General features: G+C 45.9%; 44 protein-coding genes and 3 pseudogenes (1 of these 47 only partly in view). 23 read left to right on the plus strand and 24 right to left on the minus strand.

The features are described 5' to 3' along the window. Positions 1-49: 49 nt before the first annotated feature. Positions 50-523, plus strand: coding sequence for a double zinc ribbon domain-containing protein (locus ON05_RS35070; protein ID WP_010474292.1), 474 nt, complete (start codon positions 50-52; stop codon positions 521-523). Between the two features lie 5 nt (positions 524-528). After that, positions 529-2,523 carry a DUF4158 domain-containing protein gene (locus ON05_RS35075; RefSeq protein WP_010474291.1) on the plus strand — a complete coding sequence of 665 codons (1,995 nt, stop codon included), beginning with the start codon at positions 529-531 and terminating at the stop codon, positions 2,521-2,523. Between the two features lie 12 nt (positions 2,524-2,535). On the opposite strand, the gene ON05_RS35080 is transcribed toward ON05_RS35075, so the two are convergent. The 3 genes from ON05_RS35080 to ON05_RS35090 form a co-directional block, all read right to left on the minus strand. Beyond that, on the minus strand, positions 2,536-3,018 hold the full coding sequence (locus tag ON05_RS35080; RefSeq protein WP_010474289.1) for a DUF6262 family protein: 483 nt from the start codon (positions 3,016-3,018) through the stop codon (positions 2,536-2,538). Beyond that, positions 3,005-5,083 carry a tyrosine-type recombinase/integrase gene (locus tag ON05_RS35085; RefSeq protein WP_236618976.1) on the minus strand — a complete coding sequence of 693 codons (2,079 nt, stop codon included), beginning with the start codon at positions 5,081-5,083 and terminating at the stop codon, positions 3,005-3,007. The genes ON05_RS35080 and ON05_RS35085 overlap by 14 nt, the downstream gene beginning before the upstream one ends. A 269-nt stretch (positions 5,084-5,352) precedes the next feature. Beyond that, complete coding sequence (locus ON05_RS35090) at positions 5,353-6,399, minus strand: tyrosine-type recombinase/integrase (RefSeq protein ID WP_010474284.1); 1,047 nt, start codon at positions 6,397-6,399, stop codon at positions 5,353-5,355. Here ON05_RS35090 and ON05_RS35095 point away from each other — a divergent pair. The 4 genes from ON05_RS35095 to ON05_RS35110 all read left to right on the plus strand — a co-directional run bounded on the left by ON05_RS35095 (position 6,389) and on the right by ON05_RS35110 (position 10,870). Beyond that, a complete protein-coding gene (locus tag ON05_RS35095; RefSeq protein WP_262562711.1) occupies positions 6,389-7,576 on the plus strand; it encodes a transposase in 1,188 nt (395 codons plus the stop codon). The two genes, ON05_RS35090 and ON05_RS35095, sit on opposite strands and share 11 nt — an antisense overlap. A 347-nt stretch (positions 7,577-7,923) precedes the next feature. Then, positions 7,924-8,334: a class I SAM-dependent methyltransferase gene (locus tag ON05_RS35100; RefSeq protein ID WP_010474280.1), complete on the plus strand. Its 411-nt coding sequence runs from the start codon at positions 7,924-7,926 to the stop codon at positions 8,332-8,334. A 554-nt stretch (positions 8,335-8,888) separates the two neighbouring features. After that, positions 8,889-9,899: an AraC family transcriptional regulator gene (locus ON05_RS35105; RefSeq protein ID WP_029315236.1), complete on the plus strand. Its 1,011-nt coding sequence runs from the start codon at positions 8,889-8,891 to the stop codon at positions 9,897-9,899. Positions 9,900-10,030: 131 nt separating this feature from the next. Beyond that, complete coding sequence (locus ON05_RS35110; protein ID WP_010474276.1) at positions 10,031-10,870, plus strand: sterol desaturase family protein; 840 nt, start codon at positions 10,031-10,033, stop codon at positions 10,868-10,870. 333 nt (positions 10,871-11,203) lie between these two features. Here ON05_RS35110 and ON05_RS35115 read toward each other — a convergent pair whose 3' ends face one another. After that, complete coding sequence (locus tag ON05_RS35115) at positions 11,204-11,881, minus strand: bifunctional 2-polyprenyl-6-hydroxyphenol methylase/3-demethylubiquinol 3-O-methyltransferase UbiG (RefSeq protein WP_010474274.1); 678 nt, start codon at positions 11,879-11,881, stop codon at positions 11,204-11,206. 206 nt (positions 11,882-12,087) lie between these two features. Further along, positions 12,088-12,657, minus strand: coding sequence for an OsmC family protein (locus tag ON05_RS35120; RefSeq protein WP_010474272.1), 570 nt, complete (start codon positions 12,655-12,657; stop codon positions 12,088-12,090). Positions 12,658-12,818: 161 nt separating this feature from the next. Here ON05_RS35120 and ON05_RS35125 point away from each other — a divergent pair, with 161 nt between their 5' ends. Continuing rightward, on the plus strand, positions 12,819-13,868 hold the full coding sequence (locus tag ON05_RS35125) for a GlxA family transcriptional regulator (RefSeq protein WP_010474270.1): 1,050 nt from the start codon (positions 12,819-12,821) through the stop codon (positions 13,866-13,868). Positions 13,869-13,989: 121 nt separating this feature from the next. On the opposite strand, the gene ON05_RS35130 is transcribed toward ON05_RS35125, so the two are convergent. Next, on the minus strand, positions 13,990-14,148 hold the full coding sequence (locus ON05_RS35130) for a hypothetical protein (RefSeq protein ID WP_175307223.1): 159 nt from the start codon (positions 14,146-14,148) through the stop codon (positions 13,990-13,992). A gap of 870 nt (positions 14,149-15,018) precedes the next feature. On the opposite strand from ON05_RS35130, the pseudogene ON05_RS35135 reads away from it, so the two are divergent. From ON05_RS35135 to ON05_RS35160, 6 genes and pseudogenes are all read left to right on the plus strand, one after another. After that, positions 15,019-15,804, plus strand: a pseudogene (locus tag ON05_RS35135) (carbonic anhydrase); the annotation flags it as partial. Between the two features lie 216 nt (positions 15,805-16,020). Further along, positions 16,021-16,278, plus strand: a pseudogene (locus ON05_RS35140) (ISKra4 family transposase); the annotation flags it as partial. A 232-nt stretch (positions 16,279-16,510) separates the two neighbouring features. Further along, the gene (locus ON05_RS35145; protein WP_175307222.1) at positions 16,511-19,162 is read left to right on the plus strand and encodes an ATP-binding protein; all 2,652 of its coding nucleotides are present in this window, start codon (positions 16,511-16,513) and stop codon (positions 19,160-19,162) included. A 184-nt stretch (positions 19,163-19,346) separates the two neighbouring features. Then, on the plus strand, positions 19,347-19,718 hold the full coding sequence (locus tag ON05_RS35150) for a cyclic nucleotide-binding domain-containing protein (protein WP_010474263.1): 372 nt from the start codon (positions 19,347-19,349) through the stop codon (positions 19,716-19,718). A gap of 718 nt (positions 19,719-20,436) precedes the next feature. Continuing rightward, the gene (locus ON05_RS35155) at positions 20,437-23,277 is read left to right on the plus strand and encodes a cation-transporting P-type ATPase (RefSeq protein WP_010474262.1); all 2,841 of its coding nucleotides are present in this window, start codon (positions 20,437-20,439) and stop codon (positions 23,275-23,277) included. A gap of 219 nt (positions 23,278-23,496) precedes the next feature. After that, positions 23,497-24,057, plus strand: a pseudogene (locus tag ON05_RS35160) (hypothetical protein); the annotation flags it as partial. 497 nt (positions 24,058-24,554) lie between these two features. Here the strand turns inward: ON05_RS35160 and ON05_RS35165 are convergent. From ON05_RS35165 to ON05_RS35175, 3 genes are all read right to left on the minus strand, one after another. Next, the gene (locus ON05_RS35165) at positions 24,555-25,124 is read right to left on the minus strand and encodes a hypothetical protein (protein ID WP_010474260.1); all 570 of its coding nucleotides are present in this window, start codon (positions 25,122-25,124) and stop codon (positions 24,555-24,557) included. A 225-nt stretch (positions 25,125-25,349) separates the two neighbouring features. Next, complete coding sequence (locus ON05_RS35170; protein ID WP_010474259.1) at positions 25,350-25,724, minus strand: tyrosine-type recombinase/integrase; 375 nt, start codon at positions 25,722-25,724, stop codon at positions 25,350-25,352. Between the two features lie 9 nt (positions 25,725-25,733). Then, positions 25,734-27,359, minus strand: coding sequence for an IS1096 element passenger TnpR family protein (locus ON05_RS35175; protein WP_010474258.1), 1,626 nt, complete (start codon positions 27,357-27,359; stop codon positions 25,734-25,736). 60 nt (positions 27,360-27,419) lie between these two features. On the opposite strand from ON05_RS35175, the gene ON05_RS35180 reads away from it, so the two are divergent. After that, positions 27,420-27,779 (plus strand): type II toxin-antitoxin system RelE/ParE family toxin, encoded by a 360-nt coding sequence (locus ON05_RS35180; protein WP_010474256.1) that lies wholly within the window; start codon positions 27,420-27,422, stop codon positions 27,777-27,779. Continuing rightward, positions 27,748-28,050 carry an addiction module antidote protein gene (locus tag ON05_RS35185; protein ID WP_010474254.1) on the plus strand — a complete coding sequence of 101 codons (303 nt, stop codon included), beginning with the start codon at positions 27,748-27,750 and terminating at the stop codon, positions 28,048-28,050. The genes ON05_RS35180 and ON05_RS35185 overlap by 32 nt, the downstream gene beginning before the upstream one ends. A gap of 468 nt (positions 28,051-28,518) precedes the next feature. On the opposite strand, the gene ON05_RS35190 is transcribed toward ON05_RS35185, so the two are convergent. After that, complete coding sequence (locus tag ON05_RS35190; RefSeq protein WP_010474252.1) at positions 28,519-28,869, minus strand: hypothetical protein; 351 nt, start codon at positions 28,867-28,869, stop codon at positions 28,519-28,521. 179 nt (positions 28,870-29,048) lie between these two features. Between ON05_RS35190 and ON05_RS35195 the strand changes: the two genes are divergently transcribed. Next, positions 29,049-29,771 (plus strand): hypothetical protein, encoded by a 723-nt coding sequence (locus ON05_RS35195; protein WP_010474250.1) that lies wholly within the window; start codon positions 29,049-29,051, stop codon positions 29,769-29,771. On the opposite strand, the gene ON05_RS35200 is transcribed toward ON05_RS35195, so the two are convergent. The 6 genes from ON05_RS35200 to ON05_RS35225 all read right to left on the minus strand — a co-directional run bounded on the left by ON05_RS35200 (position 29,737) and on the right by ON05_RS35225 (position 42,194). Further along, complete coding sequence (locus ON05_RS35200) at positions 29,737-30,555, minus strand: TniQ family protein (protein ID WP_029315235.1); 819 nt, start codon at positions 30,553-30,555, stop codon at positions 29,737-29,739. The two genes, ON05_RS35195 and ON05_RS35200, sit on opposite strands and share 35 nt — an antisense overlap. Next, positions 30,545-31,645 carry a TniB family NTP-binding protein gene (locus ON05_RS35205; RefSeq protein WP_262562703.1) on the minus strand — a complete coding sequence of 367 codons (1,101 nt, stop codon included), beginning with the start codon at positions 31,643-31,645 and terminating at the stop codon, positions 30,545-30,547. The genes ON05_RS35200 and ON05_RS35205 overlap by 11 nt, the downstream gene beginning before the upstream one ends. Next, positions 31,642-34,365, minus strand: a complete 2,724-nt coding sequence (locus tag ON05_RS35210; RefSeq protein WP_010474246.1) for a TnsA endonuclease N-terminal domain-containing protein — start codon at positions 34,363-34,365, stop codon at positions 31,642-31,644. The genes ON05_RS35205 and ON05_RS35210 overlap by 4 nt, the downstream gene beginning before the upstream one ends. 297 nt (positions 34,366-34,662) lie before the next feature. Beyond that, a complete protein-coding gene (locus ON05_RS35215; RefSeq protein WP_396151038.1) occupies positions 34,663-36,930 on the minus strand; it encodes a tetratricopeptide repeat protein in 2,268 nt (755 codons plus the stop codon). A gap of 149 nt (positions 36,931-37,079) precedes the next feature. After that, positions 37,080-38,177: a TIR domain-containing protein gene (locus ON05_RS35220; protein ID WP_010472366.1), complete on the minus strand. Its 1,098-nt coding sequence runs from the start codon at positions 38,175-38,177 to the stop codon at positions 37,080-37,082. Between the two features lie 135 nt (positions 38,178-38,312). Beyond that, positions 38,313-42,194 carry an NB-ARC domain-containing protein gene (locus ON05_RS35225; RefSeq protein WP_262562705.1) on the minus strand — a complete coding sequence of 1,294 codons (3,882 nt, stop codon included), beginning with the start codon at positions 42,192-42,194 and terminating at the stop codon, positions 38,313-38,315. A 306-nt stretch (positions 42,195-42,500) separates the two neighbouring features. On the opposite strand from ON05_RS35225, the gene ON05_RS35230 reads away from it, so the two are divergent. The 4 genes from ON05_RS35230 (at position 42,501) to ON05_RS35245 (ending at position 44,902) form a co-directional block, all read left to right on the plus strand. Then, positions 42,501-43,028, plus strand: a complete 528-nt coding sequence (locus ON05_RS35230) for a hypothetical protein (RefSeq protein ID WP_029315041.1) — start codon at positions 42,501-42,503, stop codon at positions 43,026-43,028. Then, a complete protein-coding gene (locus ON05_RS35235) occupies positions 43,012-43,683 on the plus strand; it encodes a hypothetical protein (RefSeq protein WP_010470288.1) in 672 nt (223 codons plus the stop codon). The genes ON05_RS35230 and ON05_RS35235 overlap by 17 nt, the downstream gene beginning before the upstream one ends. A 263-nt stretch (positions 43,684-43,946) precedes the next feature. Continuing rightward, entirely contained in the window at positions 43,947-44,588 is a 642-nt protein-coding gene (locus tag ON05_RS35240; RefSeq protein ID WP_029315040.1) for an AAA family ATPase, read from the plus strand. After that, complete coding sequence (locus ON05_RS35245) at positions 44,585-44,902, plus strand: CopG family transcriptional regulator (protein ID WP_010470282.1); 318 nt, start codon at positions 44,585-44,587, stop codon at positions 44,900-44,902. The genes ON05_RS35240 and ON05_RS35245 overlap by 4 nt, the downstream gene beginning before the upstream one ends. A 499-nt stretch (positions 44,903-45,401) precedes the next feature. On the opposite strand, the gene ON05_RS35250 is transcribed toward ON05_RS35245, so the two are convergent. Continuing rightward, complete coding sequence (locus tag ON05_RS35250) at positions 45,402-46,832, minus strand: DUF4157 domain-containing protein (protein WP_010470280.1); 1,431 nt, start codon at positions 46,830-46,832, stop codon at positions 45,402-45,404. 601 nt (positions 46,833-47,433) lie between these two features. Here ON05_RS35250 and ON05_RS35255 point away from each other — a divergent pair. Beyond that, positions 47,434-47,712: a hypothetical protein gene (locus tag ON05_RS35255; RefSeq protein WP_010473667.1), complete on the plus strand. Its 279-nt coding sequence runs from the start codon at positions 47,434-47,436 to the stop codon at positions 47,710-47,712. 36 nt (positions 47,713-47,748) lie between these two features. Here ON05_RS35255 and ON05_RS35260 read toward each other — a convergent pair whose 3' ends face one another. Continuing rightward, positions 47,749-47,904: a hypothetical protein gene (locus ON05_RS35260; protein WP_175307315.1), complete on the minus strand. Its 156-nt coding sequence runs from the start codon at positions 47,902-47,904 to the stop codon at positions 47,749-47,751. A 198-nt stretch (positions 47,905-48,102) separates the two neighbouring features. On the opposite strand from ON05_RS35260, the gene ON05_RS35265 reads away from it, so the two are divergent. Then, positions 48,103-49,248: a calcium-binding protein gene (locus ON05_RS35265; RefSeq protein WP_010482084.1), complete on the plus strand. Its 1,146-nt coding sequence runs from the start codon at positions 48,103-48,105 to the stop codon at positions 49,246-49,248. Positions 49,249-49,573: 325 nt separating this feature from the next. Here ON05_RS35265 and ON05_RS35270 read toward each other — a convergent pair whose 3' ends face one another. The 4 genes from ON05_RS35270 to ON05_RS35285 form a co-directional block, all read right to left on the minus strand. Then, the gene (locus ON05_RS35270; RefSeq protein WP_010482083.1) at positions 49,574-51,115 is read right to left on the minus strand and encodes a toll/interleukin-1 receptor domain-containing protein; all 1,542 of its coding nucleotides are present in this window, start codon (positions 51,113-51,115) and stop codon (positions 49,574-49,576) included. A gap of 213 nt (positions 51,116-51,328) precedes the next feature. Further along, entirely contained in the window at positions 51,329-51,949 is a 621-nt protein-coding gene (locus ON05_RS35275) for a hypothetical protein (protein ID WP_010482082.1), read from the minus strand. Between the two features lie 25 nt (positions 51,950-51,974). Next, positions 51,975-54,254 (minus strand): pentapeptide repeat-containing protein, encoded by a 2,280-nt coding sequence (locus ON05_RS35280; RefSeq protein ID WP_262562707.1) that lies wholly within the window; start codon positions 54,252-54,254, stop codon positions 51,975-51,977. Positions 54,255-54,383: 129 nt separating this feature from the next. Further along, a complete protein-coding gene (locus ON05_RS35285) occupies positions 54,384-55,202 on the minus strand; it encodes a hypothetical protein (protein WP_262562708.1) in 819 nt (272 codons plus the stop codon). 248 nt (positions 55,203-55,450) lie between these two features. Between ON05_RS35285 and ON05_RS35290 the strand changes: the two genes are divergently transcribed. Then, positions 55,451-55,897, plus strand: a complete 447-nt coding sequence (locus ON05_RS35290; RefSeq protein ID WP_010470549.1) for an SRPBCC family protein — start codon at positions 55,451-55,453, stop codon at positions 55,895-55,897. Between the two features lie 172 nt (positions 55,898-56,069). On the opposite strand, the gene ON05_RS35295 is transcribed toward ON05_RS35290, so the two are convergent. Beyond that, positions 56,070-56,582, minus strand: coding sequence for a hypothetical protein (locus tag ON05_RS35295; protein ID WP_010470551.1), 513 nt, complete (start codon positions 56,580-56,582; stop codon positions 56,070-56,072). Positions 56,583-56,674: 92 nt separating this feature from the next. Continuing rightward, positions 56,675-57,671 carry the 3' portion of a DUF4157 domain-containing protein gene (locus ON05_RS35300; RefSeq protein WP_236618869.1) on the minus strand. The gene runs 896 nt beyond the window's last position, so 997 of the gene's 1,893 nt are visible here — the last part of the coding sequence; its start codon lies off the right edge, out of view; it ends in the stop codon at positions 56,675-56,677.

Genomic DNA, 57,671 nt, shown 5'->3' on the forward strand with positions numbered 1-57,671 from the left:
TCGCCTCATGCACTATACCTCTGGGGAAGGAATATTAAGTGATAAATCCATGCAACCTTTAGAATCCGATGCCCTCCCCCATCCTGATGAATCCTTGGCTGAGTATCTTCGCCGCCTGCGAGTCAGACTCGGTCTCACCCAGAAGGAAGTCGCCCTTAAGGCCAATATCCACGCCCAAAGTTTGGGTAAGCTGGAGCGCGGTAAAACCCACTCCCTCAATCACAAAACACGTCAGGGTTTAGCATGTGCCCTACAAATCCCGCCAGATTACTTGGATTCCATTAGCAGAGGTCGAGCCATCCAAGCTACACAAACCTTGAAATTTTGCCCCCAGTGTTGGCGCGCCGGCAGTGCGCCTGAACCCCTATGGATGGACCTTAGATCTAAACACTGCTTCGCTTGTGGCACTCGCCTACAAGATCGCTGTATCAGTTGCCAAGAACCCATCACCTCTCTCAAGCATCGTTTTTGCCCCTATTGCGGAACGCCCTATCGAACCCAACTACAGATGGAAGGAGAGTAGGGGCGGTGGCCAGTGTACATGAGACTGCTTATCCGCGCTTAAAGCGGAACCCCTCCAATGAAGATCTTTCAGCCATCTACACCCCAACCCAAGAGGAATTAGCCTTAGCAAAGCACCTCACCCGTAGTGCTCAGACTCAATTGGGGTTTTTGGTGTCCCTGAAAACTTATCAACGCTTAGGCTATGCCATCAAGACCAGTGATGCGCCTACTGCTGCGGTACGTCACATTGCCACCTTAGCTGACCTACGCGGTTTCCAACCGGATCTGGCAACTTATGATCGTTCTAAAGCCCATCAACGGCATTTGCGGGTGATTCGCAGCTATTTGCAAATCACCAAGTATGGTCCCCAAGCCAGTGCAGTTGTCTATGAATCGATGGAAAAGGCGGCATTGACCAAACATGAACTCGCAGACTTGATCAATGTGGCCATTGAAGAATTGGTCCGCCATCGATTTGAGCTTCCAGCTTTTTATACCCTAGACCAAGCTGCACGAGAGGTCCGCAAAGCGGTGGCTACAAAGCAGTATGAACAAGTCAGTCAGACCTTAAAGCGGACGGAGCGGGTGAAGCTGAATCGGTTGTTCGTGTCGGCTTCGCTAGTAGAGAAATCGTTGTGGAACCGCTTGAAAGAAGACCCCGGCAAACCCTTGCTCTCGCGGCTGCAAGAGTGGATTGAGCGATTGGAATGGTTGGCTGATCTGCAGATCCCAAATTCCGGTTTGCAGGATATTCCCGCCGTCAAGATCAAGGCTCTTGCTGCGGAGGCCCAGTCTTTAGATGCCGCTCGCATGAAAGAAATGAGCGATGCTAAACGCTATACCTTAGCCCTGGCCTTGCTATCGACTCAATATGCCAACACCCTGGATGATCTCGCGGAGATGTTTATCAAACGGGTCCGCCAGCTCCATCACAAGGGGGCAGAAGCCCTGAGTGATTATCGTCGCAAGACGCAAGCTCGCACGGATGAACTCATCGACATCTTCTTGCATGTCCTGTTGGCCTTTGACTCTGAAGGTCGGATCACCACTCGCTTTAAATCGATGAAAATTGTGATTGGGGATGATCCACAACCGCTTATTGACGATTGCCAAGAGCACTTAGCCTATGTGGGCAACAACTACTTCTCTTTTTTGACTCGTTTCTATCGTGCTCATCGAGCCGTGTTCTTTCGACTCCTAGAGCAACTTCCCTTGTGCTCCAGTACCCAGGACCAGTCTTTAATCAACGCGATTGAATTTATCAAAGCCCACCGGTCCAAACGCAGTAAGTGGGTGCCGATGACTCAGATCGTCAATCAGGGCACCCCTGATGAAGCGGTTGTCCCGATGCTGGATCTCAGTTGGGTGCCTAGCAAGTGGCGGTCATTGATCACTGACCCGCAACAGACTACGCCCACTAAAATTCATCGCCTTTACTTTGAGTTGTGCGTGTTCTCTCATATCAGTCTGGAACTGCAGTCGGGGGATTTGTATATTCCTGGCAGTAATGAATTTGGGGACTATTACAGCCAGTTGATTTCTTGGGAAGAATACCAGGACTCAGCTGAAGAGTATGGCAAGATGATCAATCTGCCAACGGAGGGTAAGGCCTTTGTTCAAGAGATGAAGCAGCGGTTGCGAACGGCGGCTAAGACGGCAGATCAGGCCTTTCCCACCAATGCTCACTTGAGTTTCAAAAAAGACCGCCTGGTGATCCACAAACGCCAACGTCAATTACCTGAAGGATTGGCGGAAGTGAAGGCACTCATTGAACGGAAGATCAAACCCGTCTCTATTCTGGATGTGCTGTGTGACACCGAGAAATGGCTCAACTGGACCCAGTGCTTCGGGCCCCTATCTGGCTTTGATACCAAGATCATAGATCCGGTCGAACGCTATATCACCACGACATTTTGCTATGGCTGCAATTATGTGGAATTAATACAATACTTAATTTTGCGGCCAAAAGCCTTTCTGGAAAAGGCTTTTACTTTGCTTACATGTCTGCAATGTACTTAAACTGAATCGTTGTTATCTTGTTTCCTTAAGACCTTCAATTTCTGTTCTAGCCTCAGTCAGAAGTCTCATTAGACGGGAATTCTGCTTAGTAAGCTGCTCTATTTCATTTTGCTGTAACTCAATGACATCCAATAAGTCAGAATCACCCAATTTCTCGATTTGATTTCGGAGGCGTAAATTTTCTGCCTCTAAAGTCAGCAGATCCTCTCTTGACGCCTTTGTATTGTCCTCATGCTTTGAAGTAGGGGTTTTCTGCTTCTTGGAACGATGGGATTTTTTAGTTTGTATCTCTCGATGCTGTTCTATTTGGGTTCGAATTTCAGGCTGATTATAAAGCCACGCCCTTGAGACACCTGCAACTTCCGCAACCTTCCCAAAGTTAATGGGACTTCCTGTCTGCAGTAGTTTCTGGATTCCTTCTTCTGCTCTTTGAATAGCATTCTCTCTTTTCTTCAGAGCATTTTTCTTTAATCCGGTCGTATTACGCTTGAGCATGGGTCAACAGTGGCTGAATTTCAATTTGTGAAATCGTTTCAAGGTTTTGTGAATTGATAGATTTTTCCAAATGTCGTGGCGTTGGCCCTTCTGGTGTTGGCACATCAGCTAATTTGGCTCTCAAGTTCTCGATGGCATTAATGCCTTCTTCTACAGCAGCCTGTTCATCTTCGCTGAGAGAAATGACTTGAAGCATTTTTTGAAGATTGATTTTCGACTCTAGAAGCTGAGATTTACTCGATTCCTTAGGGATATAGAAGCTACATTTAGCACAAGCCATACGATGCGGGCACTGATCAAAAAAATCATATGAACAATATCCATGACCTAAGTCGTAGAATTTCCAGGGTTCTCCATTCATGACTGAGCCACTTTTTATTGCATCCTGATCTAAAAGAACCTCAATTGCTCGCACATTGCGTTTAAAGTAATCTGCATCTGCATAAGCTTTAGCTAGCTTCGTTGGTGTGATTTTTACATAGTGTTGTGTAGACACTGCAGAACGGTGACCTAGCCATTCTTGTAGCTCAAATAAAGACATTGCTTCCTTTGCATTAAAAAGCTGGGAAGCAATAGTAGAACGTGCTCGGTGGCTTGTTAATGGACCACGAGCATCCCGTTCAGGGACACCTGCTTTACGGCATAACATGGGAATGATGGTCCGATTGAGGTAATCACGACCAACGCGACGTCCTCGATAAGTAAAGAGAAATTGGACGATCTCACCTGTTTTTGGATCACAAGCACTCGGCTGTTTTGGACGAACTAGCTCCCAAGCTTCAATGGCATCTCCAATCACGCGATCTACTGGCTTAGTGAAAGCACGTCCTGTTTTGTTGATTGGAATATCAAGAAAACAGACTGCATTCTGATGGGCACTGGTTTGAGGTGAATCATCGCTCACATCTTCCCTATGCCAGCGAACGCATCCTAGTCTGAGTCTCCAGATTTCATCTGAACGCAGACCTGAAAATAACCAAATGATGGATAAGGCTTGAACCATCTCCACGGGATACCAGGGAGTGCGTTCCTCAGGGTGGGTTCTTCCAGGTTTGTATCCTGCTTTGGGTAGGTCATCTAACGTTAGGTTGAGCCCTGCCCATAGCAATTTTGCCCAGATATCATCCGCTATAACCCGTGGATTTGGGCCAATGAGCGCTCGTATTGAGCGTGGTGTTGCAAGACTACGTAAAGGATCAAACCGCCGTGGGAACCAGCCCCAGTTATAACAATCGCGGAAGAATGTGCGTATGGAAGAAAGATGGTGATCTTTGGTACGGGGAGTTAGTGGTTTACCGACTCGATTGGCAACTAGATTGCGACTATTTTTCCATTGACCCACAGTCATACGATCTACAGCTGCAACGTATAATGCAGCCGTCTCGCGAGTCCAACTTTCAGGATTAGCTGCTTCAGGTTTTTCCCAAGCAATCCACTGTCCAGCTTTGAGCAAGTTATAGTGAATGGTTTCTCGCGTTCTCGGCGCAAGGGTTGATGTATCATGCCATCGCTGGCACCAAGAAACCCAAACTTCAGGGATTCCAAATGTTGCGCTCTCGTCGCCATACCGGGTTGGCTTGTTGCTGGGAATAACTAGAGATTTTTCAATGAGTCCCAAACTTGCTAAAGCTCTAGATAATAGCCAAACATTATCTTGGAATTCTTTGAGTATCTTTCTTGAGTAAATTTCCTGAAGGACTTCGTATGTTAGATCTTCTAGATAAGGGCTGCGGTTGAGCAGAAGGACTTCGTAAATTGCCTTAGTCATGGATCTGCTCATCCGGCTCTCTGAATATCCCCACTGGATGAGGATAGTCAACACTTTTTGCAATGCACATTCAAGCAAATCACAACGAAAAACCTTGTTGGCAAGGGATGCACGACTCAATGGCCCTAGTTCATCTATCGCTACAAATTTACAAAGCAGATAAGCAATGGCAATCAGGTGCTGGCGACAATCACCAGGCAGGATGTATGGGGAGCGCAATGCCTCGCTATCGTTATGTAATAGAGTGATCCAGTCGGTGCTACGCCAAGCCCAGAATGTTGCATGACGCTGATACATTGCTCTCAAAAGGAAGCGTACAACTGGCCGCCTGGATCTACTCTCAGCTCCGGTTACATCAAGGGCGGCATGAATAGGCTGGCGAAGTCGAATCAGATCACTATTATTGTGTATTGAGACTGCCTGCCTTGAAGTATTACTCTCGGACAGGTAGCTTTCTAAGACCGAACTTTCAATTAGACTGAGTTGATGGGTTTGGTCATAGCATTGAGGATCAACAGGCCAACTCCAACAGTTTTTGTCTAATTTGGACAACTTTTGATCTGCTTTCATAAGAGCACCTCAGAAAGCTGTTTGATTCGCCAACTATGGATTGCAGCCATTCCCTGCTCTAGTTTGAGAGCTAATTCCCGTCCACTTAAATGGATATAGAGTAAAGTCGTTTGGATACTGCGATGACCAGCAAAGGTCGCAATTTCATGGATATCCCAATTTGCACGGGCAAGATCTGTTAAACATAAGTGTCGTGGTGTATGGGTTGAGAACTGGTCTAACTCAGAGCGTGTAGAAATACCTCGAATCACTTTTGACCAAGTCCAGATTGATATGGGTTGACCAAAATTACGCCGCGATTCTGAAAGGAACAGTGGGCCACGACTTCGGCTCAAGTTCCGTCGGTGCTCTAAATAAGCCCGGTACAGATTGTCCGTTAACACCGAATAAGGAACGACTCTACCCTGACGACTCTTTGTATTTTCAGCACGAAGATGAAGTAAGCGATTGGACGGATCTATGTCACCAGTTTGAAGATTACAGAGTTCTTCACGGCGCAAAGCTGCATCATAAGACAAAGCCAGCATTAACCGATTGCGCAGAGATTCTGTTCGGCTAGCTTCAAGAATTCGTTTCCATTCTGCATCATTTGGGATCCAAGGCATCTTTTGAAGTCTTGGGACCAACCCATGGCCACGTTGACCTCCAAACCCTTTCCCAGGGGTATAACGCCCGCGCCCAACAGGATTTTGCTCCCTAAGCCCTTCTTCCATCAGAAAATCGTAGAAAAGTCGAACTGCTGTCAAACGCTGCTGAATTGTGGCATTGGATAAACCACTACTTGAATCCAAAATACCTGCTCTAGAGCTGCGCGATTGGGGACGAGTCATCAGGTCCCGAATATACGCAGCAATATGCTCACGCTTTGCCAACTTTGGTTCAATGGCGATCTGGCGACAAAATGAATAAAAGTCTTCAAGAGCTCGCCCATAAGCTTCCACAGTGTTTGATGCAAGCCCGAGATTGGACTGAATCTGTAACCATTTTTTTGCCAAAGCTGAATGAGTAATAAGTGGATAACGATGCCAAGAAATATCAGACATACATGTATCTCAGACAGGCTTAGTCCTTATCTTAATTCCACATAACTTCAACATTGGCCCCAACCAGCTGGCACGGTCACTCCCTGGAACTGACCGTCGCCAAATCTGGTGGATTCATCATCGCCATATCAGTGAAGAGAAAATACAACAGGCCATTACTGGGATTATCGATTCCTACAATCGCTTTTCGCTTCCCAAGGTTTGGGGGTCCGGCAAACAGGCTTCTGTGGATGGTACCAAGTGGGATATGTATGAGCAGAATCTATTGGCGGAATATCACATCCGCTATGGCGGGTATGGCGGCATTGGCTACTACCACATCTCCGATACCTACATTGCTCTGTTCAGTCACTTTATTCCCTGTGGTGTTTGGGAAGCCGTTTACATCCTCGATGGATTGCTCAAGAATACTTCCGAGATCCAACCGGACACGATTCATGGTGATACTCAATCCCAAAGCTGTACGGTGTTTGCCTTGGCATTTTTATTGGGCATTACGCTGATGCCCCGCATTCGAGGTTGGCAGAGCTTGGCGTTTTATCGACCGTCTCGGGGCACCCGCTACAAGCATTTGGACAGCTTGTTCACCGAAGTGACGGACTGGGATCTGATTGAGACGCACTTGCCGGATATGTTGCGGGTGGCGTTGTCCATTAAGGACGGGAAGGTTCAAGCCTCTACCCTGTTGAGAAAGTTGGGAACCAATAGCCGTAAGAATAAGCTATTTCAAGCCTTTCACGAGCTTGGAGGTGTCTTGAGAACCATCTTTTTACTGCAGTACATCAACGATCCTCAAATGCAGGAAACGATCCATGCTGAAACCAACAAGTGCGAGGCATTTAATCGCTTTATTAAGTGGCTGGCCTTTGGTGGTGAGAACCAAGTCCTCTCTAGCAATAACCGGGCTGAACTCCGCAAGCGAATCAAATATAATCACCTGGTGGCCAACTGTCTGATTTTCTATAACGTTTCAGAGATGAGCCGCATTCTCAATGAGGAAGCCCAAAATGGCCGCACGTATGATGCAGAGGTATTGGCATTACTGAGTCCTTATTGGATGGACCATCTCAATCGGTTCGGGCTGTTCTTCTTAGATCAACAGCGCAATCCACCACCGATCAATTTTGATATTCCGATTGCTCTAAAGGAACAAGAGGCTGAGCCAATGTTGGTGTAGTCGGTGGTTAAAACTATGTTGGTCAGTTGGCAAGAGAGTTTAAGAATGGGGCATCAGTACCAAAATGGACTTCCATCTCCCAGAATTAAATTTAATCGTCGCCTAAAGTAGCTATCAGATATAGATTTCAGCCTTATGGCCCTCTATCCGAGGAATCGTTGTCATACCCCAGTCCACTCAAAGAACACGTACTTTACAAATTAACCAAGGGTAAATGGAATCAACCCAATCAATCTGCGTTCGCTACCTAACTAGCAGCTATTCGATAATGTTCTACAGGATTAAGGTATCTCCTGCAGAAGTGACATAGTAACCTTCAACTGTAGTTTTAATAGTGTGCATCGAAAATGTCTTCAAACGCCATTGAGCATTACGATAAGCATCTTGGCAAGTTTTATGCTTGGATGGTTGGAGATTTTGCCAGTGCATCTCAATCGATGGCTGATTATTTCGACACAATTGAACTGCAACCTGTCTCGACGAGGAAAGCATTGGATCTTGGTTGTGGTCATGGACTACAGACCATTCCGCTTGCCAAGCGTGGATTTACTGTCACGGGGATAGATACTTGCGCCTTGCTGCTCGAAACCCTAAGGGACAATATAAGTGAACTACCCATCACAAATATAAGTGAACTACCCATCACATTAGTACAAGCCAACTTGCTATCATTCCCGGAGCATATTCACTCCGAGGTCGATGCAATTGTCTGTATGGGTGGACACCATTACTCACTTAGATTTGATGGAAGATGTTGAGCATCTCATCTCATCTGTATCGACATCGCTGTCCTCGGGTGGCTCCTTCTGCCTTTCATTCCGGGATTACACACAAACTGAACTCACTGGTACTTCACGCTTTATTCCGGTGAGATCTGATGAATCACGCATCCACACCTGCTTCCTTGAGTATAATTCAACGATTATTCATGTTCATGATCTCCTCCATACAAGAGAATCAGAGGGATGGGCATTATCGACAAGTGCTTACAACAAACTTCGTATTGCCCCTCAATTCCTAAAAGGCATAGCTCATGACAACAGATTAAAGCTCATCAGTGAAACGACTATTCGTGGCATGAACTATTACGCATTTCAAAAGCACAGTAATAACTAAGAGCACCAGCATACAGTGTGGCTAAGGGAATAGATACCTTATCTAAGGTATGTTTCAGGAATTTCTGAGTTAGTTCATACAGGCAAGATCACGGTCCAAAGTCCACCCAGTCAAGACAGCTTTTTCACCATTTATCTCTCCACTGCTACCGTGGCATAGGAAGGAAACTTTCAAGTACTGAATCAACGAATTGCCCGTGATCGCCTGGGAACCCCATCTCACCATTCGTGCGCTTCAGCCTGTGGTCGCAGCGCTGCAAGCTTTAGATTACGATGCCGATTCACTGCTCCGTCAAGTCCACATTTCCCCAGAGGTGTTGACCCATCCAGAAGGACGAATCCCCCACCATCAAATGATGACCTTCTGGCGAGAGGCTATCCAAACAACGCAGGACAACTTTCTAGGGATGCATCTGGCCACGGCTGCCCCCATTGAGTCGTTTGAGGTTCACGCCTACGCCTTACTATCTAGTCCTAACTTGCGAGAAGCCTATCGGCGGGCCTGTCGCTACCAACAGCTCATCCATGAAGCCACTGATTTAACCCTAGAAGAGCATAAAGATGAAGGGGTTCTTAGACATACTCTACCAGGAGGTGTTTCGCTACCTCGCCACTCAGCCGAATTTCTGGTGACGCTCTGGTTACGGTTTGGGCAACTGGTGACGGGGGATGCTTGGTGTCCGCGAATAGTTTGCTTTGCTCATCCAGCACCGGAAAACATTCAGCCCTATCAATCATTCTTTAACGCCCCTGTACACTTCAGGACTGGGCAGACAGCGATGCACATCTCCAACAGCACATTAGATACGGTTAACCCTGGTGCTGATTTGGGACTGGTCAATGTCCTTGATCGCTATGCAGAGATGGCGGCAAAACAGTCCCCTCGGCTCAGTACTGTGAGCGATCGCGTCCGCACCCAACTTCAAGTGGAGCTAAACGGTGGGGTTCCTAGCGCCCAGAGCATTGCTGATGCCCTTTGCATCAGTGTTCGCTCACTCCATCGAGCCTTGAAGCGTGAAGGTACCAGCTTTCAAGCCATTCTAGATCAAGTGCGCCAAGAACAAGCATTGGTGTTATTGACGCACCCTCACACCAGCATCGCTGAGATTGCTTTTCTACTGGGCTTTGCTGACGTGAGTTCTTTCCATCGAGCCTTTCAGCGCTGGACGGGTAAAACACCTGCAGAAATGAGAGAAAGCTTGCAATGAGTTGACGGTTGGCAGCATTTGTCAACACACCTGACGCAAAAAGATAACAGCATATCGCTGGCTTCCCCCTACTGTGAAATTAAGGATACTCCCCCGATATAAATGCACAAGAGGGGAAGGAGGGTTTGCCCATGCTGGAACAGTGGATTATCGATCAGGGTGCCAATCTCCAGGTCGGAGTGTTCTTTAGTTTCTACAGCTTATTCTTGCTGGCTGAGGTTTACATGCCACAGCGTCGAACCTCTCCCAAACGGCGAAGCCGATGGCCTGCCAACCTCCTGCTGAGCGTGATCAACATTGCAGTTCTCAGTCTGTTGCCCATCAGCTTGTTTGGACTAGCAACTTGGGCTGAGTCACAGCGGATTGGACTATTAAATCAACTGACCTTACCGATTGCAGTGTTCATTATCAGTAATCTGCTTCTGCGGGGGTTTATCTCTTTTTTCACCCATTGGTTGATGCACAAAATCCCCTGGTTGTGGCGACTCCATCGAGTTCATCATTTAGATACTGAGCTAGATGTCACCTCAACTCTGCGGTTTCATCCCTTAGAATTTGTAGCCACGCTTCTGCCTGGAATGCTTCTAGTGATCACCTTTGGGCTATCTCCCTGGCTGTTGTTGGTCTATGAAGTGCTGGACGCTGTAGTGACAGCATTTTCCCACGCCAATATCACCATCCCTCGTTTTATTGACCGAGGGCTGAGAGCCATCATCGTTACCCCCAATCTGCATCGGATTCATCACTCTAGCTGGCAGCCAGAAACCGATAGTAATTTCAGTGCTGTTTTCCCCATCTGGGACATCATCTTCGGCACCTTCCGACCCCGATCTCGGGAGCCGCAGGCAACAATGGAACTAGGGCTAGAGGATATCCGCGATCGCCGGGTCCATCAATTTTTCTGGCTGCTGCGATCTCCTTTCCTCCGACAGGATGTATCAGACCCGCTTATGCCTAAGCTTCACTCGTAAAACTGACTGAGAAATTAACGGAAAATCTGAATAGGGTAGTGATCAAAACCGGGGGAAACCTTGCCGTACCGAATGTAGAACAACACACATCTGGCATCAATGCAGTCTGCAGGATGGAATCCAAAACCCTGCGTGGTGTCTGAAACTCGCTGGTTAGATGATTTCTTGATTGATTCAGGCATTTAGTAAACTGAAAATCTCACCCTACATGACTTCCCTCGGTTTTGATCACTCTCCAAAAAGAATGGAGGCATTTCAGCTTGTGTTGATGGGTTTCTATACAGCATGGGAGGTTTATACATAGAGAAAGAACTGAATCCAGTTGACTGTAATTTAAACAGAATTATTTTTTGTTACTTGTGCCAAATAATTACCATCATCTTCAACGTGCAGAATTTTCGTCTGAAAGTCAGATTCAAAGGCCAACTCAGTTAAACTTTCTTGATCAATATCTAGCCATTCTAGCGGCATTCCGCTTTGACCTCGGTATTCAAAAACCAACGTGCGTACTTTTGGGGCACGATTCTCACCGTTAGTTGAATTAAGTAGTATGTTGCCTTCGTCTACTAGCCATTGCTTTGCCATACAGAAAAAATTGGTAAGTTGATCAAGGTTTCCAACTGCGCCAATACTTCGTCCCAGTAATAGCCAAGTATTATATCGATAAGGAAAAATAACATCAAAGACATCACCTTCGACAACATTACTTATCCCGCTCTTTGACAGTATTTGACAAGCATGAGCTGATACATCCAACGCGGTTATTTCTAGACCTTGATTTTGAAGATACAGAGAATGTATACCTGTGCCAGCACCGATATCTAATACTCTTCCCGTACAATGAGAGAGTGCTAGCTGATCAATAGCCAGTTGGTCTGCTGGTCGAAAAAATACTGCCACCGGAATCTCGTAGCTCGCTGTTCCCTGAGCATGTACAGTTAGACATGCGTTTTTATTACCTTCAAAGTAATCAAGCAAGGCTAACCCAAAGACATCTATTCCGTTAACCACTTGAAAATCTCTCTAAGGATACAACTTCAGTAAAAGAAAGACGCCTAACGTCCCGGTTCACTTGTAGTCGAACTCTTTCAGATTGAATCAGAACTCTTATTTCCATCAGGTACAACCGGATAGTTGGGCAGCGATGGTCGGTTAATAGGATTATCGTCGTTATTCCCTCCAGAACCCTCGTTTTGAATGTAGGCAAGAACTATCATTTAGCTAACTCGTCTTAAGGTCACAGGTACTGGTCGGCAAATAGTGTTACATACTGGAGAATGTTCCTTAGCAAAGGACAAGAGTTGATTCAACTCTTCATCGCTACAGTCAGCCTTGATATCCATCTCAATCTGAATATTTTCATAACCGACGGGTACAGAATTATTGAGTCCCAGAAAACCCTGTAAGTCAATCTGACCAATAAGTTTGGTCGAAATACTTTTAATTCGAATACCCCTAGTAGCGGCATGAACTACCGTTGTAGTCGTGACACACCCCGCCAAAGCGTGTAGTAAGTACTCGACTGGATTCGCTCCTTCATTAGCGCCCAGTAGTACAGGAGGTTCACCATTGGTCAGCTCAAAAGCTTCTAAGCGAGATTCATCCTCTTGACCTGCACCGTAAAACTCCTTGATTCTCGACCGATTTTCGCCTCCATTAATCCATTGGTTAGTGGCACGAAACTCAAACTGAGCTAAGGTCGGTGTTTGCTTGATTGCATCAACCGTTTCCACTAGAGCGTCTAAATTGAATCCATTCATGGTTTGATTAATCAATTGCTCAGACATAGATTATCTCCACTGAATTGTTAATATTTTTTGAGGCCATAGGGGTTGAGAACTTAGCCCTTAACCTTTTCTTGCCTCAATCATAGGGCTGGCATCTAGGGAATAGTAAGATGCATTTAGGACAAAAAAGGTTCATTTGTGCCAGTGTAGAGGTGTATTTCATGACACTGCCCCAGAGACCTCTCATTGAAGTTGCGATCGTGGCTGTCCCTGAAACTGCTGGTTCAGCCCTCTACGGTATGGTCGATGTGCTATTGGCTGCAGGAAACCTTTGGCAAACGCTCGTTCGTTCTGAAGAAAAAACTAGGCTGTTCAGCGTTCGGATTGTAGCTGTAACGGATGCCCCCTTCGCGTGTGGAAATGGCATCCCAGTGAGGCCGGATTTTTCTGTGAAAGATAGCTATATCCCTGAGATAGTCATCCTTCCAGAAATCTGGCTTGGCCCTGATGAGGATATGAAAGGTCGTTATCCAGACTTGATGGATTGGATTTGTCAGCAACATGCAAATGGAGCTTTTATTTACTCAGCCTGCTCAGGAGCTATCATGCTGGCATCAACAGGCTTGCTGGATGGCTGCGATGCCACCTCCCACTGGGGTTATCAAGATTTATTCCGCAAAAACTTTCCAAACATTCGATTTAAACCAGCCCCCAATCTCATACTTGCCGATGTCTCTGGACAGATTGTTACGGCTGGGGGAACAACATCATGGCATGACTTGGTCATTCACATCATTTCCCGGCATTGTAGTCCGGGGGAAGCGTTGCGGATTGCAAAGGTTTATTTGTTGAAGTGGCATAGTGAGGGGCAGCTACCATATGAGTCACTCGTGCGAAATAATATCCATGCTGATGCTGTCGTAAAAGTGTGCGAACGATCACTACAAAAGTTTTTCCGTGCAAGGGATGCGATTCAAAAAACAGTAGAACAGGCCAAAATTCCAGAACGCACCTTAAAACGTCGTTTCAAGACTGCTACGGGTTCTACATTAATCGAGTACTTGCAAAACCTCAGAATTGAGGAGGCAAAGCACCAGCTAGAGACTAATGACAAATCTGTAGAAAGTATTTGTTACGAGGTGGGTTACGAAGATGTATCTTTTTTTAGACGTCTCTTCAAACGATTAACTGGAATGACCCCAAGTCAATATCGGCAAATGTTCCAGCCTTTGCTGATGGTTTCTAATCTTGCTGAAAAAATCGACCGATAGCAATCAATACATAGATCCAGGGCAGTTTAAGTTTCGATTTCGCCATCTAACAGTTACGCCTACCGGATTTGCAAACAACCTTGAATATTCAGTCAGGCAACTTGCGGTGTTTGGGATTGTGCTATTCACTTAAAGCAAGTTGAAATAGTAATCCGGCATCTTCTTTGCTAGGTAGACTATGCCGACGCAACTGTTGGTAATCCTCATCCCCCAACCGCCACAGGTCAAATTGGGTGTCTCCCTGCTCAAACGTGATGTGATCTTGGGTTGAGTAGGTCACCCCATGCCGACATAAGCACAATTTTTACCACAGAATCGCTGAAAGCTATATCCAGCAGTTTTTTTGGCAACTCAAAATAGAGGATAAAAGTCTTTCATTCATCCGATCTTGAGTTCATTAAAGCTAAAAGCCTTTGTCAGTAAGCTTTTCAGCCTTTAATTCAACCAAGATTTATCAAAAAAATCCATGGCGCTGAGTATTTATCCTCACCAAGAATTTTTATTCATAGTTTATTAATCCAGAGTACTACCTATACTCTAGAACCTACTTCAAATTTTTATAAAAAATAGCAAAATATCTAAACTTTTATTCTTGCTAAATCTGGCATGAAAGAAGTGAAAACAGTTATTTAAACAAGGATGAAATATATAGATTATTACATTCAGTAATGTTACTTTATTAAGTATATATGATATAAAATTGAGATTTGTAAGTTAAAATTTTACACTAATCTTGAGCATATCTCTCTCTCTAAGCACCTATTCAAGGCACTTTGCAGTTATTCTTTAACTACCAAAATAAGAGAGTATTTTAAACAACGACTTACTGACATTAGTTTTAATATGTCTCAAGGCTAGTCACAAGAAAATGATGAATAAGCAAATTAAGATAAACTTTGTATATAATTTGTAATTAGCCTATTGAATAGCAATATACAGTTTCTTGAGTAGTATATTAACTATACTTTTATACAGCTTATTTAGTCATGAAGTTGTTTATACACCCAGTAGATACTAGATATTTAATCTTCAAAAACTATGGATGACACTTGATTTTCAGGCTTTAGAAGCTTGAAGTCCTGTAAGCCTTTTGTAGAAAGCCTTTCATCGTTTCTGCGGTAAAAATTGTGCTTATGTCGGCATGAGGTGTAATGCTGGGAATATTGTGCCCCCTTATGGGGCAGCAAATGGTGGCGAGGGCGGCACGATTGAATATGCCATTGCGGCTCTGGAGATTGAGCAAGTTGTCATCTGCGGTCATTCCCACTGCGGTGCAATGACAGGTCTGATGAAGTTGAATAAGTTGCAAGCAGATATGCCCTTAGTCTATGACTGGTTGCAACATGCTGAAACGACCCGACGAGTGGTCGAGGAAAACTACCCAGAATCTCAAGGGGAAGAGCGGGTTGAAATTCTAGTCGCCGAAAATGTCTTGGTGCAGATTGATAATTTGAAGACCTATCCGATTGTGCGATCACGGATGCTGCAGGGCAAACTGCAAATTTACGGCTGGATTTACCATATCGAGACGGGTGAAGTCCTTTCCTATGATGAAAAGACCCATACCTACATTCCGCCACAAAGCCAGCTTCTAGAAAAGCCACCCAGTTTGCCCTCTCGACTAGAGCAATATCTGATTAGCACCCATGCACCGCCTGTTGCTTGTGAATTGCCTGTTCCGCGACTACAGTCTGCATCTTCGATTCCATCGACTTCACCCGTCAACGGTTCCACTGCTACTGATCGCATTCGATCTCAGTTAAATGCCTTATTAAAAGATTCACCTGATTCATGGACGGATGTTGATGACTCGATGCGGTCTATGAGTAAGCTCCTTGAAGATGCCCAACATGAAGGGATGAGCGCTAATGAAGCACACAATTATCATCATCAATTTTCAGAACAAATCCCTAAATGGCTTAGGCAAATGGAATAGTCTCCATCAACAGCTAATTAGAGAAGGCTACAATCGACCTCACCGAAAATCTGGTGTTCGTCTACGGCTGTTTCCATACCCTTGTTGGGAGAGGGTTTAAGTAAATTCACCCATGGAATAAAGCCCGAAACTAGTTGATGTCAAAAATCTGGAAATCTATTACTCAAACTGAGCAAGATGGCCACAGCGATCAAGGAATTTAGGTTAAACATCTAAAACAACCAAGACTTTATCCAAACTTATGGAGAGCGTTATCGTTTTGGTGAAAAGATTTCAACCGGATTTGTAGAATCTGCTATCAATCAGATCATTGCTAAGCGGATGGAGAACAAGCAACAGACGCGCTGGACACCCAAGGGGGCTCATTTACTGCTTCAAGTGAGAACGAAGGTTTTCAATGATGAGTGGAAGGAGACAATTGCAGATTGGTACCCCCGAGCAGGACCAGTGGAGGAAATGCCTGTGGCTGCGTAATCCCCCCGGTTTTGATCGCTCTCCTGTAAGTTGATTGTTGCAGGAATTGAGACACCCCCTCCACTTACTCTCATTCGTATCTCAAACTTCCATTCTCAGAAGAAAAGCCTGGTAGAATTTTGGCAGTAAGGTCTGGTGAAGATGCATTTCAAGGCAGCTCAGGAGTTCTGAGAAGTTTTTACCTATGTGGCTGGACTCACTCCAACATTGGATCAAGCGAGCACTACGGTCAATGGACCCTCGTCGAAGTCTCAAAGCCCGCTTACTGTTGGTCACTTTTGGGATGGTTCTACTGCTCTCGACGGTGTTAAGTCTAGTAGTGGGCCACATCAGCACGGAACAACTAGAAGCGTCGGCCAATCAATCTTTAGAGGAGCTGGCCTTTCAAGTGGCCGATAAGCTTGATCGCGGCATGTTCGGGCGCTATCGGGATTTGCAAATCCTTGCCAGCCTTGATGTGTTGCGTCAGCCGAGTGCCTCAGTAGCCGCTGAGCGGAAGCTGTTAGAACAGCTTCAAAAGTCCTACCCTAATTACGCTTGGCTGGGGGTGGCGGACCCTGCAGGTATAGTAAGAGTCAGCACTGGAGGACTGCTGGAGGGAGAAAGTGTTGCCCAACGTGCGTGGTTTCAGGTGGGACGGAAGCAACCTTTTGTGGGCGATGTGCATGAGGCATTTTTGCTGGAAAAGCTGCTCTCAAATCCCACTAATGAACCACTCCGGTTTGTGGACTTGTCAACTCCTCTGTTGGACAAGCAGGGTCAACTTCAGGGCGTTCTCGCTGCCCATCTAAGCTGGGAATGGGCCAAGGAGATCACCCGTCAGCTCATCAACCCAGAGACTAAACACAATCGTGCTGAAATCCTGATTGTCAGCCAGGACGGATATGTGTTGCTGGGACCAGCAGGTGTTCAGGGTGAAACATTACCGATCACTCTGCTAAAAAACTCCAACACGAATCGGACAGGATATTTCATTGAGTCTTGGTCCAGCCAGGGGGAGTTTGTGACTGGCTTTGCCAGTACTAAGGGCTATCTCGACTATCCCGGACTGGGCTGGATTGTGCTGGCCCGTCGATCGGTGGCCCAAGCCTTTGCCCCAGTTCGGGCACTACAGGCAAAGGTTTTGGGTTGGGGATTGGGTATCGGAATGCTGTTTGCATTGCTCAGTTGGTTGATTGCACGTCGCATCTCGTTTATAACGCTTAAACTTACCGCTGCTGCTAATCACATTCAGCAAGGTAGCCCTGATGAGACCTTACCGACCATTGGGGGGCGAGATGAGTTGGCCCAGCTCTCGCGATCGCTCAGCCACATGGTCAATATGCTACAAACCCAGCGGCAGAACCTACTGCTCGCTAATCAACATCTCCAAGATGAGCTACAACAGCGCCAGCTGGCCGAACGTAAAATCAGGGAGCAGGCTGCATTGCTAGATATTGCCACCGATGCAATTTTCGTGCGGGATTTAGATCATCGCATTGTGTATTGGAATAAAGGGGCACAGCGCATCTATGGATGGTCAGCAGCAGAAGCCTGCGGCCAAAATGCAATCACCTTCCTCAATCAAGAGCATTCCCCTGAGCTTGATACCGCCATGCAAACTGTTCTCGAACAGGGCGAATGGCAAGGGGAGCTAGAAAAAGTGACCCAATCGAAACAAGTAATCGTCGTTGATAGTCGCTGGTCGTTGGCCCGTAATGCAGCAGGTCAACCTAAATTTATCCTCACTGTTGATACAGACATTACTAAACAAAAGCAGCTTGAAGCCCAGTTCCTGCGTGCCCAGCGGCTAGAGAATTTAGGCACCCTTGCCAGTGGCATCGCCCACGATCTCAACAATATTTTCACCCCTATCATGGGTTCAGCGGGTCTCCTACCCATCACTTTAGACCCAGCAGACAACAAGAGCCGTCGCTTGGTGCAGATGCTCAACGATAGCGCTCAACGCGGCAGCGAATTAGTCAAACAAATTCTAGCCTTCGCACGGGGGGCCGAGGGGAAATTCATGTCGCTCCAGGTCGGTCACCTATTGGCCGAGATTCAACAGATCATCAAAAGCACGTTCCCAAAATGCATTGAACTGCAGGCCAATATTCCCAACGAGTCCCTGCCAATGGTGTTAGCCGATGCTACTCAACTCCATCAGGTATTGATGAACCTCTGCGTGAATGCCCGTGATGCCATGCCTAACGGTGGCATTCTAAGTCTATCGGCCAAAGCAATAACGGTGGATGAACACTTTGCGAAGATACATGTTGATGCAAACACTGGGGAGTATGTCGCGATCACCGTTGCTGATACGGGCATGGGCATACCACCCAGGTTACAAGAGCGCATTTTTGATCCCTTTTTTACGACCAAAGAGATCGGCCAGGGCACCGGATTAGGACTATCAACGGTGAAGGGCATTATCAAAGTTCATGGCGGATTTTTGAGCCTTTACAGCGAAGTGAGTCGAGGAACAACCTTTACGGTGTTTATCCCTACTGAACTTGGCCCTGAGACAGAGACACCTGAATCTCCTGAACTTCGAAAGGGGCAGCGGGAGTTAATTTTGGTGGTCGATGACGAAGCGCTGATTCAACAGATGGCCAAGAGCACATTGGAACTCTTCAACTACCGAGTGATTACGGCTAGGAATGGGATAGAAGCGATCACCCAATATAAACTCTATCATCCCGACCTCGTCCTCATGGATATGATGATGCCAGAGCTAGACGGACAAGGGGCGATCTCAGCCTTGAAGGACATCAATCCGCACCTCAAGATCATTGCCACTAGCGGACTGATTGCTGAACAACCCGCTGCTTCCAGTGTTGATGCCTTTTTACCCAAGCCTTATACGCTGCAAGAATTGCTTCATGCTCTTGGTACAGTTCTCTAATGTCTGAAGTGATCAAAGCTGTAATGGACTGCCATGCGTCTATGAAAACTTTTATTCTGGAGGAAGCAGACCCAACTGATACAGCTAATATTTAACCTGCACATAACTCAATTCTTAGATAATTGCCCTTAAGTTGGTCAGAGCTATCACGATTGAACTGACCGCTCTATAAGGTGAGGATGCTATGTTGAAGCCTGCTGAAACTATCGCCATTTTACAAAAACAGCCTGATGCTCAGAGCTTTGCTGCTGGTGAGGTGATCTTCACTGAGGGAGAAACTGGTAATGTGATGTACGGCATTCTGGAAGGAGAAGTCGAGCTATTGGTGGATGGCAAGGTAGTAGAAACCATTATTAGAGGCGATGTGTTTGGTGAAGGCGCTCTAGTACATGTTGATCATCAGCGGCAGTCCACCGCAATTGCGAAGACTGACTGCAAGCTTGCCTCCCTGGACCAGAACCGCTTTCTATTCGCCATTGAGAATACTCCTATGTTTGCCATTGAAGTAATGCGAAGTTACTCCGATCGCCTGTATCGCTTTAAGCATATTTCGTGAATCCGCCTGCTACTGACAAGTACTTCTTCAGATAGCTCTGGTGTCAAGCAATAGACTTCACATAGAAAAGAGCTGGGATCCTAATTAGGTGTTTTTCACTTACGATTTCTTTCCAGCTCACAAGATTATAGCGGATCAACAAATTAGCAACATGACCCACCACTGCTCAGGGGGCAAATGTGGACATTGTTCAATTTTCAGGAAGTCAGGGGAACACTTTTTGTACTAGACAAAAGCCTAAAACTCTTGTCTAGTATTAGTTCTACGCTATGACATGGATCCAATAGTGTTACCTGCAATTGAACCATGCCAGATTTTGCAGTATCGAGCATGGCTCATTCGAAATAACAACCTTTTTGGATTAGGGGTATGGTTGCCTAAGCCTTCCTACACAGGAATAGGTTTCAGAGAAATGACAATAGCATCTGATGGCAATCCTTGCAATCTGCGTATTTAGAGAATACAACTGCGGTGGTAAAACTGTCTCAGAAAGACGACTGTCCCTCATAAATTCCTCAACTTTTGACCCTATGTTGCCCATAGCGTTAGCCCATGGTTCAATCTTTTCTTGTCTGGACTAGAAGAATGCCATCGTCGAACTACAGGTGGAGTGTGGAGCTTTCAGTTTGTTACTGAACCATTTTGGTTTGGTGTTGATTCTCTTATTTTCAGTGACCTACCTTAGGAGCCAAAGTGCTATGTATCGCGTAAATAACAGATGAGTGCGCCCCCGATCTGGTCGCTGTCGTCAGAAGCTGTTGTTGAGACGCTGCAAACCACAATCCAGGGTTTATCTTCTCAAGAGGCACTACACCGCCTTAAGCACTACGGTGCCAACGAACTGCCTGAACCAGCCCATCGTCCCCTGTGGTTGCGGTTCACCGATCAGCTCACCCATTTCATGGCGTTGTTGCTTTGGGTAGCTGGAATTTTGGCCTTTGTGTCCGGCACGCCTGAACTCGGCTGGGCAATCTGGGCCGTGATCTGGATTAACGCCATTTTCAGCTTTTCTCAGGAGTTCCAAGCAGAACGAGCACTGGCAGCACTGAAAGGAGTGTTGCCTGCTCAGGTAAAGGTCTTCCGAGATGGCAATTTGCGGGTGATACCAGCCCGTGAGCTGGTGCCGGGTGATGCCATGCAGATTGAAGAAGGCGATCGCATTTCCGCTGATGCCCGCCTAATCTCAGCTCAAAGCCTTTATCTCGATGTTTCAGTTCTCACAGGCGAATCCCTTCCCGTAGCGAGAGAAGCGACATCCGTTCCAGCTGAGGGGCATATCCCCACGACGGGTAAAGTCCAACCTGCTGAAATGACTAACCTGGTGCTGACAGGCTCCACCGTTGCTGCTGGTCGTGGACTCGCCGTGGTCTATGCCACTGGTACTCGCACCGAATTTGGCCATGTGGCCCATCTGACCACCACCGTCAAACGGGAATCGAGCACCTTAGAGATCCAAATCGCCCGGATTGTGCGGGTGATTACCAGCATTGCCTTAGGGATGGGCCTCACCGTTTTTCTGCTCAGCTATTTTCTGGTCCACATGGCAGTGGGTGAAAGTTTCATCTTTGCCATTGGTATTATTGTCGCTAATGTACCTGAGGGTCTGTTGCCAACCGTGACGCTGGCTTTGGCGATCAGCGTGCAGCGGATGGCTCAACAGAACGCTCTGGTGCGTCGCCTCTCGGCGGTGGAGACCTTGAGTGCCACCACCATTATTTGTACCGATAAGACTGGCACCCTGACCAAAAACGAGATGACGGTGCGCGTCTTGTGGATTCCATCCACTGAGGTTGAGGTGTCTGGGACTGGGTATGAACCCATCGGTGAAGTTCGCTGTGCTGGCCCTGCCCAAGCCCATGTGAATCTGCTGTTGGCCGGAGGGGCGCTATGTTCCAATGCCCGCTTGATTCATCTCACCAGTCCAGCTCAGGGTCAAGCAACACCCGTCTCTTCCTGGCAAGAAATTGGCGACCCCACCGAAGCGGCACTGTTAGTAGCAGCCCTAAAGGCTCAGCTAGTGCCAGAGGCGCTACAGCACCGTTCTCCTCGATTGCGGGAAATACCCTTTGACTCTCGGCGGCGGATGATGACAGTGGTCCTTGATTGGCGCTTGTCTGAACTGTGGCCCAATGAGTTGCCTTACCTCAGCTTCACCAAAGGAGCCCCCCTAGAGGTGCTACGCTGTTGTGGCTCCATTCTCAACAATGGGCAGGTCCACCCCCTATCGAAACAGGAGCGGGATGCGATCGCCGCTGCCAATGATCAATTCGCCAGTCAAGGTTTCCGCGTCTTGGGGGTGGCAGTCCGCAAAGGGGACCATGAACTTCTAGCGCAAGACCCACAAACCTTAGAACAAGACCTCACCTTCTTGGGGTTGGTGGCCATGCAGGATCCACCTCGGCCCGAAGTCGATCTCGCCATCGATCGCTGTCATCGGGCTGGGATTGCGGTAACGATGATTACTGGGGATTATGGGCTAACGGCGGCGGCAATCGCCCGTAGTATTGGCTTGTCTACGGGCAAAGCCAGGGTGATCACTGGTGAACAACTAGAGCATCTGTCAGCGGCTCAATTACGGCAAATGCTACATCGCAAGACAGGTCTGATTTTTGCACGCGTGGCCCCTGAACAGAAACTGCGGCTGGTGCAGGCGTATCAAGATCTGGGTCAAGTGGTAGCCGTTACGGGGGATGGGGTCAACGATGCGCCTGCTCTTCGCGCCGCTAATATTGGCGTGGCCATGGGCCTCAGCGGTACAGATGTGGCCCGAGAAGCTGCAGACATGGTCCTCACGGACGACAACTTCGCCACGATTGTCAGTGCTATTGAGCAGGGACGAGCCGTGTACCAGAACATTCGCAAGTTCATGACCTATATCTTGACCTCGAATGTGCCCCAAATCGTCCCGTTTTTAGCGATGGTAGCCTTCAAAATTCCACCCGCGCTCACGGTGCTGCAAATTCTGGCGGTGGACTTGGGGACGGATATGGTACCCGCACTCGCTTTAGGGGCCGATCCACCAGAACCCGGCATCATGCATCAGCCCCCTCGCTCCAAGCACAAATCGCTGCTGAGTACTTCATTACTAGCCCGTGCCTATGGCTTTCTGGGTGTCATTGAGGCGATCGCTGCGATGTTGGGCTTCTTTACTGTCTGGTGGAGTCAAGGCTATACCTTAGCTGAGTTACAACAGGTAACAACGGCAATTTTGAACCATACGGCTGATGCTTCCACCCTGCAAGTCTATCGTCAGTCCACCACTGTCACTCTGGCCGTGATCGTCGCCTGCCAGGTCGGTAATCTTTTCGCCTGCCGTTCTGAATATTTCTCCATTACCAGGGTCGGCTTTTTCAGCAATCGGTGGATTGGCGTCGGCATTGCGACGGAATGGGTCGTGCTGCTTCTGCTGCTTTACGTCTATCCGCTCAGGGAAATTTTCGCGACCGTTCCTCCCACTCCCCAATATTGGTTCATGTTGTTGATGTGGCCCCCACTCCTCTTAGGACTGGAAGAATTGAGGAAGTATGCAGTGCACGAATTCAAAAGAGGTGAACGGTAGAGGTAGCAAGGCTTTGAGTCCCTTGGTTGCTCACAAATTCCTCAACAATCTCATTTAAGATCACAGTAGCAATCTCAGTGAGACTGCCTGACAGAAGTATCAGATCTTGGGTGTTTTTGCATACCCCCGAAAAGAATCTATGCAAAAACACCCGTCTAGTAAAATAGCTGCAATTGCTCAGTATGATTTCAAGCTAGTTTCTTCATCAAGGCTAAGGGAGTGCCCAAAGTTTCAGACATTGGCGGTAAGCGTTTGTTGGGGCTTGCTCCTGACGCTTGGGCACAATGGGTGACTCAACAAGCTGATGTCGTCGCCCTCGAAATCCTGGGGTCTGAATTTCAGTGGGTCAGCCGAGCAAATGATGTGCTCATGAAGGTGCGAAGTCCCATTCATGGCGAATTTCTCATTCTCACGGAACTGCAATTGCGCTATACGGACAAAATGCCTTTGAGGATGCGAGCCTATGCTGCTTTAGCTGAGGAAACTTACGGCTTGCCCGTCTATCCCGTTTTAGTCAACATTTTGCCCCCTTCTGCCAAAACCGTCGTCAGGAATTGCTTTGAGTCCAACTTTCTGGGTCTCCAGGCTCGACAAGATTACTGTGTGATAAATCTTTGGGACGTTGAAGCTGAGATTGTGTTTGAGCGTTCCCTGGATACCTTATTGCCCTTTGTGCCGATTCTCAAGAATGGTGGAAATCAGCAGACTGTCAGGCGGGCCTTGGTGCAGTTGCAACTGAATGAGGATTTGGTTGAGTTAGAATCATTGTTAGGGTTCTGGCCTAATTGCAGGGTTGCTGACACCAGCTGCAACGAAGGCTAGAAGCCATGCAGAAAAAGGATTTCAAGCCTTAATATTTCTCAATATTCTTTAGCTTTTGGTGGAAATTTGGTTTCTGATCTAACGAATTTACGTTTTTTCAGGCCCCTAAAAGTGCTTGATTGCAGATGGTGTCAGCAACCCTGCAATTGGGCCATGTTGTAATTCTATCAATTCTTGTACGACAGCTCGATACAGAAGCACTTCGAATCACTTCACTTTAGCAAGTACGTCGTATTCTTTCTTGTCTTTTACGACTATATACAGAAGTCGCTCAGCTAAAAATATCAGCCCTGAGTAGTCAAAATTGGGGTATCACAATTGATCTGGTAGGTTAATTGCTTCTCTAAAGCTATACTCTATATACCTTTTATGGATTGCCCTCACTGTCACTTAATTCGAGGTTTTCCTCCCCCAACAACTCCGACAAAATCCCGGTCAACTCTCTCTAAAGCTCCTTAAAAAGTGTCAATCAGGGGTTTTCGTTCTAGAAGCGGTTTTGCCTGGTAGAGAGGTGTGAGCACAAACAGATGGTTGCACCTGGACTCATCGAATTCGTCATCTATGTACTCATTGTCTTCGGCCAACACATCAAGACTATAGATACTCAATACATATTCTCCAGCAGGAATAGTGAACAAGGCACCTGGCTCCTCGTCAGGATCAAAGTCGAGGGAGAGTCTGAGGTTGTTGTAACTTTCGATGGCGAGCTTACCTGACGGAAGGTTGAGATAGGCTCGCTGTACTGGCAAGCAGGTGCCAAATGCTTTTTCCTCTGCATTACTCAAAGGCTCTCCTACTGACAATTCAATAGTTATCTCATCGTCTTGCTGAAGCCCATAGACCACTAGAAGACCTTTCTTAGTGACTTCAAAAAGTTCAGAATTAATATCGCTATTTCCATATCCTTCAAGAATGGATGGTGAAATGGCTCTTATCGATTCCTGACTTTGGTCATCATAAAAGAATAGGACAAGGCCATCATTGTAAAAGCCCGCAGTCAAGGAGTCTGGTCGAATCTTTTGCATTAAGTTAAGTCGGGGTGACTAACCAGCTATCGCTGACAATCCAATAACTATACTAAGATCTTTCATCAACCAGAAGTCGTTATCCATGACTCCCCTCTTATCCAAATTTTGAAGAAATTGCCAGCTCTCAGTAGCCATAATTTGGGAATTGCCACTATCTTGATACGCTATTGCTTGCCCTAAGCGATGCTCTGAATAGCTTTCATGAATTGTCCTTACTACTAATCAACCCAAATCCTCACCCAACAACCCCGACAACACCCCTGTGACCTCTCCCTGAAGATCCTTCCGATTATCGTCATAGCGTATAACTATTTCTGGCTTGGCATGGCGAGAGAGCTGCTGAACGGCCCGGACATTCCCGCCCGTGGCATCCAGCGCTGTCGTAATCGAGGAATGCCTAACCCGGTGTGGTGACATCACCTTACTGATACCCGCTTCCGTGGCCATCTTCCTGACCACCTTATAATTAGATGTCGTTGATAGCCGCTGCCCCCAATGCACGATATCCAGGGCTACAATCAGAGGGTCATCCTCTTCCAAATGTTTCCGAGTCGATAGCCAAACTTCTAGTGCGATCGCACTCACAATCCCAGCCATCCCCAACTTCTAATCGCCATAACCCACCGTCCCAATCTCAAGCTCCCTCAGAGTTTGATTCACTTCCGCTAAATCAAACAATTTCGGGTCAAAATCACTGCCGAGCCATTCCATCTGCTCCTCGTACTCGGGATGTAAGGGGTTCTTCAAAATCCCCAGTAGATGAACATACCCCCAATCTCCACCACAGTCTTCCGGTGGGCAGGCCCGTTTCCCGGTCAGGCAAACGGGGTAGGTTTGCCCTAACTTACTTGCTAACTTTTTCTCAACCTTGATTTCGTGTTGCCACATATCTCCGAAATCGTAAAGGTAGCCAAATAGGAATAAGTCATCTCCAAGCAACTCTGCTAACGTGATGGTCTCGTCCTCACTGATAGTGAACTTGTGAAGGTGGTAATCTTCCCACCCCATCACAACTTGCAACACAGTATGGAGTTGAGCTAGCGTCGTATTCTCTGGGACTTGAATTCGCCGCCAGACTTGAGGTCTTACTCCCAACAGCGTGATTTTCAGTTGGTAGACACTGGATACCTCATTCAAGGGCATCCCTACAGAAGTAATCTTGGGCCAGTTCAAAGGTTCTTCAACAATGGCCTCCAGTTGAATACCCTCCGGTTGGCCTTCGGCCACTCCATCCCCAGGTACTTCCCCATGTACTTCATAGAATTCCTGCTCTGCCTTTAGCTCTATTCCTCGATCCGAGTACCGGACAAAAGACTGCTCTGAAGCATGTCGGGTAATCCGCCGAGCCAGAACCGAATCCATGTCCTTCATCACCAACCGAGTGGCTAGGGTATGCCGTCCCCGGTGTGGATGGGCATTTTCCACTTCGGCAATCTCAGCGATTGCTTTGAATATTTTGTAGATGCCCCAGTACTGTAATCGCTGCCCCTTGCTGTTATTGGAGTGGGAGACAAACAACGGTGAATTATTTCCCAGAACATCCCCCTGCTGCTCTCGCCATTGCTTGTACTGATCAATCGCTTTACGGGCTTTCTTCAACAAGGGTACGGTGCCCACACTGTCTGCTTTGGCGACTCGGATGGTGATGCGCTGCCCATCATAGTCCCCGACGTTCAGCCTGTGAATCTCCGATGCCCTCAGCCCATGATCAATCAGGTGCAGCAAGGCCCGATCTCTGAAGGTATGGAAGCCGCGATCGCAAATCGCCTGATAGAGATTATCGACTTCATCCTGGCTAAACTCCTGGGGTAGCACAGGATCGGCCTTGAGCTTTTCTAGGAGCAAAGTCGGGTCTTTGGGGATGTAGTCTCGGACGGTCAGCCATTTAAAGAAGCTCTGCAATGCGGCCAAGTTACGGTTAATGGTCGCGTTCTTTCGGAGTTGGCCCCGTTGATTGGGTTCCACCTTCAAATGGTTTTTGTACCGATCCAAGTCCCTGGCTGTAATTTCATGCCATCCCTTATCGGTCCAGTCCATGAACTGCTTCAAGTCCCGTTCGTAGGCTTTGCGAGTGTTAAAACTAATCTCACGAGACCTCATGAACTCTTCTACACGCATCCATCGCAGATCTGCTGGGGTGTTTTTGGGGGGTTGAGTCCGGGATCTGGCAGCATTGATGGGGGTGGCGGCCTGGTCTGCCAATACCGTGAGCTTTACTTCAGGGATGGTCATAGATTTCACACCTCGCAGTTAACCAAAACATCGACCAGCTTGTAACCTACAAGATACAATATGGAGGTGATACCCAATGAACGCATCCTCAAGAAACTAGAAACTTCTGAAGGGAAGATCCCTTTTGATGATTGGTATTTGAATCTCTCAGACAAAAAGGCTAAGGCGATTATTGCTGCTCGACTCATTCGGATACAAACCGGAAATATGGGGGATGTTCACAGCCTTGGCAGTGGCCTCTTTGAGTTTCGCATTCATTACGGACCTGGGTTTCGTATCTACTTCGCAGAAGTACAAGGAACATTGGTCATCCTTCTTGGGGGAGGGACAAAGAAAACCCAAAACAAGGATATCAAGCAAGCTATGACACTATGGAACCTCTATCAAGATGAAATTGAAAGATATATCAGAGACCTTTAAAGATGATCTAAAAGATCCTGAGTTTGCTCAATTCTATTTGGAAGAAGCCCTTAACGACGGATTCCCAAATTTTCTCGTTGCGTTACGACAGGTGGTACAAGCCCAAAAAGGGATGAGTACCCTAGCCAACGAGATTGAGATGGGGCGTGAGAGCCTGTATCGAAGTTTGTCTGAAGAGGGGAACCCCCAGTTTGTCACCGTCGCTAAAGTGATTGAAGCATTGGGATTGAAGTTCAGTATCAGCAGTGCCTCTGCTACCTCTCCTTCCTAGCATCCAGATTTCAGAACGGCCAATCACTCCCCCAAAACCTCAAAACTGCGATTCAAACCCCTGCCCCTGACAGCAGGGGTATTTTTGTGACAATTTCTACTCCAAATAATCCCTCTTATCTGGATTACATTAAAACTTACACTAAAAAATGACCATTTCACTCTCAACTCTAGAATTCTTGCCACGATTTGTGGTTTTAAACATAAGTTGACCACCTAGGACAGCTTATGGTTTAAGACCTGACCAATTGACTATTTATTGAGTATCAATATATTGAAAGATTCGTACTAATTATTTGGTCGAAATAAATATATGGATGGACGCGTGTTCTGAGTGCTCTGGTCTATCTGCAATATGCTAGGAACCTAAATATACAGGTAGAATTGACTCATAAATTGAGTCAGCAGGATATCGTTGGCTAAATATTGCAAGAGGTCTATTAGTAGAATTTGATATTCTGGATATTATTTACTTGGATATCTCAATATCCTTTAACTCCCAGGTATCAGTACCAATTTTATTTTTTACTTCAACATAATAACGATTACGGATTGTTGCACCAAAACTATTCTGTGCGTCTACATAAGCCCATACTTTGTGCCTACAGTTTCCCTGATATTCAATGTTCACATCTTTACTTGATGTATATGGAAATTCAGCAGTACCAGGTGATTTCAGATGTTTTTTTACAAAACTCTGAGACATGACAAAGGCAGTTGTGGTATCTGCACATGCCTCTTCGGGAGAGCGGCTACAACCCAGAGTTAGTATTGTGATCAAGATAAAACTAGAACCCACACTAATTGGCCAATTCTTCATGATCCATTCCCCCTGAAAAAATAACCTAGTTAGCGTTTACTATATAGTTCCCTTAGGGAGTGTAGTGTTAGCATCCTGATACGATGAAATTATTAGAATTTCAGGTGACAGATAGAGCTCAATGATGTTGTTAGATATCGCTTGACAGAGATTTCACTAAATTAATTTCGTTTGGCCTTATGTTTCCTAAATACTTAGTAATTCCCTTAGCTTCATTGTTTGTGTTTGGATGTGCTCAGCAAAAACAATCATCCGAGAAAGCACCAGTAATTTCAAATAAGCAATCACCACAAGCTCAGGTTAGTAATGCTGCCTCTAAATTTTCTGATGAACAAACTTCTTTTACACAGGTTGGTGAGTTAGAGGATATCTCTACCGCAGAAGCTAAACGAATGACTATTCGCATCAAGGTTCCGCTTGGGAAAACCAAGGAAGAGTTAGCAGCTACGTTAGAGCGAGCTGCTAGGGAAGTACAAGAAAAAACTAAAGCCAATGCGGTAAGTGTTTTCGCTTACAGACCTCAAGACAAAACAGATGGTGCTTACAGTGCTGGCATGGCTGAATATGCACCCAATGGGGAATGGGCTAATGCCGCTCAATCTGGGCCTATGCAAGTTAAAGTTGAGTTAAATGAACTTTACTTTGCAGCACCAACTAAGAGGCTTTCAGTTAATTCTGTGATTAAATTGAAAGCTGACTCTGCAGAAGAAAAAATTGGTATATCCAGGGAGTTCGGAAGTTGGCTGGAAGAAGACATCATTACCTATGTTCCTATAGGAACAGAAGCTAAAATTATTGAAGTCAAATCTCAACCTTTAGGCTCCTCTGAATTAGTACGATACCAAGTTAGTACTGACGGAGGGCGTGTTATTGGCTGGGTTCATGAGTGGAACGTAAAGTAGTAACCTTTGGTGGAAGGAAATGGATTTGAGCTTGGTATAGAAGCTCCTTATAGTTATCTATCCAAGATAATTGATGTTCTAAAGGGTCACGCATTAAATTGGTCCATTCAATTAAGGAGTCAGTTTCTTGACTATTAGAAAACTGCGAGTAACTACCTAGCCAACTATGACAGTTCGGGCAAAATCCTAGGTATAGTCTTGCAGTAATCACTGAGAACTGCCGTTGGCAAGAAGGACAATTACTTATTAGCTGTTGATGTCTGTGTTGTGGGCACACACCTAGAGCTTCCACCAGCCAAATGAGTGGCATAAAAATCACTCGCTCAGACTGTCGCCATTCTTCTAAGCATCTCGGGCACCATGCATGATACTTTCTCATATGTCTGTCGTTGATGATAGAAGCCGCTTCACGGAGTAATGATAAATCTCTTAAGTCTTGCCTCAGTGTTAATTCCTCCAGTGATTGAATAAGGGTTTCTGCCAAGATCCCTCTTACCTCATTGTTTTTGATAAGGGAACTGTCCGGTTTGAATAATTGATTAATTCTGGAGCGCCAGCGAAAAGTGGGAAATCCTTTCTGCCACATTAGAGGGACTATTTCTCTGATTATCAACTGACGAACAGTGACACAGTGATAATTGGCTAGACGAACAATATAACCCGATAGGCTTTCAACAAAAATAGTACCAATTCCAATGGGTTCTAGATGAAACAAACGACTACGACTCATTACCGTTGGCTTTTGTAAATCCCAGAGTTCAGTGTTGGCTGCACTATCTTGCACTTGATCCACCTCCAGTAGGATCTCGCTTGGGGTTTCGTTTTCCCACACGGCCATGCTTACTGTTAGGCTTTGTTGTCATGCCTGGAGCAGCAATGTTTGTACTTGATAATCCATTGTCTTGAAACCGACGCTCTCCAGCTTGGGCTTCTTCATGGAGTTGTTGGCGACGAGCTGCAGAATACTCTGACTGCTTCAAGTACTTCATCTTTAGGCTGTTTGACTCTTCCAGTAGTGCACTACGCAATGCTCTCATTAGCCAAGTTTTGAGAATGCCAATACAGCCAATGGAGTAATCCATAAGATAGTCGTAGTGCTTTTCCAACTGAGATTTATGTGCCAAGGGAAAGTGACGTTGAAAAGTATGAATGACCCGGATAAACTCAGTAACGTCCTGCTCAATATCGCTTTGGTATCGAGATAAATGGATGTCAGCGCTTCTACGACTGAGCTGTCCACTTAATTTTGAACAGTTGAGTAGTTCGTATGTGCCAAATAGGGCGTGAGTTGTGCCTGAAATATTAGCTAAGGATTTAATCCAAGTCATTTGCTGCAGCATCTGATGTGCACCGGCAGTCATCAGCAAATGATGTGCTTCGTCCACCATAAATGTCTTTACTTGGCGAAGACGTAGTACATTCTCCAAAGCCCGTCGTTGAGCAGCAGAGTTCTTGCTGTGGTGAATAGGGTCAGCTTGATGTTGAATGCCATAGCTGAATTTATAATCGGCCATGACGTCCCCAATCGCTTCTAGAGCACGAATGTAATAGTCACGGTGACTGAATTTACTCTGCTCGGCTGCTGCAACTTCCATACTCGCAACGGCAACTTGCCCTGGATTTGCCTGAAGTTCTGGTAGATACTTTTCTAGCAAAAGGTTCTCTGCCCGGAGGCGTAGGGTAGTTTTGCCCACCCCAGTGGGGCCAACGATGAAGAGAATAGAGATATCGGCTGGCTCTTGCAAATCAAGAAGCAGATGATCTAGCGCTGTTTGTAGATGACGATGTGGAACCGTGATCCCTTTGAAGTATTTCAGTTTTTCCGCTGAGGATTGCTGAAGGAGTGCAGTAGGAAACGCAGGGCCTGCATTCATCTCCATAGCTCCTCATTGGCATAGGGCTGAATATGTTCAATGTCAATCTTGACTGCAGTTGTGATTTTGGGTCGGCTTGGCTGATCACTATTCGTGACCTCCTCAAATTCATGAGTCAGTGGGTGTCTATCAGCTATATCTGCTGGTTGTACATTGGACTGAAGTTGTGCTTGCACATCTTTAGTGGCAAGGTCTTTCAATCGCTGCAATTGGGTAGCCTCACTCACCTCGGTCGATGCTAAGTATGTAGCAATCGTTTTAGCTCGCAGGGGTACTTGTTGATTTTGTAGTTGGGCCTGTTTTCTTAATTCAGCACTAGCAGCTTTGATCTCTTTTACTGAACGTCCTTGGAAGAGGGCATGGTATTCAGAGACACAACGAACCCAAGCCTTATTGACATAGGCAAACACTATACTCATATCAAAAGGGTCATAACGCACGGGAACATCTGTGCCCTCGACATTCGGATTGAGAAAGCAATCATCGATAGCCCAGTAACTAAGGTAATTGACGCAAATTCCTCGATTTGCCTGTACCCGTGCAGTTCCCTTAGATGTTGAAGGCAAGGTAAGAACTTGAAAAATGGAATCGTTCATAACTCGTTGTTGGGGACGACTGCCACTATTACTCATCCCTGCAGCAAATGCTGCGCGTGGGCTTTGGCCCAGAGCAGGATGGCGAAGTTGGTCATATATGTCGTAGGTATACTGGCAAAAATGGTCATAGAGTTCACCTAAATTCCATACCGCCTGGGACTTAGGAGAGTTCTTGCGAGTGACCTGCCTGATTTGTTTCGTGATCTGAGTATTGCCTCGTAAATTGTGAAGGAATTGAGTGTTTGCAGTGCCAAAAAAACGTTCTATCACTGAGCCAAATCGGGGATGAGCGGGTGGTCGCTGTTTTTTAGTGCAATTAAACGTCGCTAGCAATGTCTCAAAATAAATGCTGTCAAACTCCGCACCATGATCTACCACAATGGTCTCTGGGAAGCGTTCGTAGCGCTGAACGCAAATTCGCAGCACCATCATGCAAGCACGATAAGAAGGACTGTCGAAACTTAGGTAGATTGCCAGTACACGTCGAGAAAAAGCATCCAGTAGAATGGTTGCCCAAGGTCTACCTAAAAGTTCTCCAGTCCGAGAACAAACCAACTCAATATCAAGTTCAGTATGGTCGATGTGGCAAATTTCAAAGACCCGGTCACCATGAGATGGAGTACTCTGTTTCAACTCCCAATAAAAGGCGGCTTTTTGATAGGCTGCTTTTGCGCCTTTCCGTTTTTTAGTTTGTCGATACTGATCTCGCTGTTTGAGGTATCGATAGAAAGTAACATGGCTGGGACAAAGATCTGGTCGTCGAGAATGCTCCCACTCACGCAGAAGAATACCATATACAGCCATCTTGCCTTTTTGTTGAAGCGTTTCGTAGTGATCATCAATAATTTGGTCAATGAATTCCCACGCATCCTTAGACACTCGGGAGAGGTGATTTCCCTTGGCGTTGTGATGGGGTAACAGGCCAACGTAACCCCAATTACAGATCTGCTGAGCTGCCTTGAACTGACGATGCCATCGTCGAAGAGTTCGGGATGAAACCACAGATGAGTCTAGTGGTTTTCCTTGTAAATAACCTTCAAGGATCCGATAGCGGTCATTAGCAATTCTGAGATCATCAGGACTTGCTTGCAGAAATTCTTCCCAGAATTTGGAAGAGCTATGCTGCAGTGGATTTTCCAGAGCGACAATAGCTCGTCGTTGCAATAGGCGATCTAGCTCAGTATGAGTTAGTTCAACTAGCCCATCATCGTTCCGCAATACAATCGTTGTCCCTCCCGCATGAGCAATCGTTACTGGCTTGCCATCCCAAGTCAAAGGAGTGGTGATATCCAGCCCAAAAGCCTGGAGAGTATCGAGAGGCTGCCAAGGTGGGGCGAGTTGGAATGCCTCTGCCGTTTCTAGATTTTGGTAAAGTTGGACCTTATTAGGTTCTGTTAGGGAAACGGCGCGTTGATCTGTATAAACTGCACCTTTAGCAATGAGGGCATTGATATCATCTTGACTTGCTGTATGGATAGATTGAAGGAGTTGAGCTACCGTAATGCCTGGACTCCCAGTAACCTTGTCAATAAGGTTTGCTTCAAGAGCTTTATCGACAGAATAGCTGCCGTCACGATAGCCTTTCAGAAATTGGCGATTCCGATATTCAACCCAGTTAATTTCATGATCTAATCTCAGCTGATAGGAAATTCCATACGTTTCTGCACTTCTTTCTGCTGGGGGATTTTGCCAATGACCGTTGTCATCAAGATAATAGTGGTGTGGTTGCTTCTGGGCTAATTCTTCTAGCTTCTTTTCAGTCTTCCACTCCTCTAGGACAACGTTTGTTTGCCGTAGAACTAAAAAGTCTGGAACGTGCTTGCAACGGATGAGACGTCCCTTTGATGACTTGAACTCAATCTCTAGTTGAATAGGTTGGTCGTAATATTCCAACACCTCCTTATCGGCTTCGTAGGCTTCAATAGCAGGAAGTTCTACCTTATGTGATTCAAATTGAATAGTTTTTCCCATCTTATGACTGGGATATTGGCCGCACACATTTGAGCGACCACCCCCAACTCGGCGTACAGGTTCTGATGTGCGGATTTGAGAAACTAGGGTGCGAGTAATTTTAGATAATTTAAGCTGGGAACACCAAGCTTCAAAATCTGAATCACTAAGCATGATGTATTACCCAACCCTACTTACCTATCGTTCTGTGATTGATCTTGAACTGTTTAACTTAAAAAAAGGACTAGATTGTTGGCATCCTATTTCGCTGGGTTTTCGGACAACTTATGGTTAAAAGTAAGCTTTAGTAAAGCTTATCATTCGTGATAAGCACTTCAGAGGAAGGGGTCGCTAAACGTAATAATCAGCCTTTCAGCCTTTGAGTGGCCAACTTATGGTTTAAAAAAACGGACAAGTTTTGTTTAAAATTACACGATTGACTTTTGGATTTCTGATGCTTGCTGGGGCCAGCTAGAGCAATGACTCTAAGTTCTTTCGGACAACCAAAGTAGAAGAATGTTCGGGACCTAAGACGACTTCTACAATTCTTAGAGCTTGCCGTAGGTATGGGATAGCTTCTTCATACCGTCCTTGTTTCTTGTAGAGTAATGCCAGGTTATTAAGGCTAAGAGCGACATCGGGGTGTTCGCGGCCCAAGAGCTTCTGTCTCATCTTCAAGGCTTGCACGTAGAGGGGTTCTGCTTCGCTGTAGCGCCCTTGCTTGTTGTAGAGTCCTGCCAGGTTACTGAGACTTTGAGCAACATCGGGGTGTTCGCGGCCCAAGAACTTCTGTCTCATCTCCAAGGCTTGCACGTAGAGGGGTTCTGCTTCGCTGTACCGTCCTTGCTTGTTGTAGAGTCCTGCCAGGTTATTGAGGCTTTGAGCAACATCGGGGTGTTCGCGGCCCAAGAACTTCTGTCTCATCTTCAACGCTTGCACAAAGAGCAGTCCTGCTTCGCTGTACCGTCCTTGCTTGTTGTAGAGTCCTGCCAGGTTATTGAGGCTACGAGCGACATCGGGGTGTTCACTACCTAGGAGCTTCTGTCTCATCTCCAAGGCTTGCACGTAGAGGGGTTCTGCTTCGCTGTACCGTCCTTGCTTGTTGTAGAGTCCTGCCAGGTTATTGAGGCTAGTCGCGACATCAAGGTGTTCACTACCTAAGAGCTTCCGCCTCATCTCCAAGGCTTGCACATAGAGCGGTTCTGCTTCGCTGTAACGTCCTTGATTGTCGTAGAGGAATGCCAGGTTATTGAGGCAAGTCGCGATATCGGGGTGTTCGCTGCCCAAGAGCTTCTGACTCATCTCCAACGCTTGCACATAGAGCGGTTCTGCTTCGCTGTAGCGCCCTTGGTTGTCGTAGAGTCCTGCTAGGTTATTGAGGCTACTCGCAACATTGGGGTGTTCGCTGCCCAAGAGCTTCTGACTCATCTCCAACGCTTGCACAAAGAGCAGTCCTGCTTCGCTGTACCGTCCTTGCTTGTTGTAGAGTCCTGCCAGGTTATTGAGGCTAGTCGCGACATTGGGGTGTTCGCTGCCCAATCTCTGTCGAGTTTGTTCTAAGCATTTTTGTCTCCAGGGCAGAGATAAACCATAGTTCCCCTGCCCTTCATAGAATCGACTGATGCCAACATAGGGCCATATCAAGTCATCGTCATTTAGTGAGTCAATCCATTGATTTATCAGTTCCTCTAAGTGAGGAATACTCGCACTCATCTGGGTAATCACATCAATCGTTGGGCTGTCATCAATCTCCTGGGCTGCAACTACCATTCCTCGGCAATAGTTTGCTTGAAGAGATTCCCCCTGATCAGGACGCTGATTTAATTGAATCCGAAAGTACTCCTGCACAATTTGATGGAGCTGGTAAGTACCCTGGTCTACTCGTTTGAGTAAGTTTCTAGCGATTAAACCTTCATCTCTAGTGTCTTCTAAGTCATCTGGATCCTGTTCCGACAGGCAGCTTTCAACCAAGGTCCAAGGAATAGGTGCAACCGCAAACATCCCTAGAAAGCAGGCCAGTTCTTGTTCTGCCTCACTCAGCTCTACCCAGCTTAATTCCAACGCAGCAGCGACCCCAAACTGTGCCGTCATTCCGGATGCTGGAGTTGTCAGAGCTTTGGCTTCCAATCGCTTAGATTCAAGTCGCTCGATCAGTTTTTGGAGGGACCAGTCTGTCTTTCTGGCTAGATACCGACCCACTAACTCTAGTCCTAAGGGTAGGTTTCCTACCCATCTACATAAGGCTTGGGCATCGTCGAGCTGAGGATCAATGCGCTCGTCTCCAACTAAGGTTCTCAGGAGGGATAAGGCACTCGTATCGCTCAGTTCTGTGATGGAGAGGGAATGAACGGATAGACCTAAATCCTGACGGGTTGTTATGAGAACTTTATACCGTGGATCTGATGGCGGTAAGTACGGTTGAATGGTCTCAAGGTCCATCACATCATCAAAAATAATCAGCACCTTTCCGGTGGGCCAGTGTCCCCAGATATAACTCACTTGTTGGTCTTCATCGAATCTATCCGGGAGGGCCAGTGCCAACTTGGTCCGGGCAAATTCGATAATTTGGGCGGATAGCTCCTGGCCTTTCACGCGCAACCAGCAGAGTCCACCCGGATAATGACCCAGATCGAGTTGGGAGATGGCATATTGCAGGGCAAGTTCTGTCTTTCCGATCCCACCCATACCTGCTAATGCGGTGAGGGCTATTGGATTGTTCTTTTGGAGGAGCTGGTGCAATTCCAGCAGCGTTTGGTCACGACCGACAAATTCAACGACACCGCTGCGAGGGAGGTTATGGGGAGGACTTATCTGGGAAGATGACGAGGTTTCTGATCCCTGACTCTGATGACTCTCCGATGGTGGACTGAGTCCTGACGAAGAGTTGTCTACTTTTTTGTCAGGGTCTCTACCGCCCTCCGTATCCCGTTGACGACATCCAAGAATGCTTCATCGCGATCAGCCCATTTCGTCACGGGCTTGGCATCTTTAGGGAGTACCTCAAGCTTACTGAAGGGTGACCCTTGCCAATCACAGGGACGCAGAATGATAGGGATGACTCGGGCTGTGCCTTCGTTATGGCGGTCTATCGCTCGTTGCATCTCAATGTCGTAGCAATAGTCAGAGGCCATAAAGGGTGCGCTGACCAGTAGCAGAATGATTTGAGCAGATTCTAGGCGATCTTTAATTTCGGTTTCCCATTCTTCCCCGGCTTCAATCGCCCGATCATGCCAAGCTGCAATTTTCCCCTGGCGTTTCAGATTGGAGAGATGGATGACTAGCTCTTCTCGCAAATCATCGTCTTTATGGGAATAGGAAATAAAGACCTCTAAGGGGCCATCGGCTTTTGGACTCATGGGAGAAGGTGCGGGTGTTGGAGGAGTCTGAGCCTTGGGTTGATCCTGATTCTTAGTTTCCTCTGTAATCGGCTTTTTGATCAGAACCGGGGTGAGATGGTCTTCAATGCCTTCCATGCGGATAGCGGCACAGCCCAACTTAAAGGCAAACTCCACATCTCGTCCAGAACCGAGGGCATCATAGAATCCCACGGCAAAGGAGATCGCCGCTTTATCCTGGATCGCCCGTTTCATCCCGATCACATAGGGAATATGTTCTGAGATGGCCTTCGCTTGCACCTCGGTATAGCAGCCATTGAGGACCACACAACGCAGTTGATCGGCGAACAGGCTAAACAGGTCTGCAATCGCTTCACCACTGACCAACTGGGTGTTGCCACTGACATCCTCAAAGACTAAGCCCTCATCCCCTTCCCCATGGCCTGAGAAATGAACGATCTGGGGATTCAAATCCAGCATGGCCCGCTGAATATCACGGGGACGGACCGCCAGGCGCTGCTCAAGCTGAAACTCATCGCGATGTTGAGCCCGCTGTAAACCCTCATCAATATCCCTTAACTCCTGATCCAATCGGAGAGGCTGAGTATCTTTGGGATTCGCAGCGAGGAAGAGAATGGTTTGGGTAGTCATGATGGCAGGACAGATAAATTCGGGCAGAGATAGTGGAACGCTCAATGATTGAATTGCGACGTGGATAGCCTTCGGTTCTGAGAGAGCACCCCAAACGTTGAGGCAGGAATTGAAGGGATATTAGAACGGTTTAAGTCATGAGATGACCTCCCTGTCATCTGAAAAGCTGGGGCCTTCTAACCGCAGAAAGTAAAGCTGCCCCCCAGAATCTCCAGCAATGACGGTGCGACCATCAGGTGCGATCTCACAACAGCGAAATGAGCCTTCACCAGTAAAACTCATCGTTACTCTACCCGTCGCCATTTCCCAAGCAATCACTGTTTTATCTAAAGACGCAGAGACTATGGTGTGACCATCGGGGCTGACACTTAGGCTTGTTACATAGTCGGTATGGCCGCTGAGAGTGCGCAACTCTTGGCCCGTCGTCAACTCCCATACCTTCAGGGTCTGGTCTCTAGATGCGGAGACAATAGTCCGACTATCAGGGCAAATTCTCACGCCTGTGATAAGGGCAGTATGTCCTTTGAGGGTGCGCAGCTCCCGGCCCGTCGCCAGCTCCCAAACTTTTAGCGTATGGTCCCCTGACGCGGAGACAATAGTGTGACCATCGGGGCTGACACTCACCCCAGTGAGATAATCAGTATGCCCTTTGAGGGTGCGCAACACTTTACCCGTCGCCAGCTCCCATACCTTTAAGGAACTGTCCCAAGATGAGGAGACAATAGTGTGACCATCAGGGCTGACACTCACCCCAGTGAGATAGTCAGTATGGCTACTAAGGGTGCGCAGCTCTTGGCCCGTCGTTAACTCCCATACCTTCAGGGTTTGGTCCCAAGATGCGGAGACGAGGGTATGACCGTCGGAGCTGATACTTACTCCAGTGACAGAACCAGTATGCCCTTTGAGGGTGCGCAACACTTTACCCGTCGCCAGATCCCATACCTTCAGGGTCTGGTCCCCAGATGCGGAGACGAGGGTATGACCATCAGGGCTGATACTTACTCCATTGACATAGTCAGTATGGCTACTAAGGGTGCGCAGCTCCTGGCCCGTCGCAAGCTCCCACACTTTCAGCGTATAGTCCCCAGATGCGGAGACAAGGGTCCGACCATCGGGGCTGATGCTCACATCCGTTATAAGGGCAGTATGCCCTTTGAGAGTGCGCAGCTCCTGGCCCGTCGCAAGCTCCCACACTTTCAGCGTATGGTCCCAAGATGCTGAAACAAGGGTCCGACCATCGAGGCTGATACTTACTCCATTGACATAGTCAGTATGGCTACTAAGGGTGCGCAGCTCCTGGCCCGTCGCAAGCTCCCACACTTTCAGCGTATAGTCCCCAGATGCGGAGACAATGGTTCGACCATCGGGGCTGATGCTCAAGCCATAAACAGAGTCAGTATGTCCTTTGAGGGTACGAAGCTCCTCGCCTGTCGCCAGATCCCATACCTTCAGGGTCTGGTCCCAAGAAGTAGAGACAAGGGTTTGACCATCGGGGCTGATGCTCACGCATGTGACTGTATGAGTATGTCCTTTGAGGGTACGAAGCTCCTCGCCTGTCGCCAGATCCCATACCTTCAAGGTCTGGTCACTGGAAGCGGAGACAATGGTTCGACCATCGGGGCTGATGCTCAAGCCATTGACAGAGTCAGTATGTCCTTTGAGGGTACGAAGCTCCTCGCCTGTCGCCAGATCCCATACCTTCAAGGTCTGGTCACTGGAAGCGGAGACAATGGTTCGACCATCGGAGCTGATGCTCAAGCCATTGACAGAGTCAGTATGTCCTTTGAGGGTACGAAGCTCCTCGCCTGTCGCCAGATCCCATACCTTCAAGGTCTGGTCACTGGAAGCGGAGACAATGGTTCGACCATCGGGGCTGATGCTCAAGCCATAAACATAGTCTGTATGTCCGCTAAGGGTACGAATCAATGCTCCCCCAGCCTGGTTTAGATGTGGGAATAAACAACGTATCCATGACTCACTTTGACACTGAGCTAGTGATTGGTTTAAAGATTTCAAACTCAGTGATTTCTGGCTAAGCAAGCGTCCATAGAGCTGACTGCGAAGCTGCTCAGGATACTGATTTATTACATGGCTGGATAACCGCAACCCACTTTGGACTATGTTTAGGTCTTTGTCCTTGGGTAACGTTTCATAGTCCAATAGCAGCGCATTGATATCGGTGACTTCCAATTTGCGTTGCATCCAACGATAGTCCATGAGTAATTGGCGTAACTCATCGGTGCGTTCTGCCTGCTTGAGGTGATGGGCTAAATGCTTATAGAAATACCCATCCTTCGGTCCACAATGCCATCCCTCTGGACAGCTCTGCTGATATGCCTCCAGAAGTTGCTGATGCAATGCCTTTTCGTCGGCTTGCTGAGCTTGTAAATAATCCTGCTGTAAGTCATGGAGGCTGACTTGCCGCTGGGGGTAGTCCCCCTCTAGCCGCAGCATGCCTTTACTCGATAAGGTCGTTAGGATTTTGCCCGCATCTCGCTCCTTTAATGCGCCCGTATATTGCCATAGGCGCACAATGACTGATTCAGGTATCAATTCATCGGCTGGAAATACTGCCAGTTCTTGATAGCGGTCGGCAGCGATGGGGTTGGTTTCTTTTAAGACTGTTGCACTGACATGCAGGGCTTTGAAGACATCGGGGTAGGAATAATGACTGAATTGTTTTTGGATAAATTCAAGATCTGAATCTTGTAAGGCACTGAGAATATGGGGCCAAGGGGTTAAATCCCGCACCATTGCACCACATTGGGCCAGGGCTAAGGGTAAATTTCCACATTCTCTCGCTACTGCCTGGGCTTGAGAAGGCAGATCTGAGATGGGGAAGCCCACCCAGGCAGCTAATAACTCCAGTGCCTGGTCGTCATTGAGTACAGAAAGGGAAAAGTCCGTGGCTCCTAATCCCGTGATTAATTCTGAGTCACGGGTTGTGACCACCAAGGTACTTTGATGTCCCAGGACATTGAAGACTTCAGCATCAGGGATGCGCCAGACATCATCTAGAATCAAAAGACTTTGGCGTCCTTGCCATAGGGATTGAAGTCGGTTTTTTCCTTCATTGATATCTTTAAATACCTGGCGTTCTCCACAGAGGGCTTCTGCTAGATCGGTTTGCTGGGCCAGCAGGTTGGGTTCTATCCCCACCGTTAGCCAGTAAATCCCATCGGGGAAGGCTGCTTGGACTTGGGGGTCATAGGCTAGGGCTGTGGCTAATACCGATTTGCCAATACCGCCCATTCCCTGGACACCAATGCGTTGCTGGTGCCCCGTCATCACCACGGGCTGGGCTAGATTGTTGAGGACTCTCTCTCTCAGAGCTTTTAGGGTCTGAGGACGAGGTAAAAAGTGGGGGGGTAACTCTGGCACTCTCCAACGCTTTTCAGGGGGCTGTTGTTCAGAAAAGGGTTGAATGGGTTCGGCTTGAATACTGGACTTTTGGACTAAGACTGGGGGGTGGGATTCGGGGAAACCCTCGATTTGGATGGCACTGCATCCCAACTTAAAGGCAAATTTAATATCTCTGCCTGCACCCAAGGCATCGTAGAACCCCACGGTAAAGGCCAGGGCCGCTTCATTGCTGATGGCCTGCTGCATACCCACGACATAATCAATATGTTGAGCGATGGCTTGAGCTTGGACCTGGGAATAACAGCCATTCAAAATGACGCAGTGGATATCCTCAGCAAACAGAGTAAACAAACCTGCGAGGGCTGCACCTGTGACGAGTTTGGGATTGCCTAATTCATCTTCAAAGAAGAGTCCTGCTTCACCTTCTCCCCGACCAGCGAAGTGAATTATCTGAGGCGTTTCATCCAGCAATGCCCGTTGAATATCTTTTGTGCGTACATCCAGGCAAGGACATAGAGTGAACTGATCTCGATGCTCAGATCTGCGTAACCCATCTTTAATGTCGCGTAATTCTCGTCCGACTTGCCGCAATCCATCAGGGTTGCTGGCAAGGAATAGGATGGTTTGCTGTTCTGGTGGGTCCGGACTCGTCATTCAGCGTTAATCTATGGGATATTTTGTTGTCTCTTTTCCATTGGGTTGAGCGTTTAGAACTGACGGTCTGCAATAGATTGCGAATGATGACGGAGCGCTTGTTTGAAATTTAATTTAATCGCATCTAAAATTATCGGCACTTTTGATATGCTTTACGCAATTATTAAGTATATTTCTTTAATCTATCTAGGGCGTTGTTGGGGATGGAAATAATTGCTTTTTTAATGGCTCACAGATTTGATTGAGTCCTGGCAGCCCCTCGATGTTGATGATCCATCACGGGTATTGATCTAAAAAGAACGAACCATGCCACTGCCCCCTAACCCAATCTGTCTCCCATGCATCGACTATTCCCGAAGGGAAGCAAAGCAGATTCATGGGCCGCAAGGGGATGGCTACTGGATGGATAATCGGTGCGATCGCAAACGAAATCACTACCGTCACCGCAAGGAAAGCAATGCTAAGCGCCGAGGAGAATACGCTAGTCAGAAAGCAATAACAACCCCAGCAGAAACCACTGAAACCTTCTCTATTCCCGTCCAAGCCCCACCTGTGGCTTTGCTATACCTCTACAAAGAAAAGCCCAAGGATGCGCATCTCCATGCCCTGGCTGTCAGTGTCTGGCGGGGAAGTGAGAAGTTAGCAGAAATTGAGGCCGTCCACTGCATGGGGATGACCAATACCCAAGTTAATCGTTACTTGAAAGAGGTGCTGAGGGTACTAAGAGAACGATTCGGAATCACGGAGTTCGAACCCCCGATTCGAATGGAACCGTCTGAGTGTGAGATCGCGGAATGTCCCCTGAAGGATAAGCGCTATGTTCAAACAGCTTGAACTAGATTTTGCCAGTGCTTTGGCTTCTGCTTTAGATGAACCGGAGCAGGCTGATATTTCTCTGATGTGTGCATCGTTGGATCAGCATTTACAGGGCCGTTCTCCCCATGAACAGCTCAGGGTAGCTGGGGATGCGATCAAGGATATGGCTGAGGTTTGTCTTCAACGGGCAGAGTTAATGATCCAGGGTTGGGAGGAACGATACAACTCTGAAGGTCCAGTGCTGGATGAGGATTTCTTAGCTGGGATGGTTCAGCAGACTATGTTTTTGGATGTCTCGGATCTTTGTCGTCAGCCGAAGTCACGGAAGCGACGCCAGGGGTTCACGGGGAATCCTGTGGAGTCGGTTGTAGGTGATGTTAGCAAAGACTCGGTGCTGGAGTTTGTTGATGAGCTGGAGTCTGGGGAAGCGATTGCACTGAAGATCAGCCATGTCGAAGATGTTGGAGCATGGGTGAATGCGATCCAAGAGTTTCTGGAGGGTAAAGAGGATGCTGTTTCGTTCGGTGACTTGGTGCGAGGGCTTGGCCTAGTGCCTGTTGCTGTATTGATCGGAGTGCTTCTGGGAGGCTTTCGGATGGAACAGCGAGGAGGATTTTATGAGGGTAATGTTTTTATCAGATTAGAGGATAACTTTCAAAATACAAATATTTGAATTCTATAGTACTGCAGTAATGAATTACTTAATTACTGCAGTACTTAATTAGTATCTAATTTTGGTCATAGACTATTGAAATATACACATCTTAGTGCTGTGAGCAACTTTCTTAACACCTTTTCTTGCATTAATAACGTATGCAGTAATTAATGCAGTAATCAATGCAGCAATCAAGCACTTGCTTGATTTTGTTTTTTGTGGTTTACTGCAATAGCATTTTTCTAATGTATGCAGTAATCAATGCAGTAATGCAGTAAATAATGACTGTAATAGCAGTAATCAATCAAAAAGGTGGATGTGGTAAGTCAACTACCTCAGTACATTTAGCCTACTGGCTATCTAAAAAGGGTAAAACAACTTTTGTAGTTGACGCTGATGCACAACAAAGTAGCTCAGTATGGTTGAACTCAATGGAGTCCCAAATTCCATTCGAAGTTGTTCAGAGTCCAGATAATCTCTTGGAAAAGCTCCCCGAACTTGATCAAGATTATGAATATCTGATCGTTGACGGTCCAGCAAGCTTATCTGAAGTAACTCGTGCAGTACTATTCCGATCTGATCTTGCTCTCGTTCCATGCCAACCAACTGGTTTGGATCTCCGTTCAGCATCAGATTCAGTTCGCCTGATTAAGCAAGCCCAATCAGTTCGCAATGGTCCTCCAAAAGCAGCAATATTTCTCAGTCGTGCAGTTAAAGGTACCAAGCTAAAAGATGAAGCCATATCTTTGTTGACAAAGATACCAGAAACGAAACTCTTGAGCACAGTAATACATCAGAAGCAGGTAATAGCTGATACTTCGGGCCAGCTAACCACAGTCTGGAATACACCAGGACGTTCGGCTACTGAATCAGCAAGAGAATTTGACAAGCTATTCCAAGAAGTATTCAACTTACTCACATGAATAAAACACGCAAAACCCTTGATGACTCGCTTGCTCAAGCATTTGTTTTTGGTGAAAACACCAGCACTACCGATATCGATCTTGATGTTCCTCAAGAGAATATTGACCCTGACACAGTAAATGAAGCAATTAGTCAACGGAAGAATATTGTAGATAAATTTCAGGATGAACCCAAAGAACGAACAATCCGTTTTACTGCTGATCTACCTGAATCACTACACAAGAAACTCTCGATGTTAGCAGCCAGGACTGGAAAGAAAAAGGTAGATATCGTGAGACTTCTCTTGGCAGAAGCTCTAGAAGATATCGATTAAGCAAATAATGCAGTAAGCAAGTAATGCAGTAATTACTGCAAGTAGCAACTATGCTGAATATCAGGAGTCAAACGGCATTATAATCACCCCCCAACCCTACTCACCCTCTCCCGATCCAACTACACCCCGATCATCTCCTCGAACCGCTCGATAGTTTCCCCTGGCCGCAGACTTGAAACCTGCAACACGTCGAATGTGTCTTCTAGGTCTAATGCGTACTCATAGCAGTACTCAGGAGTTTCAAATGGAATTCCGAAGAAGGGTCTGCCGCTGCCCTCGACGGTGATCCAGAATTGGTACCGTACTTACTAAAGAAGAGTTACAAACGTGTCCACAGCAATGATAATGGGTTTTATCCAAAGACCCGTTAAGATCGTCGAGGTCTTGACCACCATATGCTTTAAATGCGTCACTTCTTATGTTAGAAAGCGCCATATATTCTGTGAGATATACAATTCACTAAACCATTCACAATTCTTGTTTTTTGTATACATCTTCTTTAAACGATCCAAGGAAGTGGTTGACCAGTTAAGATGTCTTTTACCTTCCTATCAAATGAACCTGACTCTCTACGATACTTTTTACTAACAAGTAAAAGAAATTTAGCGACTATCTTTTTCCTAAGTGGGATTATCCCTGGAAATGCTTGGTCGATAGAGATAAGATGTTGAGCCACAATATCAGGTTTCAATTTCTTTGTAACCTTCCAATCAAATAACTTAAAGCTCTGTTTTGCTATTGCTTTAGCTGAAGCATCTTCTTCGGTTGGATCCTCAATATATCCTGCTACATACTCAACTAAAACCTTGTTACTAGCTGCTTCCCCTAAAGGTGAAGATCCTTTTACATCCTTATCAGCAGTAAAGTGAACTTGGTTCCTAGCTCTAAGATACTGATTGCAAAATTCCTGAATAATTTGAGTATATTTAATTTCAGATATTGTTCCTATATTTAAAATAGCAGTGTCAATATTATTAATAAGATTATCGACTGCATCTTTGACAAAATTTTGCATATATTTTGTGCCTTGAGAAAAGCCTGGTAGATTCTTGATCTCAGCAGTCATTGTCTTAAGCTCTTTGAGAACATCAGAAAAATTTTTCTTAAATAAGCGATTACGTAAACCTTGTACAAAAACAACAAATGCTGTTGTATGAGCTCCTTGAGTTCCTGGAGGTCGCCCCTCAACTTCAAGAGTTTGAACTTCCTTTGCATCACTCCATTCAATACTTGTAGCTACACGTTGAATGTTGATATGTTTGGGCGAAACATGATTTACGCTGAGACTTATTTGTTGCCCTCTGTTAGTTTTGCTGGGTTTGACCTGTTTAGAATGTGATGATTCAGATATAGATGACAGAGAATTTTCATCCTGTTGCACTACATGAGTTAGCTCATGGGCAATCAACTCTTGCCCTCCACGATTCCCCGGCTGATAAGCCCCTTCTCGAAAGAAAACATCTTGACCCGTTGTAAATGCCCTGGCCTGAATCGATTGATTTAACTGATCAGACTGAGCATCGGTATGGACCCTCACTCCGCTAAAATCTGCACCCATCGCTTGACCCATTGACTGTTGCAATTTCGCATCCAATGGATGTCCACTACCTCTTGCACTATTGATAGCAGACTCTAGATGATGAACTGAATGCTCTAGATTGGATTGTTTAGAAGCAGGGGCATTGATCTGTTGAACCGCATGAGATGCAACCCGATCTGCTTCCAGTTCATATTTATCTCCCGGTTCTCCAAGTGTTAGCTTCCTCTGAATCCAAGGTTTGGGTTGTAATGAATTGGTCTGATCGTTATCAAGTCTGGGTGGCCCCATTTGTATCATTGAACTACCCAGCCGCTGAAACTTTTTCAATCGCTCAGCATGTTCAGCTAAGCCTTCTTCATTAGACCTTGCCTGTATCTGCGGAGGTTGCACTGATGACTGAACTTCAGAAGGACGAGGAACAGAGGTACACATAGACGGGGAAGCTCGTCTCTTATGAGCGTATAGATGAGTTCTCATAACAAGCACCCTTCATTGAGCAAGATGCTTGTATTCTCCTCCTCTGCTATTTTTGTTTAAGCTACTGTTATTAACCTAAATATGTCAGTTTGATGTAGCGGTTCTTTAGCCATACCGCTAGTTTGGCTGGATGAGGGTGTCAATAGCAGATAGGAAAAAGCTTAATGGGAATAAAGACTCATTAATGACTTGTATTTCATCCTTATGACCAAATACTGCCTTGATTTGGGCACACTAGGATGGATTATGTGTATGACCTCCCCAGTAGACTGTTCCCGGGCTACCCCAAACCTATTTGAAGTAGGATAACGCTTCTAAAATACCTTTCAGGTAGCATTATTGTTTGGGGCACTTTCGTTCACATCATCAAAAATATTCATAATCTATGTTTAGGTCTACCTCCCTTTTAGGTCTTTCCATCTTCCTCTGCCTCGTATCCGCAAAACCAACACTCGCAAGTCCTTGGGAAAACCTGTTTAGCTCGACATCTGGAACCACTGAGGCCAGAGTTGATATGGAATCTCATAGTTTCAAGAGAATTAAACTCTCGGGAGAGAGTGTGATTAAGGCTCGTCTTTCGATGTTTTATCGGGAGAATGGAGAGTCCGTACTAGCAAAGGGTGATTATGAAGTCCACTGTGCAGCTCGGAGAGTATTTCGTTCAAATTTAAAAATGACGACTGAAGACACTAAAAACACGCAAAGTAATATTAGTGTGCCTCAAAAAACAAAGCTTGAAGGCAAAGAGTATCAAGACTTTATCGGTATTATGGATCTGCTTTGTACCAGATAGAACTTGAACATAATCGGCTCCAATCACCCCCAAACCCTACTCACCCGCTCCCGCTCCAACCATACCCCGATCATCTCCTCGATCCGCTCGATAGTTTCCCCTGGCCGCAGACTTAAAACCTGCAAAATCTCGAATATGTGTTTTCCAGTTCAAGTGCTGTAACAAACAAGATTCCTGGCGAGGGGTTATCATTCCGCTAGATAGCTTGTTGCTTCTTTATAAGATAATCCAATATTTCTCTGATAAATTGTTTTGGATAAACTAAAATTTTATCTAATCAGTTAACTCTTTAGACTATTATAAGTATTTATAAAATTGCGCATTTCAGAGATTTTCAAATAAAATAATTTTTTTAAAATAAATACATAATCCCAATAAAGAAGATTGAATATGCCTGACATTTTTGGAACTGATTTCGATGACACTCTTTATGGAACAATTTATGATGACTCAATCTCAGGTTTGTTAGGAAACGATTACATCAGTTCTGGACAAGGCAAAGACACTGTTACTGGTGGCGAAGGTAACGACACAATTTATGGTAGCGATGGTTTTGATAGCCTATTGGGTGATGATGGAAACGATCTCATTGATGGTGGTAATGGAAATGACCATCTATTAGGAGGAAACGGGAATGACACTTTAAATGGTCGTATGGGGAATGACATCCTCGATGGTGAGGATGGAGACGACAAGTTAACTGGCCATGAAGGAGATGACGCCCTCTATGGTGGGGCAGGCAATGATCTCTTGTATGGCTTAGGAGACAATGATTCACTTCTAGGAGGGCTAGGCTATGACAGTTTATACGGCCACGACGGCAATGATACTCTCAGGGGTGGCGGGGACAACGATTTACTGCGTGGATATGGTGATAACGATGTCCTACATGGAGATTTAGGGAACGACGACTTAGCTGGTGGTACTGGTGATGACTCACTACATGGTGGAAAAGGCAACGATCTTTTAACTGGAGAAGATGGCTTCGATAGCTTATGGGGCGAGGAGGGTAACGATACCCTCCTAGGAAATGCTGGCAATGACCAGATCAATGGTGGACGAGGTGACAACATTCTATACGGGCATCTTGGCGACGACACACTCCAAGCTGACGACGGAAGAGATGAGCTTTACGGACATGAGGGGAATGATTATTTAAGTGGTGGTAGCGGAAATGATTTGTTGAAGGGATACGCCGATAATGACACCCTAACAGGTGGTTTTGGTGATGATCAGTTATATGGTGGTGATGGTAGCGATGTTATCGATGGCCATGTTGGCAACGATACGTTATACGGCGGAAATGGTATCGATACGTTTCTCTATACTCTTTCTGGGAGTGGCAACGACATAATCTATGACTTCAACGTTACAGAAGACTTCATTCACTTAGAAGGCTATTCTAGCGGTGGAGTTACACTGACTCAGGTTGTAGATGACGTTATTCTAGACACAAATGACGGCAATCATTCGGTAACTATTAAGAATGTTTTATTGTCAGACTTAGAGAGTCAGATAAATTTTTTATCAATATAGTCTCTCCGGTGGCTGCAGCTCGATTTCCTGCAAAATCTCAAACGTATCCTCTAAGTCCAAAGCACACTCGTAGCAATGTACTTTAAAGCGCTATATGAGTCTTGTCCTCTTTTGGTGATCCAGAAAAATGTGTTGTAATTCTGCTCACAGATAAAAACTAAACAAGGCTGAACCCCTTGATCTACCGTTATGATTCTCAGTCAAATTGGTAAGTTATGAGGCTCTAAATTGTATTTCTTACTCTGATCACCAAAAGAGGACAAGATCCAAAATAAAATTACAGAAAAGCACAATAAGCCTCCACCATGGCTAGTAACAAACTTTGCTACGCGATACGCACTGGTGGGCATACTTCCGTCAACAACTCAATGCTACTTGCCACCGAAGACCCCCCAATATTTCGAAAATCTGAGGACCGAAAAACAGCTTGATAGTACGGGACTTCACCAGATTTATGACCAATTCTGGATGCCAATTCTTCAAGATGATTATTAGGTTTAGGATTCAATAGCATTACCGCTGATCTGGTTCCTGGTCCATGGAGTCCCGAAATAACTGTTATGACCGTACCAATACTGGGACCAGGAACACGAGTAACAAGTAAATAGTCATCCATTTGCCAACCATCATTTGTTTGTGCTTGTACAAGAATATTGCCCCTTCTGTCACACACAGCCATCAATTGACGTTCGATTTCCTCACCATATTGCAATCGTTTCGCATAACCATTCACAGTTTTTATCGAGTAAGACAGGTCTATAGTTCGGTCACCAACTCTTGGTGACCAAATAGGACTATCAGGTTCTCCTATGAGCCATCGGCTTGCCTCGTTGGACTTACCAGACGCTAGCATTACCATGGAAGAATTTGCGTGGGCAAGCCAGGATTCTTGGTGGGTATCCCATGTCTTTACTGAAGAAGACATTAGACCTGTAATGGCCTCAAGCACCCAATATTCATGTTCATATGTTTTTTGGCCATTCCCAAGATCAATATCTGGAAGAGCGTGATCCCAGGTCTGTGGAGGAATAAACTCTGTTATAGACACCTCTGAACTGAGAAATAGCTCAAAAGCTAAAGAGTATCGCTTCTTGACATCATCTGGGTAGATAGTCCCCTGTGGAGGAGAAAGTGCTTGGTGAATTCTACCCTTCTCGCGCCCAATACCAAGCTCCGCAAGTACTTTTTGAAGAACACTTCCATAATTTATTTCGATAGTTGTCAAAATAGTTGTTCCGAGAAGAAGTCTCAAAACGGACCGCCGTGTTAGTAAGCGCTGACTTAAATTTTGTTCCTCCAATAAAGATAATTTGGCATTCACCGGGATGAATGATGACACTTCTTGTCCCAGACGTTCACTTTTTTGGGGGAGTGGACTGTGCTCCGAAGAAGAGCCATCTATTTGTTTTCCCAGGGACTCCACCACCCCTCGTATCCCCTCGACGATATCCAAAAATGCTTCATCTCGATTTGCCCATTGAGTTACAGGTTTTGCATCTTTTGGCAAAACCTGTAACTTACTGAAGGGTGCTTCCTTCCAATCACAAGGACGAAGGATAATGGGGATAACTCGGGCAGTGCCTTCGTTATGGCGCACTATCGAACTTTTCATCTCATAGTTGTAGCAATAGTCAGACGCCATAAAGGGAGGGCTAACAAGTAGCAAAATGATTTGAGCGGACTCTAGCTTGCTGTCGATTTGAGTTTTCCATTCTTCACCTGCTTCGATGTCTTTATCATGCCAAGCAGCAATTTTACCCTGACGCTTGAGATTGGAAAGATGGATATCCAACTCTTCTCGCAAATCATCGTCTTTATGGGAATAGGAAATAAAAACCTTTAAAGGGTCATGGTAGTTTGGAGTCATGGGAGAAGATGCAGAAGTCGAACTACCTTAAGCATGGGGGTTATCTTGAGCCTTGGTTTCCACTTTATCGGGCTTTTTGATTTAACTGTGCGCGGCTATCCACCCCTGCTCGGAGGCAAACGCCACATCTCATAATCAGCCCAGATTAAGGAAAGAGTTGCGTACAAAGTCGGAGTCAATCTGTAAAGGTTAGCGCCAAGCACCCGGATAGTCTCACCCCCAGATCCGAGCAACCCGCTCCCGATCCAGGTACACTCCCACCATCTCTTCGATCCGCTCAATCGTCTCTGGTGGTCGTAGCTCGATTACCTGCAATATCTCAAACGTATCCTCTAAGTCCAAAGCGCACTCAAAGCAATACTCAGGCGTTTCAAACGGAATTCTGATGAAAGGCTTTCCGGTGCCCTCCACGGTTATCCAATATTGCCCTGTACCGCTTTGGGAAACGGTCAAATACTCAAGCTGACCCTCTAGCTTGGTCTGCTGGATCAGATTCTTTTGTCTGCGCACAAGGGTATTGAACTTGAACTCAAATGCTCTGGATACTCTGGGGGGTTGGGTTCTGCTAGTTGTTTGCCGTGCTGAATACCCTCGCTGTGTTCTCCGTGCAAAATTGGGTTCTCGGTGAATTTGGATAGGGGCTGATTCACGCTTGCGCTCATCGTCTCCAGCATCTGGAGATGGCTTACGCTTGACTGGCAGATCATCTTTCCGTGCAATCGTTGGGAATGCCGTCTTGTCTGAATATGCAGGGTTTGATTCGACGTTTGTTGGGGTTTTCCCAGTCGATGGAATTGTTGGCTTGGGCTTCAGTGAGACGAGTTTGGGGTTCATGCAAATATCCTCAGCCAAGACAAAATTAGTTTAGCTTCTGGGGATATGCTGTGGAAGATTTCTGGGGAAAGCTTATATCAGTATTAGATTTATTTATTTTAGATGGTATAACAGGGGATTCATTTTGGTTAAATATATGCTTTATGCGATCAACAGCAAATGGTGAAACTGCAAGAAGAGTAATAAAAATGATTGTGGAGACTGATTTGACAATTGTTACTATGAAATTAATATCTTGCCCATCATCCAAAAAGCGTCGAAAAAAAGATTTCGGTTGTTTATTTATACCACTTTCTTCTTGATGATTTAATTGTGAATTATTACTGCCAGCAGCTATATTTACATTATCTCCTGTATTAACAATAGAATGCCTGACTAGTCCCTTACCTAGTTCAATCCCTCTCTCAAGTTGCTCACTCGGAGAAAGTAAACGTATAAGTTGCTGTAATGTATTATCTTTTTCTTCCAACTTACCCTCTAATCTTGCATTTTTAAGCTTTGACTCTTCTAGTAGTTGAACACCAGTCTGAAGTTTTTCCTGAAGATTATCCGCATCTACATCAGCAGGATGAGCAATTTTTAGTATAACTAAACCATCACCTAATACTTTGTATTCTTGAAGGTATAGTTCAGCATCATACTTACTAAGTACTTCTTGATTAACGTCATTGAATACTTGAGCAAAAGATTTCCAAGGCATACCATCTCTAAAAGCAAGCTCAAGAATATTTTTAGATATTTGAAATCGCTTGGTAAATTCCCCAGCTTCAAAATTTTCATTAGGATTATGTGGGCATCGTTCTTTTTGACTCTCTTTTAAATAGATATAGTCGCACCTGACACCATCAAAGTTTGTTTCAGCATTGGCATTCCATTCTTGCTTGCAAATCCCAGTCAATATTGCATGTTGGAAACTAGTACCTAAAATGGTTGCTCTCTTTAGTAAAGCACCCCTAAGATTAGCATAGCTGAGGTCAGCACCACTAAGATCAACCTCTGATAGGATTGCATAGGTTAAATTAGATTCACTAAAATTAATTCTAGAAAGGTCAGTATTTGAAAAATTAGTTTTGCTTAGATTAGCGCTTTTGAAGCTAGCCTTACTAATACCGTTTTTTGAAAGTTCTCTGAAAGTAGACATTCTAAAGTCCACTAAAGTAAGCACCGCTGCCTCAAAGTCGGCACCACTCAAATGAACATCATATAGGTTTGCGTTGCTAAGATTTGCTAATTTGAAAACTGCTCTACGACATATAGCCTTATTAAGATTTACATGACTAAGATTGGCTTTTAAACAGTCAGTTTCCTGAAGAATTGCTCTTTTTAGACAGGTTTTTGTGAGATTGGCATACTTCAGTTTAGCGTTACTAAGATTAGCACCACTGAGATTTGCACCACTGAGGTCAGCACCACTGAGGTCAGCACCACTGAGATTTGCACCACTGAGGTCAGCACCACTGAGGTCTTTTTCTAACCCACCGTTATTTACTAATTGGTAAACAAGATTCCATTTAGGATCCATGTGCGTCTGATCAGTAATTATGGCACCACTAAGATCAGCACTATCTAGAATTGCATTACTGAGGTTAGTACCACTGAGGTCAGCACCACTGAGGTCAGCACCACTGAGATTTGCACCACTGAGGTCAGTACCACTGAGGTCAGTACCACTGAGGTCAGCACCACTGAGGTTTGCCTTCCTGAACTGGATGCTAGAAAGACTGGCGCCATTGAGAACAACATCCTTGAGAATTGCTCCACTAAGGTTGGCACTGGTAAGCTTGGCACCACTTAGATTGGCACCATTGAGAACAACACCCTTGAGAATTGCATCACTGAGGTTAGCACCACTGAGGTCAGCATAGCTAACGTTAGCATTGCAAAGATTAGCAACAAATAGGTAAGCATCACTAAGGTTGACATCGCAGAGAATTGCATTGCTGAGGTAAGCACTACAAAGTTTGGCACCACTGAGGTCAGCACCACTGAGGTTAGCACTTTCCAGAACTGCATCAGTTAGAATTGCACCGCTGAGGTTGGCACTAGTAAGGTTGGCATCACTGAGGTCAGCATCACTGAGGTCAGCACCACTGAGGTCAGCACCACTGAGATTTGCACCACTGAGGCTGATAAAACTAAGTTTTGCATCGGTGAGATTGGCACCACTGAGGTTAGCCTTTCTGCAATTGTCCCAAGAGAAGCCAGCGCAACTGAGGTCTATATTTACCCCAAAATTTTCCTGACGCCATTCATTCCAAACATCAACACCCTGCTTCAGTAAATCAACCTGCTCCTCATTCGCCATCACAATCTCTCAAGTAATTCTCAAAACAGACTACACGACTAAGATTCATCGCCAATAAGATGAATGATACCCATGTCTTAAAAATCAACTAACCTATAAATAGAGAAAGATAGCTAAATAGCACCATAATTAATAGCAAATTCCATCATTCCCACCCAAAATCACCTCAGATCCCCCCTCAATCCCATCATTACTCCCCTCCAAAGACCCGATTTCCTGATCATTTTCCTGACCAAATCCATCGATTTCAGATCGCTTTTCAGTTTCTGTAATTAGATCACTGTCTTTCTTACAGATTTCACAACTTGGTCTATTTTTCTCCAGTCTCTGATTCCATTTCGCCTGAAACGCCTTCATCATCTGGTCTTTGTATGCTTCATTGCCTGAGTAGCGAATCACATACAAACACACGGATTCCTCACTGCCCACCTTCACCAGCTCATGAGCGACACGTTTAATGAGCTTATTGACGATGGCAACTGCACTCTGATCCTCACTGATGACATTCCGAAAGTGACGATAGATCTGATAGCGATATTCCAACGCCTTCACCTTGATATCCTCCAGTCGCTGATCATCCTCCGTCATCACCATGATTTCCATCCGCATCCGAGCCTCCACCTGCTCATAGCGGGCCTGAGTAAACGCCTGAGACTGCTGCTCAATGGCATTCAATAAACCTTGCTTCTGGTCCTTGAGAGCCTGCTTTTGCTGCTCCAACTGCTCCAGCTCCCCCTTCAGCGTTACCTTCCTGGGATGGGCCTTTCTTCTCAATGCCGTCAACTTGGCTTGGATGACCTTCTGCTCCTGAACAATTTCCCTGATCTGCCCAGCTAATTCCTTGACCTCCAATCTCAAGGACTGTCGTTGACGCTGCACCTGACGCCCCTTTTCCAACGCTTTGTTGTAGGCTGCATAATCAGCGCTGGTGACGTTGTAGGTATCCACTAAATCAAATACCCCCAGGTCATGAATTAACTGTACTTGGATTTGATTATTCGACAGCCTGTGCGTGAGAACGAATTTGCTATTAAGCTGTTTTGTGAAATTCCTCTGATCTAGTTCCTCTGCTGATTCTGGGTAAGATAGCTCATCCTGCAAAAAGTCGAGCTTAGTACGTTAGGATGAATATCCTTACCCTCTTGCTCTTGTGATAATGCCAGAATATTCGACTTTTATATTTCATACCTTCTTATATGACTGATTGGCTTGAACACACTGTCCAAGTTGATGTTGAAGCGAATATTGATTTGGTGTGGAAACTCTGGTCTGACCTAGAGCAGATGCCTAACTGGATGAAATGGATTTCCTCTGTAAAAGTATTAGAAGAAAATCCAGATCTTTCCCGAATGAGCTTGGCCTCTGGCGGATTTGAATTTAGTTGGTTATTGCGTATTACTCGACTGGTGACCAATCAAATCATTCAATTTGAGTCAGTTGATGGCCTCCCCAACCGTGGGGCAATCCGATTCTATAAGCGGGGACCAAATAGCACTATTAAGCTTACTGTGGCTTATGCAATCCCAGGTATTTTAGGCAAAATTATGGATAATCTACTTTTAGGTCGCATCGTAGAATCTACAATCCAAGCTGATCTGGATCGATTCCGTGCTTATGCTTTGACAGCTAGCAAGCAAGAATAGTTCATGCATGTCATGACTTAGATTTGCCTAATCACCCCCAAGACCGAGCCACCCCCTCTCGATCCAGGAACACTCCGATCATCTCCTCAATCCCCTCCCTGCCTCTTCTTTGAAATGTTGCACTAACACAATTGCACTAACCGAAAAATCATCTCTTCGACCCAAACCTTACTCATCTCTCTTCATCAGGTAAGCGATCAGGTCGAATCAGTGTCAGCATCAAGATACTTTTTTTATCTTTCGGATAGCGCAGATGCAACGAAAATGCTTCGCTATCCCACCGATCCCAATAGAAAATCTCTCTATCAAGCGCTCCCTCAACTGGTCCCCCCATTTTCGTCGGCTGCCCCAAAAGTGAGATTGCTTCATCCCTGCTCTTCTTGAAAGACAATCCGTTGGGTAATGTGTATGGATACTCCATATAGCCCTGGACTCCATCAGCAAAAACAAAAATGGTGTTAATCTTTTTTTTTCGATCCAGAGAAATTTGCAATCCCAACTCCACTAATCTAATAACTTCTTTATCCGGTCCTTCTAAGGTTAGGTTGAAGGCTTCAGGTTCCTCTTCAATCTGACGAATAAACACTTGCAACTCTGGATCGTCTATATGCCGACCTATAAAATTCTGTAGCTCGACATCCTTTTGTTCTGACGAAACTTTAGCCAAAGTTTTTTCCTCTATCAATCGTGAGTCCTAAAATTTCCAAAGGATTACAAGCCTCGACTCCAAAATCGGGTAGCAGCTATCCTCAATTTCTTGCTCCGTAAAAAATGATCTTAAAGATACTCTTCCTCCAGTTCTCGAACCACGATGATGTAGTTTTGTAGGGCTTTCTGGTATTGTTTCGCCTCGATAAATTTCACAGACTCAACCACTCTCTTATAAAGTCCTCCCAAAATATCCGATGCATTGGGTTTTTCCTTTATACTCGCAACAATCTTGGGTGCGATGTCGTAATAGCGCTCAATCATTGCATCTCCATTAACAATGGTTCGCATATAAGTGTCACGGAAATCTCTCAACATCTGTAGTTCGTAGCAGTCATCCGATAAGCCTCTAGCCTCAACGCATGCAGTGGTAATGAAGCAGAATTTCTTTTGACTCACCAGTTTCAGCATGGGTGGTTCCAAAAGTAAGTCAGGGCCTTTTTCTAAAATTTCGATCAGCTGATTAACATGGGGGATTTTATCCTTGTCTATTGTGTTATTTAAGAGCAGTTCTTTTAAGCTTTTTGAAACCTTTACGGGGTCCTTGAGAGAAGCAATAAATTGTTTGTAGAACTTACCCGTTTCCCGACTGGCGATCGCAGCCTTTTCTTCCAAAGTGAGTGGGGTTGATGCTTCGGATTCAGCTTTTTCAATAGCTTCTTTTGTCTTCTGTCGAGGTTCATATATCTTCTCTAATAACTTTTGTACATCTCCGGCAATGCCTTTTTGATTTGGATCCACAACAGCGAACTCATCCCCAACCTCATCAGACTTGATAGACGGACCTCGAGCACCACTCACTGTAACCCCCGACCACCCCTTGCCATCAAAGGCGGTCTTGATTTTTGCAACCACTGAATTAGTCATGTCATCGGTTTCACCCTTGCCTGCATAGCAGGAGGTAAAGTAGACCCCTTTAATTTTATTTTGTAATGCCTTCGAACCACTGAACAGCTTGTTCACAATCTCATCGGCTGTATAGTCCCCGCTCTCCCCAGGTGCGCCATGGGCCACAATATAGAGCGTTTCTCCCTCACCCATTTTGCTGAAATCAGCGTCTTTAAGG

Source organism: Acaryochloris sp. CCMEE 5410, assembly GCF_000238775.2.
Classification (GTDB): Bacteria; Cyanobacteriota; Cyanobacteriia; order Thermosynechococcales; family Thermosynechococcaceae; genus Acaryochloris.

Excerpts from the sequence above, each read along its gene's own strand:
- ON05_RS35230 (WP_029315041.1), top strand. The coding sequence starts at position 42,501 with ATGCCACTGCCCCCTAACCCAATCTGTCTCCCATGCATCGACTATTCC.
- ON05_RS35165 (WP_010474260.1), bottom strand. The coding sequence starts at position 25,124 with ATGCAAAAGATTCGACCAGACTCCTTGACTGCGGGCTTTTACAATGAT.
- ON05_RS35245 (WP_010470282.1), top strand. The coding sequence starts at position 44,585 with ATGAATAAAACACGCAAAACCCTTGATGACTCGCTTGCTCAAGCATTT.
- ON05_RS35175 (WP_010474258.1), bottom strand. The coding sequence starts at position 27,359 with ATGACCATCCCTGAAGTAAAGCTCACGGTATTGGCAGACCAGGCCGCC.
- ON05_RS35210 (WP_010474246.1), bottom strand. The coding sequence starts at position 34,365 with ATGCTTAGTGATTCAGATTTTGAAGCTTGGTGTTCCCAGCTTAAATTA.
- ON05_RS35260 (WP_175307315.1), bottom strand. The coding sequence starts at position 47,904 with ATGATAACCCCTCGCCAGGAATCTTGTTTGTTACAGCACTTGAACTGG.
- ON05_RS35195 (WP_010474250.1), top strand. The coding sequence starts at position 29,049 with ATGTTTCCTAAATACTTAGTAATTCCCTTAGCTTCATTGTTTGTGTTT.
- ON05_RS35080 (WP_010474289.1), bottom strand. The coding sequence starts at position 3,018 with ATGCTCAAGCGTAATACGACCGGATTAAAGAAAAATGCTCTGAAGAAA.
- ON05_RS35085 (WP_236618976.1), bottom strand. The coding sequence starts at position 5,083 with ATGTATCAGCGTCATGCAACATTCTGGGCTTGGCGTAGCACCGACTGG.
- ON05_RS35070 (WP_010474292.1), top strand. The coding sequence starts at position 50 with ATGCAACCTTTAGAATCCGATGCCCTCCCCCATCCTGATGAATCCTTG.
- ON05_RS35150 (WP_010474263.1), top strand. The coding sequence starts at position 19,347 with ATGTTGAAGCCTGCTGAAACTATCGCCATTTTACAAAAACAGCCTGAT.
- ON05_RS35190 (WP_010474252.1), bottom strand. The coding sequence starts at position 28,869 with ATGAAGAATTGGCCAATTAGTGTGGGTTCTAGTTTTATCTTGATCACA.
- ON05_RS35255 (WP_010473667.1), top strand. The coding sequence starts at position 47,434 with ATGGAATCTCATAGTTTCAAGAGAATTAAACTCTCGGGAGAGAGTGTG.
- ON05_RS35125 (WP_010474270.1), top strand. The coding sequence starts at position 12,819 with ATGACACTGCCCCAGAGACCTCTCATTGAAGTTGCGATCGTGGCTGTC.
- ON05_RS35280 (WP_262562707.1), bottom strand. The coding sequence starts at position 54,254 with ATGGCGAATGAGGAGCAGGTTGATTTACTGAAGCAGGGTGTTGATGTT.
- ON05_RS35290 (WP_010470549.1), top strand. The coding sequence starts at position 55,451 with ATGACTGATTGGCTTGAACACACTGTCCAAGTTGATGTTGAAGCGAAT.
- ON05_RS35090 (WP_010474284.1), bottom strand. The coding sequence starts at position 6,399 with ATGTCTGATATTTCTTGGCATCGTTATCCACTTATTACTCATTCAGCT.
- ON05_RS35180 (WP_010474256.1), top strand. The coding sequence starts at position 27,420 with ATGGAGGTGATACCCAATGAACGCATCCTCAAGAAACTAGAAACTTCT.
- ON05_RS35185 (WP_010474254.1), top strand. The coding sequence starts at position 27,748 with ATGAAATTGAAAGATATATCAGAGACCTTTAAAGATGATCTAAAAGAT.
- ON05_RS35100 (WP_010474280.1), top strand. The coding sequence starts at position 7,924 with ATGTCTTCAAACGCCATTGAGCATTACGATAAGCATCTTGGCAAGTTT.
- ON05_RS35205 (WP_262562703.1), bottom strand. The coding sequence starts at position 31,645 with ATGAATGCAGGCCCTGCGTTTCCTACTGCACTCCTTCAGCAATCCTCA.
- ON05_RS35110 (WP_010474276.1), top strand. The coding sequence starts at position 10,031 with ATGCTGGAACAGTGGATTATCGATCAGGGTGCCAATCTCCAGGTCGGA.
- ON05_RS35275 (WP_010482082.1), bottom strand. The coding sequence starts at position 51,949 with ATGAACCCCAAACTCGTCTCACTGAAGCCCAAGCCAACAATTCCATCG.
- ON05_RS35240 (WP_029315040.1), top strand. The coding sequence starts at position 43,947 with ATGACTGTAATAGCAGTAATCAATCAAAAAGGTGGATGTGGTAAGTCA.
- ON05_RS35120 (WP_010474272.1), bottom strand. The coding sequence starts at position 12,657 with ATGTCTGAGCAATTGATTAATCAAACCATGAATGGATTCAATTTAGAC.
- ON05_RS35270 (WP_010482083.1), bottom strand. The coding sequence starts at position 51,115 with ATGACTCCAAACTACCATGACCCTTTAAAGGTTTTTATTTCCTATTCC.
- ON05_RS35265 (WP_010482084.1), top strand. The coding sequence starts at position 48,103 with ATGCCTGACATTTTTGGAACTGATTTCGATGACACTCTTTATGGAACA.
- ON05_RS35220 (WP_010472366.1), bottom strand. The coding sequence starts at position 38,177 with ATGACTACCCAAACCATTCTCTTCCTCGCTGCGAATCCCAAAGATACT.
- ON05_RS35235 (WP_010470288.1), top strand. The coding sequence starts at position 43,012 with ATGTTCAAACAGCTTGAACTAGATTTTGCCAGTGCTTTGGCTTCTGCT.
- ON05_RS35170 (WP_010474259.1), bottom strand. The coding sequence starts at position 25,724 with ATGGCTGGGATTGTGAGTGCGATCGCACTAGAAGTTTGGCTATCGACT.
- ON05_RS35145 (WP_175307222.1), top strand. The coding sequence starts at position 16,511 with ATGGACCCTCGTCGAAGTCTCAAAGCCCGCTTACTGTTGGTCACTTTT.
- ON05_RS35225 (WP_262562705.1), bottom strand. The coding sequence starts at position 42,194 with ATGACGAGTCCGGACCCACCAGAACAGCAAACCATCCTATTCCTTGCC.
- ON05_RS35155 (WP_010474262.1), top strand. The coding sequence starts at position 20,437 with ATGAGTGCGCCCCCGATCTGGTCGCTGTCGTCAGAAGCTGTTGTTGAG.